50 protein-coding genes (2 of these 50 only partly in view) are annotated in these 57,671 nt (G+C 72.6%); 21 read left to right on the plus strand and 29 right to left on the minus strand.

Annotation, left to right across the window (positions count from 1 at the left end; all coding sequences use genetic code 11):
* The 3 genes from JEK78_RS02560 to pssA form a co-directional block, all read left to right on the plus strand.
* On the plus strand, window positions 1-735 hold the 3' portion of the coding sequence (locus JEK78_RS02560; RefSeq protein ID WP_200262471.1) for an acyl-CoA dehydrogenase family protein. 471 nt of this gene lie to the left of the window's left edge; 735 of the gene's 1,206 nt are visible here — the last part of the coding sequence; its start codon lies beyond the left edge, outside the window; its stop codon occupies window positions 733-735.
* A gap of 169 nt (window positions 736-904) precedes the next feature.
* The gene (locus JEK78_RS02565; protein WP_200262472.1) at window positions 905-1,561 is read left to right on the plus strand and encodes a phosphatidylserine decarboxylase; all 657 of its coding nucleotides are present in this window, start codon (window positions 905-907) and stop codon (window positions 1,559-1,561) included.
* 55 nt (window positions 1,562-1,616) lie between these two features.
* Window positions 1,617-2,399, plus strand: coding sequence for a CDP-diacylglycerol--serine O-phosphatidyltransferase (gene pssA / locus JEK78_RS02570; protein ID WP_200263954.1), 783 nt, complete (start codon window positions 1,617-1,619; stop codon window positions 2,397-2,399).
* Between the two features lie 60 nt (window positions 2,400-2,459).
* On the opposite strand, the gene JEK78_RS02575 is transcribed toward pssA, so the two are convergent.
* The 7 genes from JEK78_RS02575 to JEK78_RS02605 form a co-directional block, all read right to left on the minus strand.
* Window positions 2,460-3,677 carry a glycerate kinase gene (locus JEK78_RS02575; RefSeq protein WP_200262473.1) on the minus strand — a complete coding sequence of 406 codons (1,218 nt, stop codon included), beginning with the start codon at window positions 3,675-3,677 and terminating at the stop codon, window positions 2,460-2,462.
* Window positions 3,678-3,729: 52 nt separating this feature from the next.
* Window positions 3,730-4,224: a methylated-DNA--[protein]-cysteine S-methyltransferase gene (locus JEK78_RS02580; protein WP_200262474.1), complete on the minus strand. Its 495-nt coding sequence runs from the start codon at window positions 4,222-4,224 to the stop codon at window positions 3,730-3,732.
* 7 nt (window positions 4,225-4,231) lie between these two features.
* On the minus strand, window positions 4,232-5,701 hold the full coding sequence (locus JEK78_RS02585) for an AlkA N-terminal domain-containing protein (protein ID WP_200262475.1): 1,470 nt from the start codon (window positions 5,699-5,701) through the stop codon (window positions 4,232-4,234).
* A gap of 153 nt (window positions 5,702-5,854) precedes the next feature.
* Window positions 5,855-7,396 (minus strand): hypothetical protein, encoded by a 1,542-nt coding sequence (locus tag JEK78_RS02590; RefSeq protein WP_200262476.1) that lies wholly within the window; start codon window positions 7,394-7,396, stop codon window positions 5,855-5,857.
* Window positions 7,393-8,025 carry an ATP-binding cassette domain-containing protein gene (locus tag JEK78_RS02595; RefSeq protein WP_200262477.1) on the minus strand — a complete coding sequence of 211 codons (633 nt, stop codon included), beginning with the start codon at window positions 8,023-8,025 and terminating at the stop codon, window positions 7,393-7,395. The genes JEK78_RS02590 and JEK78_RS02595 overlap by 4 nt, the downstream gene beginning before the upstream one ends.
* 164 nt (window positions 8,026-8,189) lie before the next feature.
* The gene (locus JEK78_RS02600) at window positions 8,190-9,599 is read right to left on the minus strand and encodes an NAD(P)/FAD-dependent oxidoreductase (protein ID WP_200263955.1); all 1,410 of its coding nucleotides are present in this window, start codon (window positions 9,597-9,599) and stop codon (window positions 8,190-8,192) included.
* A gap of 122 nt (window positions 9,600-9,721) precedes the next feature.
* The gene (locus JEK78_RS02605; protein ID WP_200262478.1) at window positions 9,722-10,570 is read right to left on the minus strand and encodes an inositol monophosphatase family protein; all 849 of its coding nucleotides are present in this window, start codon (window positions 10,568-10,570) and stop codon (window positions 9,722-9,724) included.
* Window positions 10,571-10,885: 315 nt separating this feature from the next.
* On the opposite strand from JEK78_RS02605, the gene JEK78_RS02610 reads away from it, so the two are divergent.
* Window positions 10,886-11,680 (plus strand): class I SAM-dependent methyltransferase, encoded by a 795-nt coding sequence (locus tag JEK78_RS02610; protein ID WP_200262479.1) that lies wholly within the window; start codon window positions 10,886-10,888, stop codon window positions 11,678-11,680.
* Between the two features lie 435 nt (window positions 11,681-12,115).
* Window positions 12,116-12,787: a hypothetical protein gene (locus JEK78_RS02615; protein WP_200262480.1), complete on the plus strand. Its 672-nt coding sequence runs from the start codon at window positions 12,116-12,118 to the stop codon at window positions 12,785-12,787.
* A 22-nt stretch (window positions 12,788-12,809) separates the two neighbouring features.
* On the opposite strand, the gene JEK78_RS02620 is transcribed toward JEK78_RS02615, so the two are convergent.
* Entirely contained in the window at window positions 12,810-14,093 is a 1,284-nt protein-coding gene (locus JEK78_RS02620; protein ID WP_200262481.1) for an aspartate aminotransferase family protein, read from the minus strand.
* Window positions 14,094-14,503: 410 nt separating this feature from the next.
* Entirely contained in the window at window positions 14,504-15,829 is a 1,326-nt protein-coding gene (locus JEK78_RS02625; protein ID WP_200262482.1) for a hypothetical protein, read from the minus strand.
* Window positions 15,830-16,236: 407 nt separating this feature from the next.
* Here JEK78_RS02625 and JEK78_RS02630 point away from each other — a divergent pair, with 407 nt between their 5' ends.
* A complete protein-coding gene (locus JEK78_RS02630) occupies window positions 16,237-18,762 on the plus strand; it encodes an ATP-dependent Clp protease ATP-binding subunit (RefSeq protein ID WP_200262483.1) in 2,526 nt (841 codons plus the stop codon).
* 335 nt (window positions 18,763-19,097) lie between these two features.
* Here the strand turns inward: JEK78_RS02630 and JEK78_RS02635 are convergent, their stop codons facing one another.
* The 3 genes from JEK78_RS02635 to JEK78_RS02645 form a co-directional block, all read right to left on the minus strand.
* Window positions 19,098-19,877 carry an exodeoxyribonuclease III gene (locus JEK78_RS02635; protein ID WP_200262484.1) on the minus strand — a complete coding sequence of 260 codons (780 nt, stop codon included), beginning with the start codon at window positions 19,875-19,877 and terminating at the stop codon, window positions 19,098-19,100.
* 44 nt (window positions 19,878-19,921) lie between these two features.
* Window positions 19,922-21,319 carry an alpha/beta fold hydrolase gene (locus JEK78_RS02640; protein WP_200262485.1) on the minus strand — a complete coding sequence of 466 codons (1,398 nt, stop codon included), beginning with the start codon at window positions 21,317-21,319 and terminating at the stop codon, window positions 19,922-19,924.
* 270 nt (window positions 21,320-21,589) lie between these two features.
* Window positions 21,590-21,814 (minus strand): hypothetical protein, encoded by a 225-nt coding sequence (locus JEK78_RS02645; RefSeq protein WP_200262486.1) that lies wholly within the window; start codon window positions 21,812-21,814, stop codon window positions 21,590-21,592.
* 496 nt (window positions 21,815-22,310) lie between these two features.
* Between JEK78_RS02645 and JEK78_RS02650 the strand changes: the two genes are divergently transcribed.
* The 4 genes from JEK78_RS02650 to JEK78_RS02665 all read left to right on the plus strand — a co-directional run bounded on the left by JEK78_RS02650 (window position 22,311) and on the right by JEK78_RS02665 (window position 25,597).
* Entirely contained in the window at window positions 22,311-22,613 is a 303-nt protein-coding gene (locus JEK78_RS02650; protein WP_200262487.1) for a hypothetical protein, read from the plus strand.
* Window position 22,614: 1 nt separating this feature from the next.
* Entirely contained in the window at window positions 22,615-23,841 is a 1,227-nt protein-coding gene (locus JEK78_RS02655; protein ID WP_200262488.1) for an enoyl-CoA hydratase/isomerase family protein, read from the plus strand.
* Between the two features lie 65 nt (window positions 23,842-23,906).
* Entirely contained in the window at window positions 23,907-24,818 is a 912-nt protein-coding gene (locus tag JEK78_RS02660; protein WP_200262489.1) for a hypothetical protein, read from the plus strand.
* A gap of 32 nt (window positions 24,819-24,850) precedes the next feature.
* Window positions 24,851-25,597: a hypothetical protein gene (locus tag JEK78_RS02665; RefSeq protein ID WP_200262490.1), complete on the plus strand. Its 747-nt coding sequence runs from the start codon at window positions 24,851-24,853 to the stop codon at window positions 25,595-25,597.
* Between the two features lie 226 nt (window positions 25,598-25,823).
* On the opposite strand, the gene JEK78_RS02670 is transcribed toward JEK78_RS02665, so the two are convergent.
* The 9 genes from JEK78_RS02670 to JEK78_RS02710 form a co-directional block, all read right to left on the minus strand.
* Window positions 25,824-26,351, minus strand: a complete 528-nt coding sequence (locus JEK78_RS02670) for a sugar kinase (RefSeq protein ID WP_242483239.1) — start codon at window positions 26,349-26,351, stop codon at window positions 25,824-25,826.
* Window positions 26,352-26,389: 38 nt separating this feature from the next.
* Complete coding sequence (locus tag JEK78_RS02675) at window positions 26,390-27,538, minus strand: ROK family glucokinase (protein WP_200262492.1); 1,149 nt, start codon at window positions 27,536-27,538, stop codon at window positions 26,390-26,392.
* A 253-nt stretch (window positions 27,539-27,791) separates the two neighbouring features.
* Window positions 27,792-28,628, minus strand: a complete 837-nt coding sequence (locus tag JEK78_RS02680) for an ATP-binding cassette domain-containing protein (protein WP_200263956.1) — start codon at window positions 28,626-28,628, stop codon at window positions 27,792-27,794.
* A 26-nt stretch (window positions 28,629-28,654) separates the two neighbouring features.
* Window positions 28,655-29,758 carry an ABC transporter permease gene (locus JEK78_RS02685; protein WP_200262493.1) on the minus strand — a complete coding sequence of 368 codons (1,104 nt, stop codon included), beginning with the start codon at window positions 29,756-29,758 and terminating at the stop codon, window positions 28,655-28,657.
* The gene (locus tag JEK78_RS02690) at window positions 29,755-30,768 is read right to left on the minus strand and encodes a sugar ABC transporter substrate-binding protein (protein WP_200262494.1); all 1,014 of its coding nucleotides are present in this window, start codon (window positions 30,766-30,768) and stop codon (window positions 29,755-29,757) included. Before JEK78_RS02690 ends, JEK78_RS02685 begins: the two co-directional genes overlap by 4 nt.
* Before the next feature lie 292 nt (window positions 30,769-31,060).
* The gene (locus JEK78_RS02695; RefSeq protein ID WP_200263957.1) at window positions 31,061-31,810 is read right to left on the minus strand and encodes a GntR family transcriptional regulator; all 750 of its coding nucleotides are present in this window, start codon (window positions 31,808-31,810) and stop codon (window positions 31,061-31,063) included.
* Between the two features lie 160 nt (window positions 31,811-31,970).
* The gene (locus tag JEK78_RS02700; protein WP_200263958.1) at window positions 31,971-32,885 is read right to left on the minus strand and encodes a HipA family kinase; all 915 of its coding nucleotides are present in this window, start codon (window positions 32,883-32,885) and stop codon (window positions 31,971-31,973) included.
* A 114-nt stretch (window positions 32,886-32,999) separates the two neighbouring features.
* The gene (gene tnpB, locus JEK78_RS02705) at window positions 33,000-34,463 is read right to left on the minus strand and encodes an IS607 family element RNA-guided endonuclease TnpB (protein ID WP_242483240.1); all 1,464 of its coding nucleotides are present in this window, start codon (window positions 34,461-34,463) and stop codon (window positions 33,000-33,002) included.
* Entirely contained in the window at window positions 34,460-35,035 is a 576-nt protein-coding gene (locus JEK78_RS02710; protein ID WP_200262495.1) for an IS607 family transposase, read from the minus strand. Before JEK78_RS02710 ends, tnpB begins: the two co-directional genes overlap by 4 nt.
* Before the next feature lie 323 nt (window positions 35,036-35,358).
* On the opposite strand from JEK78_RS02710, the gene rpmF reads away from it, so the two are divergent.
* The 3 genes from rpmF to JEK78_RS02725 all read left to right on the plus strand — a co-directional run bounded on the left by rpmF (window position 35,359) and on the right by JEK78_RS02725 (window position 37,249).
* Window positions 35,359-35,538 carry a 50S ribosomal protein L32 gene (gene rpmF, locus JEK78_RS02715; RefSeq protein WP_200262496.1) on the plus strand — a complete coding sequence of 60 codons (180 nt, stop codon included), beginning with the start codon at window positions 35,359-35,361 and terminating at the stop codon, window positions 35,536-35,538.
* Window positions 35,535-36,725 carry a GTP-binding protein gene (locus tag JEK78_RS02720; protein ID WP_200262497.1) on the plus strand — a complete coding sequence of 397 codons (1,191 nt, stop codon included), beginning with the start codon at window positions 35,535-35,537 and terminating at the stop codon, window positions 36,723-36,725. Before rpmF ends, JEK78_RS02720 begins: the two co-directional genes overlap by 4 nt.
* A gap of 221 nt (window positions 36,726-36,946) precedes the next feature.
* Window positions 36,947-37,249 carry a hypothetical protein gene (locus tag JEK78_RS02725; RefSeq protein WP_200262498.1) on the plus strand — a complete coding sequence of 101 codons (303 nt, stop codon included), beginning with the start codon at window positions 36,947-36,949 and terminating at the stop codon, window positions 37,247-37,249.
* A 110-nt stretch (window positions 37,250-37,359) separates the two neighbouring features.
* Here the strand turns inward: JEK78_RS02725 and JEK78_RS02730 are convergent, their stop codons facing one another.
* The 5 genes from JEK78_RS02730 to JEK78_RS02750 form a co-directional block, all read right to left on the minus strand.
* Window positions 37,360-38,127, minus strand: a complete 768-nt coding sequence (locus JEK78_RS02730) for a class I SAM-dependent methyltransferase (RefSeq protein ID WP_200262499.1) — start codon at window positions 38,125-38,127, stop codon at window positions 37,360-37,362.
* A 79-nt stretch (window positions 38,128-38,206) separates the two neighbouring features.
* Window positions 38,207-39,424 (minus strand): aminotransferase class V-fold PLP-dependent enzyme, encoded by a 1,218-nt coding sequence (locus JEK78_RS02735; RefSeq protein ID WP_200262500.1) that lies wholly within the window; start codon window positions 39,422-39,424, stop codon window positions 38,207-38,209.
* 4 nt (window positions 39,425-39,428) lie between these two features.
* Window positions 39,429-40,766, minus strand: a complete 1,338-nt coding sequence (locus JEK78_RS02740) for a pyridoxal-phosphate dependent enzyme (RefSeq protein ID WP_200262501.1) — start codon at window positions 40,764-40,766, stop codon at window positions 39,429-39,431.
* A complete protein-coding gene (locus JEK78_RS02745) occupies window positions 40,763-42,226 on the minus strand; it encodes an alanine racemase (RefSeq protein WP_200263959.1) in 1,464 nt (487 codons plus the stop codon). The genes JEK78_RS02740 and JEK78_RS02745 overlap by 4 nt, the downstream gene beginning before the upstream one ends.
* Window positions 42,227-42,379: 153 nt before the next feature.
* Complete coding sequence (locus JEK78_RS02750; RefSeq protein ID WP_200262502.1) at window positions 42,380-42,913, minus strand: MarR family winged helix-turn-helix transcriptional regulator; 534 nt, start codon at window positions 42,911-42,913, stop codon at window positions 42,380-42,382.
* 70 nt (window positions 42,914-42,983) lie between these two features.
* Here JEK78_RS02750 and JEK78_RS02755 point away from each other — a divergent pair, with 70 nt between their 5' ends.
* From JEK78_RS02755 to JEK78_RS02790, 8 genes are all read left to right on the plus strand, one after another.
* A complete protein-coding gene (locus JEK78_RS02755) occupies window positions 42,984-45,128 on the plus strand; it encodes an MMPL family transporter (RefSeq protein ID WP_200262503.1) in 2,145 nt (714 codons plus the stop codon).
* Window positions 45,129-45,386: 258 nt separating this feature from the next.
* Window positions 45,387-46,910, plus strand: coding sequence for an SDR family oxidoreductase (locus tag JEK78_RS02760; RefSeq protein ID WP_242483352.1), 1,524 nt, complete (start codon window positions 45,387-45,389; stop codon window positions 46,908-46,910).
* A gap of 76 nt (window positions 46,911-46,986) precedes the next feature.
* A complete protein-coding gene (locus JEK78_RS02765; RefSeq protein WP_200262504.1) occupies window positions 46,987-48,360 on the plus strand; it encodes a deoxyribodipyrimidine photo-lyase in 1,374 nt (457 codons plus the stop codon).
* A 12-nt stretch (window positions 48,361-48,372) separates the two neighbouring features.
* Window positions 48,373-49,872 carry a cryptochrome/photolyase family protein gene (locus tag JEK78_RS02770; protein WP_200262505.1) on the plus strand — a complete coding sequence of 500 codons (1,500 nt, stop codon included), beginning with the start codon at window positions 48,373-48,375 and terminating at the stop codon, window positions 49,870-49,872.
* Between the two features lie 131 nt (window positions 49,873-50,003).
* Entirely contained in the window at window positions 50,004-51,143 is a 1,140-nt protein-coding gene (locus JEK78_RS02775) for a polyprenyl synthetase family protein (protein WP_200262506.1), read from the plus strand.
* Entirely contained in the window at window positions 51,140-52,711 is a 1,572-nt protein-coding gene (crtI, locus tag JEK78_RS02780) for a phytoene desaturase family protein (RefSeq protein ID WP_200262507.1), read from the plus strand. The genes JEK78_RS02775 and crtI overlap by 4 nt, the downstream gene beginning before the upstream one ends.
* Window positions 52,708-53,700, plus strand: coding sequence for a phytoene/squalene synthase family protein (locus JEK78_RS02785; protein ID WP_200262508.1), 993 nt, complete (start codon window positions 52,708-52,710; stop codon window positions 53,698-53,700). The genes crtI and JEK78_RS02785 overlap by 4 nt, the downstream gene beginning before the upstream one ends.
* A complete protein-coding gene (locus JEK78_RS02790) occupies window positions 53,697-54,704 on the plus strand; it encodes a DUF5914 domain-containing protein (RefSeq protein WP_242483241.1) in 1,008 nt (335 codons plus the stop codon). Before JEK78_RS02785 ends, JEK78_RS02790 begins: the two co-directional genes overlap by 4 nt.
* A 24-nt stretch (window positions 54,705-54,728) precedes the next feature.
* Here the strand turns inward: JEK78_RS02790 and JEK78_RS02795 are convergent, their stop codons facing one another.
* The 3 genes from JEK78_RS02795 to JEK78_RS02805 form a co-directional block, all read right to left on the minus strand.
* Entirely contained in the window at window positions 54,729-56,282 is a 1,554-nt protein-coding gene (locus JEK78_RS02795) for an FAD-dependent oxidoreductase (RefSeq protein WP_200262509.1), read from the minus strand.
* Window positions 56,279-57,007 (minus strand): methyltransferase domain-containing protein, encoded by a 729-nt coding sequence (locus tag JEK78_RS02800; RefSeq protein WP_200262510.1) that lies wholly within the window; start codon window positions 57,005-57,007, stop codon window positions 56,279-56,281. The genes JEK78_RS02795 and JEK78_RS02800 overlap by 4 nt, the downstream gene beginning before the upstream one ends.
* A 226-nt stretch (window positions 57,008-57,233) precedes the next feature.
* Window positions 57,234-57,671 carry the final stretch of a lycopene cyclase family protein gene (locus JEK78_RS02805; protein ID WP_200262511.1) on the minus strand. 804 nt of this gene lie beyond the right edge of the window, so 438 of the gene's 1,242 nt are visible here — the last part of the coding sequence; its start codon lies beyond the right edge, outside the window; its stop codon occupies window positions 57,234-57,236.

Consider the following 57,671-nt stretch of genomic DNA (forward strand, 5'->3'; position numbering starts at 1 on the left):
AAGATGTGGCTGACCAACGGCGGCACCTCCTCGCTCGTCGCGATCCTGGTCCGCAGTGACGAAGGTCACTCCGAGGGCACCGCCCCGCACAAGTCGATGACGACCTTCCTGGTGGAGAAGGAGCCGGGGTTCGGCGAGGTGCGCCCCGGCCTCACCATCCCCGGGAAGATCGACAAGATGGGTTACAAGGGGGTCGACACCACTGAACTGATCATGGACGGGCTGCGGGTTCCCGCCGATCGCGTCCTCGGCGGGACCACCGGCCGGGGCTTCTACCAGATGATGGACGGCGTGGAGGTCGGCCGGGTCAACGTCGCCGCGCGCGGCTGCGGCGTGGCCCAGCGCGCCTTCGAACTGGGCGTCTCCTACGCGCAGCAGCGCCACACCTTCGGGCGGCCGATCGCGGGGCACCAGGCCGTCCAGTTCAAACTGGCGGAGATGGCCACCAAGGTGGAGGCCGCCCATGCCATGATGGTGAACGCCGCACGCAAGAAGGACTCGGGTGAGCGAAACGACCTCGAGGCGGGGATGGCCAAGTACCTGGCGTCGGAGTACTGCAAAGAGGTCGTGGAGGACGCCTTCCGTATCCACGGCGGCTACGGCTTCTCCAAGGAGTACGAGATCGAGCGTCTCTACCGGGAGGCGCCCATGCTGCTGATCGGCGAAGGCACCGCCGAGATCCAGAAAATGATCATCGGCCGGCGGCTGCTCGAAGAGTACCGAACCCAGGGCTAGATGTCCGGAAACGGGGTGTCATCCAGGAGAAACAGATCACACCCCGTGGGCGCTCTTCGGCCGCCGACTCGGCTTTCCGACTTACCCAGTTGCCCCCCGGAGCCGCTACGATCGCCGGAAAGCCGCCGTCCCCGTCGAAGCGCGGCCTTATCCGCTACGAAGGTCATCCATGCCCCACAGCCCAACCTCTGCACCTCGCGACAGCCTCGGTGGCGTACGCCTCGCGCGCGGAGCATCGCCGTGGCTCCTGCCGACCGTCGCCACCGCGGCCGTCAGCCTGGTCCGCGCCCGCCGCTCGGGAGCCGCCAAGGCCGTCGCCGTCCCCGCCACCGCGCTCGCCGCGGGCATGCTGTGGTTCTTCCGGGACCCCGAACGCGAGATCACGGCGGGCCGGGTCGTCTCTCCGGCCGACGGCGTGGTGCAGAGCATCATGCCCTGGCGGGACGGTCGCACCCGGGTCGCCATCTTCATGAGCCCGCTGAACGTGCACGTCAACCGCGCCCCACTGGCCGGCACCGTGACCTCGGTCGAGCACGTGCCCGGGGGTTTCGTTCCCGCCTTCAACAAGGAGAGCGAGAACAACGAGCGGGTGGTGTGGCATTTCGACACCGAACTGGGCGACATCGAGATGGTCCAGATCGCCGGTGCCGTGGCCCGTCGCATCGTCCCCTACCTGCCCAGGGGCAGCAAGGTCGAACAGGGTGACCGGATCGGCCTCATCCGCTTCGGCTCACGGGTCGACCTGTATCTGCCCGAGGGCGTGGAGGTGGCCGTGGAAGTCGGCGAGAAGACGGTGGCGGGGGTGACCCGCCTTGACCGTGATTGACCCGGAGCCCAAGGCGGGCTGGGTCCCGGAGGCCGACGAGGCCGACGACGAGGAGATGCCGCTCTCACTGCGACTCTCCATAGCCGACACCCTCACCCTGGGTAACGCCACCTGCGGCTTCATGGCCGTGTACTTCACCACCACGGGCATCCTGATCCCTCACCTCATGGGGAGCCAGGAGACGGGCATGGCCCGGCACAGCGCGGCCACGGCGGTGATCCTGATGCTGTGCGCTGCGGTCTTCGACCTCTTCGACGGCCTGGTGGCCCGCAAGCTGCGCAGCTCGCCGATGGGGGCCGAGCTGGACAACCTCTCCGATCTGATCAGCTTCGGGCTCGCCCCGGCCTACTTCGTCCTCGTCTACGGCATGGTGGCCGACGACGCGCATCAGCGGGTGGCCGCCGTCGGGGCGATCGTGGTGCTCCTGGCGGTGGTGCTGAGACTCGCGCGGTTCTCGTGCGTCACCGTCAAGGACGGCACCTTCCAGGGCATGCCCTCGCCGTTCGGCGCGCTCACGGTGGTCTCCATCGTCCTTTTGGAGTTGCCCTTCGCGGCGACACTGCTGGCCATCGTCGGGACCGCCTGGCTCATGGTGAGCCGGGTCGAGTACCCCAAACCGCGCGGGCGGCTCGCCGTGGCCATGCTGTCGTGGATCGTACTGAGCATGGGGCTGCTGGCTGCCTGGGCCTTCGACGCCCCGAGCGGTCAGCTGCTGCTGCAGACGGGCTGTGCCCTCCAACTGGTGATGGGCGCGGTGATCCCGCTGTTCGCCACGGCACGCCGGGTCCACCACTTCCGCGGCAACCGGCGGGAGGCGCGCGCCGCGCAGCTGCCGTAGCGGAGCGTCCGGGTGAGGGCCCCGGTCGGGGAGCGCCGATGCGCTTGCGGACCGGGGCCCTCACCCTTCTCGGGGTACCTCTCCCCGGGCCCTCCGTCGCTCCGCTCCACCGAGATGGTCGCGGGCCAGCCGTTCGGCCACCCGCTCCACCAACGGCCCCGCCTCGGCCATGCTCCGGGCGGGATCGGGCTCGACGTCGGTCAACGGGTACGCCCGGCCGATCCCGAGACGTCGCAGCCGCGACCCCGACAGCGCGAGGCGCCCGCACACCGCCACGACCTCCCTGCCCTCGGCGCGCGCGGCCGCGGCGACGCCCGCCGGCACCTTGCCGCGCGGAGTCTGCGCGTCCAGCGACCCTTCCCCCGTGATCACCAGGTCCGCGCGTCGGATCGCCTCGGCACCCCCCAGCACGTCGAGCACGACCTCCACCCCCGGTCGAAAACGCGCCCCCGACAACAACGCCGCGAACCCCAGCCCGCCGCCGGCGCCCGCACCCGGCGACTCCGCGCACGCCCCGGCTCCCGGGCCGACCACGCCTTCCAGCACCCGGACGAGACGGACGAGCGCCGCGTCGAGGACGCGCACCTCGTCCCGCGAGGCCCCCTTCTGCGGCCCGTAGACCGCGGCGGCGCCCCGTGGACCGGTCAGTGGATTGTCGACGTCGCCCGCCAGCACCAGCTCCACCCCGGACAGTCGCGGGTCCGCCCCGGACGGATCCACCGCGGCGAGCATGGTGAGCCCGGCGCCACCCGGGCCCACCGGCGCTCCCTCCGCGTCCAGCAGCCGCCAGCCGAGAGCGGCCAGCATGCCCGCCCCTCCGTCGGTGCTCGCGCTTCCGCCGACACCGAGCACCACGGTGCGCGCGCCGTCGTCCAGGGCTGCCCGCAGCAGCTCACCCGCGCCGTACGTGGTCGCGGTCAGCGGGTGCGCCCGCCCTCCGGGCAGCCGGCCCAGGCCGCCGGCCTGGGCCGTCTCCACCACCGCGGTGTCGCCCCGCAGCGCGTAGACGGCGACGACCCGGCGGCCGGTGGGCCCGGACACGTGTGCCTCCCGCCGCGCGAAGCCGGCGGCGAGAGCCGCCTCGACCGTGCCCTCCCCTCCGTCGGCCACGGGCAGCACGGCGACCGGCACGTCCGGTGACGCGCGACGCACCCCAGCGACGACGTGGTGAGCCACCTGGGCACCGGTGAGCGACCCTCGGAACTTGTCGACGGCCACCAGCACCCCTCCCCGGCCCTCGGCGCCTTCGCGACCGCTCCTCCTGGGATCTCCGGTCATGTCGTCCCCCCTCCGGCGCCGGCCTCCGCCACCGCGCCTCCGCCCGACCGGCTCAGAACAGCGCCGTCCCGCGTTCGAAGTCCAGCAGCCGCCTCTTGCGTTCCAGACCTCCGCTGTACCCGGTCAGCGTGCCGCCGGCTCCGACGACACGGTGGCAGGGTACGACGATGCCGATGGGGTTGCGCCCGTTGGCGAGACCGACCGCCCGCGACCCGCCCGGGTTGCCCAGCTCCTCCGCCAGTCGCCCGTAGGTACGGGTCTCGCCGTACGGAATGGCGCGCAGGCGGTCCCACACCCTCCGCTGGAACGGCGTCCCGATCATGCGAAGCTCCAGGGTGAACTCCTCCAACTCGCCGGCGAAGTAGGACTCCAACTGCTCCACCGCCTCGTCGAAGGGGCGCCGGTCCGGATCGCCGAGACTCTCCTCGGGGGGACGGTGCCGCTGCCCGGCCATGTACAGCCCGCACAGGACGCCCTCCTCGGCGACCAGGGTGAGGGAGCCGTAGGGGCTGTCGGTCACGGTGTGCTGTCGTCGCGCGTCGCTCATGGGTTCCTCACATGGGAAGGGTGTTGACGGGGTGGTCCTCGGTCGCCCAGAGGTACTGGACGGCGTAGGCACGCCAGGGCCGCCAGGCGGCGGCGCGGGTGGTGAGCGCCGCCGGGGTCCCCGGCAGGCCCGCGCGGCGGGCGGCTCTGCGGACGCCGAGGTCGGTGGAGAGGAAGGCGTCGGGGTCGCCGAGCCCCCGCATCGCGATCACGTCGGCCGTCCAGGGGCCGATGCCGGGCAGGGCCAGCAATCGGGCCCGGGCCCCCGCCCAGTCGTTCTCGGGGCCCAGGGCGAGGGAGCCGTCCGCGAGAGCGCGCACCAGTCCGGCGAACGTGTCACGGCGGGTCCGAGGCAACGCCAGGGTCGCCGGGTCCACGTCCGCCAGTGTCGCGGCAGCCGGGAAGAGGCGTGTGAGGCCGCCCTCGGGGTCCTCCACCGGCTCACCGTGCGCGGCGACCAGACGCGCCGCGTGGGTACGGGCGGCGGCGGTGGACACCTGTTGTCCGAGGACCGCGCGGACCGCGAACTCCTCCTCGTCCACCGTGCGTGGCACCCGGCGTCCGGGGGCCCGGGCGACGAGCGGCGCCAGCAGGGGGTCGTCGCGTAGTTGCGCGTCCACCGCGACCGGGTCCGCGTCCAGGTCAAGGAGCCTGCGGCAGCGGCTGACGGCCGTGGTCAGGTCTCGCGGGTCGCTGAGCACGAGCCGGCAGGCGATGTGGTCGGGGGCCGGTGACAGCGCCACGATGCCGTGGCCGTACGGCAGGCGCAGCGTCCGACGGTAGGCGCCGTCGCGCCACTCCTCCACCCCCGGTACGGCCGTGGCGACCAGATGCCCGAAGAGGTTGTCCGGATGGAGGGGGGTCCTGAAGGGCAGCCGGAGGGTGAGCGCGCCGGTGGTGCCGCTCGCCCCGGGACCGGGCGCCCGGCCGCGCAGCTCCCCCGGGCTGAGGGCGAAGACCTGCCGGACGGTGTCGTTGAAGGCGCGCACGGAGGAGAAGCCCGCCGCGAAGGCGATCCGCGCCATGGGCAGCCGGGTGGTCTCCACCAGCACCCTGGCCGTCTGGGCCCGTTGGGCGCGGGCCAGCGCCAGCGGACCGGCCCCCAGTTCCGCGAGCAACTGGCGCTCGATCTGCCGGGTGCTGTACCCGAGCCGCCGGGCCAGGCCGGGCACGCCCTCGCGATCGATCACGCCGTCGGCGATCAGTCGCATGGCGCGTGCGGTGAGGTCCGCGCGACCGTTCCACTCCGGCGAGCCGGGGCTGGTGTCGGGGCGGCACCGCTTGCAGGCCCGGAACCCGGCCTGCTGGCAGGCTGCCGCACTGGGGTGGAAGGTCATGTTCTCCGGTCGGGGGACGACCGCCGGGCAGCTCGGTCGGCAGTAGATCCCGGTGGTCAGGACAGCGGTGTAGAACCAGCCGTCGAACCGCGCGTCCTTGGAACGGACCGCCCGCGAACAGCGCTCGGCGTCACTGTGCATGCCCTTGTGCATAGGTCCAGGATGTCCCAGGGAACCCGTCGAGGCCGGCAGGAATGCGACATGAGGCTCACCACTGCGGACGCGTGCGGCCGTCCGTCTTCGACGGCCGGGCCCCCGCCCACGCGCCCCGGGCCCACCGGTGATCCGGCGCGCTCAGGCGTCCCGGACGCCGGGCCGCCCCGCCCGGCGCACTCCCGCCCACACACAGCACGCCGCGAGAAAGAACGCGAGACCGGTCGCGCGGGCGGCCGAGGGCATGGCGTGTGTCAGGGCCGCCCCGACTACCACGACGACGACCCCGTCGAACTGCCAGAGCAGCAGACGCGGCCCGGAGAGGTCGCCCATCGGGGTGGGGAGGGGCGTCAGCAAGCGAAGCGGCAGGTGCGACTTCATCTCCCGCAGATACCGCGCGCCGAGGACCAGGACGGCCGAACCCGCGATCAGAAGGCAGGTCTCCCCCGGCGAGCGCTCCCCGGCCGGCCACCGCGCCGCTGTCGTGAGGGCCGCGGCCGACGCCATGACGGTCACCACGACGAGGAGGGGCCAGGCCAGCGCCTCGACGCACCGTGTCCACCAGCCGCCGCCGAACAGTGGGGGGAGCGTCGACTGGTCACGCACGTCGCGCCAGGCCTCGCTCACCCAACCCGCTCCCAGATACGCCAGGAACGCGCCCGACACCCAGAGCCACGCCGCCGGACCACCCGCGCCTTCGGCGGCGCCCACCGCCGACAGGACTCCGGCCGCCGCCGTCAGGGCGATGCCCGCCCCCGTGCGCCCGGGGGTGCGCGCGGCCCGCACCGCGCCCCGGGACAACGGCCCCCGGGGTCGTCCGTCCGGCCTCAGCAGCGAGCCGCCGAGCCCACGCGGCTCGGGACGGTAGAGGTCGAGCGCGTGATGCGCGGTACCGGTGACCGTGTAGGTGCGGGCCTGGTCCGCGCGAGCCGACCAGCGGACCAGGAGGCCGAGGTCGACCTGGGTCGCCGACCGTAGGGCGAGCCGCCCGACCACCGCCGCCGTGACGGCCGGCGCGCTCGCCGCGATCCACGCGCCGGTGACGCCCTCCCCGAGGAGACGTCCGGTCGTCGCGACGGTGAGACCTCCCGCACCCACCAGTGCGGCCAGGGCGAGGTTCTCGGGTACCGTCCGCACCTGCCCCCAGAGCCACGCGGTGGCCGCGAGGGCCGCCGCCCCCAGAAGCGGCAGGGCCGCGACCGCCGCGACGGCCGGTCGATCGAGAGCGTCGGTGCCGAGATGGACACCGAGACCGCCCAGGACGAGGACACACCCGGCCATCGAGGCGAGGCGACGCCGGGCGACCGGGCCCAGGTACTCCTCCGGGGGAAGGTCGGTCGAGACGAAGACGTGCAGCGGGAGCGGCGGGAGGAGCAGCGGACCCCAGATCCGACCGGCGATCTGCGCCGCCCAGCACACCGGGGCGGCGGCGACGCACAGCGCGGTCGCCGCCGAGGCGGGGGACGTCAGGGAGACGGGGGCCTCGGCGCGACTCGCGGCGTGGAGGGCCGGTATCAGGAAGAACCCGGCGAAGAGGGCGAGGAGGTACAGCGTGAACAGCCGGTCCCGGACCGTGACGTCGCCGTCCGCGCGACGGAGCCGGCGTCGTACGGCACGGACGCGTTCCCGGGGGGCGGGGCAGACCGACGGACCGCCTTCGGTCGTGGCGGCTCGCGACCTCACACCAACTCCACGCGTCCGTGGCAGGCCTCGATCAGGACGGGATCGTGGGTGGCGAGCAGGAACGCGGTCCCACGGGCGGCGCGTTCGGCGATCAAGTCTGCCACGCGGGCGAGGTGAAGGCGGTCCAGATGCCGCTCGGGCTCGTCCAAGAGGACGAGATCGGCCGGGCGGACGCACGTCATGGCCAGCGAGAACAGCTGGGCCTGACCCGAGGACAGCTGGTGGGGGAAACGCCTTGTCGAAGACCCCAGCCCGAGTCGCTCCACGACGGCTTCTGTTCGGCCGACGGTGTCCGGGGTGTCGCCGTACCAGGACGCGGCGACCAGGGTGATCTGCTCACCGACCGTCATGTCACGCGCGATCGGTATCGGCTCCACGAGCGAGGCCACGAGCCGCCGATACCGGCGATCGGTCGGATCCGGGGCCTCGCCCAGCACCGAACAGGAACCCGCGGTGAGGCGTCGAGCGCCCAGGAGGACCCGCAGCAGTGTCGTCTTCCCCGCCCCGTTGCCGCCGGTGACACACCAGCACTCGCCGGCCCCGATCCGCAGGGTGGTCGGCGGGAGGAGCGTGGCCCCGTCCGCGGTCACCGTGGCGCCCTCGGCCACGACCATGGGTGCTCCGACCATGTCCCCTCCCCCGAGCCGACGGCGTGGACGCTCACTCTAGCGGCGCTCTTCACGGCGACACCGACCCTGGCGGGCCGACCGCGGGACTCGGAGATCGACGCCGCGCGCCTCGATGGACCCGACCGCCGACAGCGGAGCCTCGCGCGGCAGCCGTTCGACCCCGGTCAGCTACGCCGCAGTTGCCGCCACACCGCCTTGGCGGCGTTGTGACCGGACATGCCGTGCACGCCGGGGCCGGGCGGGGTGGCCGACGAACAGATGAAGACCGCCGGGTGCGGCGTCGAGTAGGGGAAGAGCGTGGGCCTGGGACGCAAAAGGAGTTGAAGACCGGAGACGGCTCCGGCGGCGATGTCCCCGCCGACGTAGTTGGCGTTGCGGGCGGCCAGCTCCGGAGGGCCGGCCGTGGCGCGTGCGAGCACACGGTCGCGGAATCCGGGGGCGAAGCGTTCCAGCTGGCGCTCGACGGCGTCCGTGAGGTCGCCGGTCCAGCCGGCTGGCACGTGCCCGTACGCCCAGAACACCTGCTTGCCGGCGGGCGCGCGATCGGGGTCGGCGACCCCGGGCTGCACCGTGATGAGGAAGGGTCGGTCGGGTGCCCGGCCGGCGCGGGAAACGGCGTACAACGCGGTGCCGATCTCGGTGCTGTCGGCGCCGATCTGGACCGTGCCGGCGGTACGCGCCTCGGCGGCGGTCCACGGGACCGGGCCGTCCAGCGCATAATCGATCTTGAACACGCCCGGCCCGTAGCGGTAGCCGGAGCAGTACCGACCCAGCCCCGCGATCCGGGCCAGCGCCGTGGGCGAGGTGTCGAAGACGTAGGCGCGGGCCGGCGGCAGGTCGTCCAGCCGCTTGACCTCGAAGTCGGTGTGCACCACCCCGCCGAGTTCGCGGAGGTACCCGGCGAGGGCGTCGGAGACCGACTGCGAGCCGCCGCGGGCCACGGGCCAACCCCGGGCGTGCGCGGCCAGGGCGAAGACCAACCCGACGGACCCCGTCGCGAAACCGCTGAGCGGTGCCATCACGTGCGCGACGAGCCCGGCGATGAGGGTCCGCGCCCTCTCCTCCCGGAAGCGGCGCATCAGCCAGGTGGCGGGCGGCAGTCCGGTCAGCCCGAACCGGGCCAGGGTGATCGGGTCTCGGGGAAGCGCGCTCGACGGCAGGGACATGAAGTCCCGGGCGAGGGTGTCCCACCGAGGCAGGAAGGATTCGATCAACCGGCGGTAGGTGCCCGCGTCGCGAGGTCCGAAGGAGGCCGCCGTCTCGGCGACCGAGCGCGAGAGCACCGCCGCGGTGCCGTCCGGGAAGGGGTGCGCCATGGGCAAGGGGGCGTGAAGCCACTCCAGTCCGTGGCGCTCCAGCGGCATCCGGCGGAACGCCGGGGAGTTCACACCGAGGGGATGGGCCGCCGAGCACGGGTCGTGACGGAACCCGGGCAGGGTCAGCTCCTCGGTACGGGCCCCGCCCCCGATGGTCTCCCTGGCCTCGAAGACGGCGACCGACAGTCCTCGGCGCGCCAGTTCGACAGCGGCCGTCAGGCCGTTGGGCCCGGCCCCCACCACGACGGCGTCCCACATCGACGGCACCTGCGACCCCTTCGTCGGCCGATGGCTACTGGCTCCAGGATAGGCCGCCGCTTCCTGGGGGGTGCGCCCGCCGCGAGGCCTCTCGGGCACCCGAGGCACCCGAGGCACCCGGGTCAGGAAGCGCCCTTCGCCAGCAGCCCGGACACGCGGCGGGCGGTGGCGGTGTCACGGGCCGCGGCGAACGGCAGGGTGTTGCCGCCTCCGATGCGGAACGGCTCACCCGAGCGGGTCATCTGCGCCCCGCCGGCCTCCTCCACCAGAAGCAGCCCAGCGGCGTGATCCCAGGCGGCCTCCCAGGAAAACGCGGTCGAGTCCAGCTCGCCTCGGGCCACCGCCAGGTACTCCAGTCCCGCCGATCCGCAGGGCCTCGGCGCGACACCTCGAACGCGCAGGCCCAGCAGGGCGCGCTTCTCCTCCCGCGTGGTGAAGTCCGGGTGGGAGGTGGCCACCCGCAGCGCCCGCCCCGGTTCCGGGCTCCCCGAGCGGAGCGGCTCGCCTCCGAGGAACGCCCCGGAGCCTCGTATCGCGCGGGCGAAGAGATCCAGTGCGGGGGCGTACGTCCAGGACGCGAGCACCCGGCCGCGGAACGCCAGAGCGACCAGCGTGCAGAAACCGGGGTCGCCGTGGACGAACTGTCGGGTGCCGTCGAGCGGGTCGACGATCCACACCGGGGCCTGGCCGCGAACGGCCTCGTAGGACGACGGATCGGCGTGCACGGCCTCCTCTCCGACCACCGCGGATCCGGGCAGCAGGGCCCCGAGCACCTCGGTCAGGCGCGCCTCCGCCTGCCGATCCGCCTCGGTGACGAGGTCGTGAGGCCCGCTCTTGCGACGCACCTCCCCGGCGCCCAGGCGGCGCCAACGCGGCATGATCTCCCGCGCGGCGGCCTCGCGGACCGCCTCCTCGACGTCGTCGGCGTGCCGGGTGAGAAACCCGTCGATGGTTCCGGTGTCCTCGATCATGGCTCAATAAGAGCACGCGCTGCCGACAAACCGTGCCGGCCCCGTGCACCGAGGATGGCCGGCGGGCGAACGGACGGTGCGCACAGCGGCGGGCGGCACCCCGGCGGGGTGGACCCGGCCGTCGGGTGGCTCCGGCACGCGAGCGGACGCCTGTCGCTCGCCCGTCCCGTCGGAGTCGACCGACGGGCCTGCCCGGCGGGGGCGTCGTCAGTCGGCGCCGGCGTGTCCCGACGGGCATGTCCGCCGGGCCCGCTGGGTTCGCGAGGACGACAGACGGGCGCGCGGGGCGCGTGACGACCTGCTAGGAAGGGACGGATGGACGAGTCCGAGTGGCGGCGTTTCGTCGCGCTGTACCACCGTGAGCACCCGGGAATCACCGAACGACTGCTGAGCCTGGCCGAGACGTCCCCTTACGGCTGGTTGACCGACGCGCTGCGCGGGTCCGGCGGCCCCGTCCTGGATCTCGCCTGTGGATCCGCCCCGACTCGTGAGAAGTTGCCGGACGTCGACTGGGTCGGGATGGACCTCTCGGCGGCCGAACTGGCCGAAGCCCGCCGCCTTGGACGCGGCCCGCTGGTCACTGCCCGTGCCGATGCCCTGCCCGTCGGGTCGGGGAGCGTCGACGCGGTGTGCGCGGCGATGTGCCTGCCGGTCCTCACACCGTTGCCCGCGGTCCTCGCCGAGGTCCGCCGGGTGCTCCGGCCCGGAGGGGTGCTGGCGGCCCTGGTGCCCTCCGGATCCGGCCTCTCGCTCTCCGGCGCGCTGGGATGGCTCCGGGTCATGGCCGCGCTGCGCGCCGTCCGGCAGCCGTGGCCCAACCCGGGTGCCAGGGACGGGCTGGGCGGGGTGTTGAGCGCGGCGGGGTTTCGGGTCCGCTCCGACGAGCGGCGTGTCTTCCCGCTCGTCGTCGAGTCCGCCGGGGCCGCGGCCGTCGTCGTCGACGCCCTCTACCTCCCGGGGTCCACCCCTCGGCGGTCCCGGGCGGCACGGCGCTCCCTGGGCCGCTGGGCGGGCCCGGGGCGTCGCCTGGAATTGCCGCTGCGGCGCGTGGTCGCCGTGCTTCCCTCCGACCCGCCACGGGTCGGCCCGGACCGAGAGGGGTCGTCGTGAGCCGCCCGCCGGCGCCTTCGCCCGCCACCCGGACCACTGTGGCGGCCAGTGCCGTGGGCATCGCCCCGGGAACGATCGTCCACACCGGGCCGCGCGGCGTCCTGGGGTCCCCGCTCTCGCCAGGGCTGTGGGCGGCCTTGGCGGGGCTTTCGCTGCCGAGCGCGGGAGGTTGGCGGGCCGCGGCGGATCAGGGCCCGGGGCACGGGTCCGGCCCCGGACTCCGGGGACGGACCGGCCGGTCCGGGGTGACCTTGCCCAGGGTCGGCGGACCGCCCGGGGAGGGCCGGGGTGGGGCGGGCGGGGTACGGGGCGGGCATCGGGTCGGGTGACCGGTAACGATCCGTCGGCTCTTCCTCCCCACAGGGACTCGTGTGACACTGGCGCTCCGTCCACGGTGCGGCCCGCTCCCGCACCGTCCTGCCCGAGAGCCCCTCCGTGTCCCTGCCCCTGCCGCTCACTCTCGCCGCCCGGTTGACGCCCGTCGTGGTACTCGCCGTCGCGGGCTGGGCCATGACGTCCGGCCCCCTGGCCGCCGCGCCGTCCGCGGAACCCGAGGCCCTCCGGGAGACCGTCGCACCGTCGCCGTCGCCCTCGGGAGCCGCCTCCCAGGCGGCGCCGACGACGTACACCACGGCCCCCGAGCCCTGCGAGGCCCTCACCGAGGAGACGGTGTCCTCGCTGGTGCCGGGCGCGGAACCGGAGGGCAAGGAGATTCCGTCGCTCGACGCCTCGGTGCGGCGCGTCTGTTCCTGGAACGCGCTCGACGGGTACGAGTACCGCTGGCTCGACATCTCCTTCGAGGTGGCGCGGTCGGACGAGGCGGCGCGTACGTCCTACGAGGAGCGGGCCGAGGAGCGCTCCGGCGGCGGCGAGGTGCCGGGGGTCGGCGACGCCGCGTACTCGGTGGTGAACCTCACCGAGGAGGACGGGCAGGAGACGCGCGAGGGCGCGGTGCTGGTCCGTGTGGCGAACGCGGTCGTCGTGGTCACGTACGACGGCAGCGACTTCGAGACGGGAAAGGCACCGGACACGGAGGAGATCAACAAGGGGGCCATCCTGGCGGCCAAGGAAGCCGTCGAGGCCCTCGGCGACGCGGACTCCGGCTGACGGCCGCGCTTCCCGGCCGTCGTCAGAGGCCGCGCAGCGCGCGGGCGAGGATCTCGGCGCCCTCCTCCGCCTCCGCCACGGTGAGGCTGAGCGGCGGTGTGACGCGCAGGGTACTGGTGCCGTAGCCGCCGCCCTTGCCCACGAGGAGGCCGCCGGAGCGCGCCTCCTCCAACACGGCGGAGGCGGCCTCCGGGTCGGCCTCGTCGGTTCCGGGCCGGGTGAGTTCGACACCGAGCATCAGTCCGCGCCCGCGTACCTCCCGGACGTGCGGGACGCCGGCCGCGACGCCCCGCAACCGTTCGAGGAGCAGTCCCCCGACTCTCCTGGCGTTGCCCTGGAGGTCGTGTTCCAGCAGGTGGGTCAGGTTGGCGAGGGCGGCGGCCATGGTCACCTGGGTACCGCCGAAGGTGGAGAGGCTGTTGGCGTCCAGGCAGTTCATGATCTCCGCACGGGCGATCACCCCGCCGACGGACATCCCGTTGCCGAGTCCCTTGGCGAACGTGACGATGTCGGGCGGGCCACTGCGGGCGTGCGCCTGCCACCCCCAGAAATGCTCGCCGGTGCGGCCCCAACCGGTCTGCACCTCGTCGGAGATCCAGAGGATGCCCCGGTCGCGCAGCACCTGGCGGAAGGCGGCGTAGAGTCCGTCGGGCGGCGAGGTGAAACCGCCGACCCCCTGGATCGGTTCGGCGATCAGGGCGGCCGGTGGTCGGGTCTGGCCGAGCAGGTCAGTGAGGTCGTCCACGCAGGCGGCGATGAAGCCGGCGTCGTCGAGGTGCGCGTAGGGCCCGCGGGTGCGGACTCCACCGTGGACGTAGAGGGTCTGAAGAGGCGACAGGGAGGTCGGGGACCAACCGCGGTTGCCCGTGACACCGACGGAGCCGAACGACCGCCCGTGGTAGCTGTTGCGCATGGCCAGCACGGTGTTTCCGCGCCGATGCGTGGTGGCCAGCAGCAGGGCGGTGTCGTTCGCCTCGGTGCCGGACGTGGTGAAGAAGACCCGGGCATCCGGAATGCCGCTCAACTGAGCGATGCGCTCCGCGAGTTCGACCATGGGGCGATTGAGGTAGAGCGTGGAGGTGTGGACGACGCGGTCCGCCTGCTCGGCGATGGCCCGGGTCACCTCGGGCAGGCCGTGCGCGGTCATCGTGGTCAGGATGCCGCCGAAGAAGTCGAGGTAGCGGTTGCCCTCGGCGTCCCAGACGTGGCGCCCCTCGCCGCGCGTGATCTCCAGCGGATCCTCGTAGTAGAGGGTCAGCCAGTCCGGCAGGACGGCGCGGTGACGGCCCAACAGGTCTCGGGTCACGGTCTCACCGACTTCCGCTTCCGTGCCGGAGCGGAGTCCGCCGCCCGGTGGCACGTGGGGCCGGGGTGAAGCGGGTCGGCGCCGGCGGGACCCCCCGGGGCTCGAACGCCTCGGCCGGCCGGCCGAGCGGCCCCGCGTGGGGCTCGCCCTCGCGGCGGCACCGGCGGCGCGCCGGTCCGGCCCGCCCGCACCGCATCGACACCTACGACGTTGGCCATGAGCCGCTCCTCGGACGGACGCCTCGAACCGCCGCGCCCGTGGACGCGGCCCCGGGCGACGAACGTATGCCGCCGGGACCGCCTTGCCAAGACCATCGCCGGCGGCGAGGGGCGCCGGCGCGGTTTCGCACTCCGGTGGGCGAGCCGGGGGCGCGCCGCTCCTGGCCCCGGCGGAACCCGATGCCCGCGCCCTCAGGTCGACGGGTCGGCGACACGGAGAGCGTGCGCCACGTCGCGGTGGCAACGGCCGGAGATTCGCCGCGCGGCGCGCAGCAGCATCGGCGTGAGCCGGGGCGGATCCGGTGCGACGCTGCGAGCCGCCTCTTCGGGGGCCCTGGTCCGGAGATAGGCGTCCAGGAGTCGCCCGGCTTCGCCGTCCCGCCCCTCCTCGACCAGCCCCAGCACCCCGCGTCCCACTTCGGGGGCCGGGCGTGCCGCGCCCTGGCGGAGCAGCCGTGCGCCGTCGTCGGCGAGTCCCGCCTCGGCCAACGCGTCGCAGGCGGGAATCAAGCGGGCGAGTGGCAGCAGTGCCGCCTCCCAGAGGAGGGTCGCCCAGTCGGCGGCGAGGCCGTTGCGGCCCAGTTCGTCGGCGATCAGCGGAAGTCGTGGTGCGGGTCCCCGGGCGGCCTCGACCAGGAGGGCGTGGGCCTCTCCACTGCGGGCCTGGTCCCGCAGGCGTACGAGGTCCCGGGCGATACGGGCCGCCTCCCGCCGGTCTCGGCCATCGGGCCGGGGAGTGGTCGGTGTCGCGGCCGTCGGGGTCTCGGTGGCCCCGGCGAAGCGGGCGCCACGCGGCGGTGACTCGGCGGCGGCCGGGACGGGGGGCGCCGCCTCGGGCGAGGCGACCGAGGGGGGTGCGGCGGCCTCGGCGTCCGGCTCGCCGGCGAAGCGCGACCCGCCCCGGAAGCGCCCCGGCCGGGCCCCGGCGGTCCGGGTGGACGCCGGGTCCGACATCCGGTTCCGGTCGAGCGAGGTGGCGGGACCCGGCGCGAGGGGCGCGTCGTCCTCCTCACGTTCCCGGAGCCGGGCAAGTCGGGTCCGGAGCTCGGCGCAGCGGGCCGTGGCCCGTGCGTGGTCGTCGCGTGCCCAGGCCAGGTCGACGCGGAGCGCGTGGGTCGGCGCCATGGGGGCCGCCTCGGCGAGCAGGCCACGCAGTTCGGCCTCTCGCGCGGCGGCGCGGCGCCGTTCGCGGGACGTCGACTCAAGGATCTCGACGAGTTCCGCCCGAGCACCTGGGCGGGCGTCGTGGGCGGCGAGTGCCGCGCTGTGCAGAGCCCGTAGCCGTTCCCCCTCGGCGCGGACGTCGGCGGACCCCAGGGTGGTCGCCAGGTCGCCGAGGAGGGCGGCCACCACGTCCCACGGGGGAACGGTTCGTCCCCGCAGACAGGCGTCGACACTCTCCGGGTCGCGGCGCAGGAACACGGCACACCACCCGGCGTCCCGGTCGAGCCGGCCGAGCAGGTCGGCGAGAGCGCGCGCGAAGTCCCCCACCCGGGCCGACGACTGGTCCACGGTCATGGCTTCCCCCCGGAGGCTGGAGCGTTCGGTCCGCTCGGCAGGAAACACCCGGCTTGTTACGGGGGGGCTACAGGCGGTTTTCCATCGGCGACGCGGCGGCCCCCGGCGAGCCGTCCGGGCGGGTCGCCGGAGGTGAACGGGGACGGTCGCCAGCGCCGCCGACGGGCGGGAACTCCGAGGTCGCGGCCCGGCGGGCCACTGCCACTGCCTCGGCCTCGGCCTCGGTCTCGGTCTCGGAATCGGTCTCGGTCTCGGTCTCGGTCTCGGTCTCGGCGAGGGTCCGCGTGGGGGCTCCCGCCCCGGTCCGGACATGCCTCCTCGCAGAGAACGTGCCATGTTGGGCATGACCCCTCCCCGACCGGGTTACCCGGGACGCCGAAGAGCCGAGCAGCGGAGGCACGGTATCGATGACCAGCGGCTTCATGGGCCAGGGGGACGACGCGTTCGCGGAGTTCCTCGCACGCTTCTTCGGAGGTCCCCGACCGCGGCAGGTCGACCTGGGCCGCCTGTTCAGTCCGCCGGCCCGCGAACTGGTTCAGGGGGCCGCCCGATACGCCGCCGAGCACGGCAGTCGCGATCTGGACACCCAGCACCTGCTGCGCGCGGCGCTTTCGAGCGAACCCACCAGGACTCTGCTGAGCGAGGCGGGAGCGGACCCCGACACGTTGGCTTCGCAAATCGACGAGCGGTCCGGACCGGCGCGCCACGGACCGGGCGAGGCGCCCGGCCCCACGTCGCTGTCGTTGACCCCCGCGGTCAAGCGCGCCCTCCTCGACGCGCACGAGATGGCCCGCGCGTCGGGCAGCGGTCACATCGGCCCGGAACACGTGCTCAGCGCCCTCGCCGCGAATCCGGACTCCGCGGCCGGACACATCCTGCACGCGGCACGCTACGCTCCGCCGCCGCCGGAGATCCCCGAGCCGGGTCGGGCACGCCCCGAGCGCACCCCGTCGGCGAGCGGCACCCCCACGCTGGACAAGTACGCGCGCGACCTCACCGAGCAGGCCCGACAGGGCCTCGTCGACCCGGTGATCGGCAGGGAGTCGGAGATCGAGCAGACCGTCGAGGTGCTCTCCCGTCGCGGCAAGAACAATCCCGTGCTGATCGGCGACGCGGGCGTCGGCAAGACCGCCGTGGTGGAGGGGCTGGCCCAACGGGTCGCCGACGCGGACGTGCCGGACATCCTCCTCGGCCGCCGTGTGGTGGCCCTGGACATGACCAGCGTGGTCGCGGGGACACGCTATCGGGGCGACTTCGAGGAGCGGATGACCAACATCGTCGGCGAGATCCGCGCCCACTCCGACCGACTGGTGGTCTTCATCGACGAGTTGCACACCGTGGTCGGCGCGGGAGGGGGCGGGGAGAGCGGGGCCATGGACGCGGGGAACATCCTCAAGCCCGCCTTGGCCCGGGGCGAGCTGCACATCGTGGGAGCCACCACCATGGCGGAGTTCCGGCGGATCGAGAAGGACGCGGCGCTCGCCCGCCGTTTTCAGCCGATCATCGTGCCGGAGCCCTCCCCCGAGGACGCCGTCGAGATCCTCCGGGGGCTCCGCGACCGCTACGAGGCGCACCATCAGGTCCGCTACACCGACGAGGCGTTGGAGGCCGCGGTGGAGCTGGCCGACCGGTATCTCACCGACCGTCGTCTGCCCGACAAGGCCATCGACCTGATCGACCAGGCCGGGGCCCGTGTTCGGCTGCGCGCCCGCTCCAAGGGAACCGACCTGCGCGCCCGAGAGCGCGAACTGGAGCAACTGACCCGGGAAAAGGAACAGGCGGTCTCCGACGAGAACTACGAGCAGGCCACCCGGTTGCGCGACCGGATCGCCGAGCTGGCCCGGACGATCGCCGACGCCGATCCGCATGACGAGATCGACGAGGGCCTCGATCTGGTCGTCGGACGCGAGGCGGTGGCGCAGGTGGTCTCGCGACAGACAGGCATCCCCGTCAGCAGCCTGACCCAGGAGGAGAAGGACCGGCTGCTCGGCCTGGAAGAGCACCTGCGCGGGCGGGTGGTCGGACAGGACGAGGCGGTACGGGCGGTGTCGGACGCCGTCCTGCGCTCCCGGGCCGGCCTGGCCGGGCCGCACCGGCCGATCGGCAGCTTCCTGTTCCTGGGGCCGACCGGTGTCGGCAAGACGGAACTGGCCCGGGCCCTCGCCGAGGCGCTCTTCGGCAGCGAGGACCGCATGGTCCGCCTCGACATGAGCGAGTACCAGGAGCGGCACACGGTGAGCCGACTGGTCGGTGCGCCGCCGGGGTACGTCGGCTACGAGGAGGCGGGTCAGCTCACCGAGGTGGTACGCCGCCATCCCTACTCGCTGCTTCTGCTCGACGAGGTGGAGAAGGCCCACCCCGACGTGTTCAACATCCTGCTCCAAGTGCTGGACGACGGCCGCCTCACCGACTCCCAGGGCCGCACGGTGGACTTCTCCAGCACGGTCGTGGTGATGACCAGCAACCTCGGCTCGGACGTGATCGGTCGCAGGGGAGCCGGCATCGGGTTCGGGTCCGGCGGTTCGGACGCCGACGAGGAGGCCCGGCGCGACCAGGTGCTCCGCCCGCTCCGCGAACACTTCCGCCCCGAGTTCCTCAACCGCGTCGACGAGATCGTCGTCTTCCGCCGGCTCGACGGTGAGCAACTGCGTCGGATCACCACCCTGCTCTTGGAGGACACGCGCCGCCTCGCCGGCGCCCAGGACGTCAGCGTCGACTTCACCGACGCGGCCGTCGACTGGCTCGCCGAGCGGGGATACCAGCCCGAATACGGGGCGCGCCCGCTGCGCCGCACCATCCAGCGCGAGGTCGACAACGAGCTGTCCCGGCTCCTCCTGGAAGGCGGGCTCGGACAGGGGGGAAGGGTGACCGTGGACGTGGAGGCCGATCGGCTGGCGTTCCGGCCCGGGCAAGGGCCCGCACGGCGACCGTGAGAAGACCGTGGGCACCACCGGGAAGCCGTCGAGGCGGACGGGCTCGACGCTGCCCCCGACCAAGGCCGAGCACCCCCCGCCGACGCGCAGCTGACCTTCTCCTCGGCACGAGCAGTGATCTGCGGCCGCCGTCGGCGGACAGGGGCTTCGGTTCAGCGGATCGACAGCGGTGCCGGCCCTCCTTCTCGGCGGTGTCCCGATGCCCGCAACGTAGTGGCCCCGGGCCCCGGCACGCACCCGATACACACCCTGCGGCAATTAGCCGTATTTACATCAGTTGCCCGGATTCGACGGGTATGCGTGGAGGTCTGTCGGGCGGCCCGAGGGCGTCCGGATCAGACGTCCACGTCGACGACGACCGGGGCGTGGTCCGAGGCGCCCTTGCCCTTGCGCTCCTCACGATCGACGTAGGCGTCGCGCACCGCCCCCGCGAAGGAGTCGTTCCCGTAGACCAGGTCGATGCGCATGCCGCGATTCTTGGGGAAGCCGAGTTGGCGGTAGTCCCAGTAGGTGAACGGGCGGTCGTACTTGAGCGGGCGGGGCACCACGTCGGTCAGGCCCACGGCGCGGAGACTCGCCAGCGCCTGCCGCTCGGCCGGGGTGACGTGGGTGGCGCCCTCGAACGCGGCGCGGTCGTACACGTCGTCGTCGGTCGGCGCGACGTTGTAGTCGCCCATCACGGCGAACGGGCGAGGGCCCGCCGCGTCGGCGGCGACCGCCTCGCGCAGCGCCTCCAGCCAGCTCAGCTTGTAGGCGTAGTGCGGATGCGCCACCTCCCGGCCGTTCGGCACGTAGACCGACCGGACCCGGACCGGTCCGCAGGTGGCGGCCAACGCGCGAGGCTCCCGCACGCCCTCGAAACCCGGGTCACCGGGCAGGCCCTTGACCACGTCCGACAGTCCGACCCGCGACAGTACGGCCACGCCGTTCCACCGCCCCGTCGCGGAGACCGCCGCCTCGTACCCCAGCTCGCCCAGCCGGTCGTAGGGGAACTGCTCCTCCGTGACCTTGGCCTCCTGGAGACAGAGCACGTCGGTACCGCTGCTCTCCAGCCAGGCCGTCAGCCGCGGCAGGCGGGCGGTGATCGAGTTCACGTTCCAGGTGGCGATGCGCATGGCCCACAACCTACCCGGCGGGTACGACAGCTCCCGGCGGGCGGTCAGTCTCCCGCCGCCGCCTCCTCCACGGCCCGCTGGGCGACCCGAAACGCGCGGTGTGCGACCGGCACCCCGCAGTAGACCGCCGTCTGAAGGACGATCTCCCTGATCTCCTCGGGTGTGAACCCGCTCCGGAGCGCCGCGCGTGTGTGGGTGGCGAGGTCCTCCAGGTACCCCCCGGCGGCCAGGGCGGTCAGGGTCACACAGATGCGTGCGCGCCGGTCCAGGCCGGGCCGGTCCAACACCTCTCCCCACGGGTAACGGGTGAGGAGTTCCCGGAAGTCCGCGGAGAACCCGTCCTCGTCGGCCGGCTCCCGATTCGCGCGTGTGTCCCCGGGCGTCTCGCGGCCCTCCCGGAGACCCGCGTCCTGCGGATCGGCCCGAGCCTGGGGGGGCACGGCGGGTCGCTCCGCTCCCACCGGCGGCCGAGCGCCGGGCGGAGTCGGGCTCTCGTCGGCCGAAGGCTCCGGCGGGGTGCCGGGTACCGGAGGCGCGGAACCCGCCGTGACGACCGGGGCCGACGCGGGAGCCGACTCCGGGGTCGGGGGCGTCTCGGACGGGGCGGGCTCGGCATGCGCGGGCGGACGCCCGCCGTGTCCCGGCGCGGCGGCGTGGCCGGCCTGCCAGGCACTGGAGAAGTGCCGCAGGAGCAGGTCGGTCACGGCCGCCGGCTGTTCGACGGGCACCAGATGGGAGGCTCCGGGAACGACGGCCAGGCGCGCGTCCGGGATGCCCGCCACCAGGGTGCGGGCCTCGGCCGGCCCGGTGACCTGATCCTCGGACCCCACCAGGACGAGCGTCGGAACGCGCACGCGACCCAGCTCGGCCCGTACGTCGAAGGCCGCGAGCGCCTCGCAGGCGGCCACATAACACACCGGGTCGGTTGTGCGCACCATCTGCACCGCCCACTCGGTGATGGCGGGCTGGGCCGCCGCGAAACCCCCGGTGAACCAACGGTCGGGAGCCGTCCGGGCGATGGGGTCGAGGCCGTTGGTCCGCACGACCACACCGCGCTGTCGGAACTCGTCGGGTGTGCCGAACCGAGGAGAGGCGGCGATCAGGGCCAGAGAGGCGAGCCGCTCGGGGTGGCGGAGGGCCAACTCCACACCGATGGCACCACCGAGGGCGCACCCGGCGTAGCCGAAACGACGGACGCCCAACTCGTCGAGAGTGGCGAGCAGCCGGTTGGTGAGATCCCCGACGGTGTCGGCGGGCCGACCCGGAGCTCCGCCGTGGCCCGGCAGGTCGAAGCGGACGACCCGCCACTGCCGCGCCAGCTCGGGCACCTGACGGTCCCACATGTGCCAGGTGGTACCCAGCGAGGGACCGAGGATCAGGACCGGGGCCTCCTCCGGTCCGTCACAGCGGTATTGCAGGGGACTCGGTGATGTCTCACTCACCCGTCAGGCCTCTCATCTCTCACCGGTTCTCAGACGCTCGCCCCCAACCTAGCGCCCGGTGAGCGACCTTCGCCCGCCGAGCGGACCGCGTCGCCGGTGCCGCCGTGACGGTCCGCCACTGGCGCCCGTCATCGCCGGTCGCCGTGAGGTCGGGTCGACCCACCGGAGGCGTCCGCCCGCCGCCAGGAGCCGTGGGACGGTCCCGTCCGACGGACGCCGGTCCTGACCCACCGGCCCCGACCGCGCCCGGCGAGCGGACGCGACGGCACCTCAGGCCCTCGTCGCCTCGTCGAGTTTGCCGGCCTTGGCGTCATCGACGAGGTTCGTGAACTGGTCCGCGCTCATCTGCACCCGCTGCCCGAAGTCGTCCGTGAGGACAATCCGCCGGTCGGAGGGTGCCGCGGGGTCGACGAACAACTCGGGACAACCGCAGTTGCAGTTGCCACAGAAGGTCGCCACGGGTTCCAGGTCGTTCGGTGTTGACGTGTCGGTCATCTCTCCCTGCCCTTCGTGGTCGTGGGCGGCCGACGCGGCCACCCCGAGAACGGGCCCCGCCACGGGGGTTGCCGGGGTGATACCCCGTTCGGCGCCGCTCAGCCACCGAGAGGGGGCCGTTCGGAAGAAGCGCGCCACTACCCCTCCCTGGGGGGCCCGGATCGAAACGCGAACGCGTGAAGGGCGCGAGCGGCGACCACGAACCTCCGTTCTCCACCTCACGGCCGGCACGCGCGACGGAGAGGGGCCACCTCGCCAAACGCCACGCCATCGCCGATCCGGTCACGATCGGAAGTGCCCGCTGTAGGGTGTCAACCGCCATCCTCCATCCAGGCAGGGGCACTTGGCCCGTATCCCGCTCGGCACACGTCGCCTCCGGCGCATCCGCCCGCGACCTCGGCGGCGCCGACTCCTCGCGGGGCCCTCCCCCGGCCGGAGAGCGACCAGGGGCGACGTGGTGGAAGGCCCCTCCTCGATCGACCCAGAGAGGCACAAGTTGAGTGATCTGCACCTCGATGAAACGGTGTTCCACGACCTGAGGGGAACGTTCTCCAGGATCAGCGACCGAATGGAGGACGTACGCCGAAGCCTGAGGGGAACAGAGGCTTCGGTCGCCGGCGAGGTCCGACTCATCGAAGAGGTGCAGGAGTTCTCCGATGAATGGAGCCACGGGGTCAGGCAGTTGGGCAAGCACACCCAGGAGGCCGTAAAAATGATCAACATGATCGAGAAGGCGTTCGACGGACTCGACTTCGAACTCGCCCAGACCCTCCGATCGCGGAAGACGGAGAATCGGTAGCATGCCCGGTCGATCTTCTCTCGAGCACATCGGCTGGGATCCCACCCCCGGAGATGTGGAAGGCACCAGGGAACTCTCCAGGAAGCTCGACCTCCTCGCCGCCGAACTCGAAAGAGCCATCGCCGAGTTGGAGCGAGTCGAGTGCGGCAACTGGAAGGGGGAGAACGCGACCGCGTTCACGGGCCACGTCGCGAACGACTTGATCCCCCTCGTACGAAAGAGCCATGAGTCCTTCCAGAAGGCCGCGCTCGCGCTGCGCCGATGGTCCTTCCAACTCCAGGGCTTCCAGGACGAAGCCGACCGACTCAACCAAGCGGCCCGACAAGCGTTCGAACTAAGACGCGAGGCGAAATCCGAGACCGGCAGCTCCGGCGGCGTCGAGATCGACCCGGACGCCCCCACCGTACGATCGGTCACCGGAGACGTCCGCGACCTGGAGAACCGATACCACAGCGCGGCCCGCCACATCGGCAGGGAACTGAACCAAGCCGCCGACCTCGCCCCGAACGAGCCCGGGTTCTGGGAATCACTCGGCGAAGGCATCGCGAACACCTGGGAATCGGCCGGCGACTGGCTGCGAGAACACGCCGACCAGTTCAAAGAGATCGGCGACGTCCTCGGCAACATCACCGCCGGACTGGCCTTTCTCACCATCGTCACCCTCCCCTTCCCCCCATTGGCAGCCGTCTTCGCCACCGCGACCCTCATCGGGGCAGGCCTCACCCTCGGAGCACACGGCCTGGCGAAGGCGAACGGAGCGGACGTCAGCTGGACCACCCTCGGACTCGACGCCCTGGGCCTGCTACCAGGCATCGGACTATTCGGCAAGGGTGCCAAGGTCGTCGGCTTGGCCAGAGCGGAAACCGCAGCGAGCAGACTGGGCAAGGGATTCACGACAAGCAGGATCAGCGACGGAGCTCGAATTACAGTGTCTCTCGGAGACGAGTCCACCAGAATTATCGGCGGATTCGGAAAACCTGGCCTGGTGAAAATTGGAGGCCGATCCGAAGAGGTATTCCGAGTAGCGAATCCAAGCAGCCCCTTGATGTCCCGCATGGGAGGAATCGCCGTCTCGGGCTACTACTCGGGCCAGTTCATCGGAACCAAAGGGGCGAACATCGTCCCGGGCATACAGATCGACCCCTTCAGTATTGGCGGGCGCACCCTAGACGGAGGCATGAAAATCGCACCCAAGATCGTCCAGCACATTGTAGACAGGCGAGCATGAGGAAGAACTCAGGCCCACCTTCGCATTGAGCAGACCCGATCTACAGCGAAAAGGATTCGAACGAAATGGGCATCTGGCTCCCCGAAGCGGACGAGACACTCATCGCTCGGGCCCACGTAGTCTTCGCCACTGGAATCGCCACCCCGGTTAAGAATATGCGCTGGTTCCGTGATATAGACCGCAAAGACATTCAGGAAGAACTGGATTGGCCTGAAGGGCCAACGTTCACCGCCCGCTCCAAAGGCGGAATCATCGCCCGCAACACCGCGAGATTCTTCGCCATCACCACAGGCCTACTACTCGCAGGATGGGTCAGTTCCCACGCCAATGATGCGATGCCCAACTTCTCCAGCAGAGGCTCGAAGGTACCCAAAGACCCCGCCGACGAGGTCGACGACTTCCCTGTCATGTGGGCCGCACCCAACACCCTCGCGCGTACCCTACCTTGGCAAATGGATCCCGGCCGCTGCAAAGAGAAAAAATACCGCACACACGCCGTCATCACCGACCGCCGCCTACTGATCGTCGGCTTCCCACACGTCAAAGGCCAGGACAAGCTGATCGACGACGAGGTTCTCTGGCAGACACCCCGATCCGCCATCGAGAAAGTCGAACTGCGCGACTTCAGAGCCGGAGGCGATGCGAAAATCCTATTCACGGACGGCTCATGGTGCAGGGTCAGCAGCCGCGTACGCGAGCGGCTGACCCGCTACCTGATCGAACCCCTCGATTTCATCCCACTGACCGCTCTCACACCAGAGCAAAGACGCACCGCCGAAGACTTCGCCAAATCCCAGGGCCCCGACGCCCAAGCACCACTGGTCAAACTCAATCCCTGTGGCTGCTACCGCATCGAAGCCATCGCACCGAGCAGAATCAATGGGTCCTTCGGCCACGGAGGTCTCAACACCCTCATGGACGCCTCCGGGAGAGAGCTCCCGTCCCGGGAGTACCACCCCGACGACTTCCTGACCTGACCCACCACCGACCGGATCGGCTTTCGCCTCCCATGAGCCCTGCCACCAACCCGACGATCAGCCTCCACGCCAACCCCGGCGACGGAAGCGTCCCCCCTCTCTGGTTCCTCACCCCGGAGGGCTTCCACTCACTCCCCTTGGGAGCGTCGCCCGAAGAGCGCGGCGAACGCTCCCGGGCCTTCGTTCGGGATCTCTACTCACGAGGCAGTGAGGAAATCTGGGCCCCGGCCGCTCTTCACTACGCGAACTTGGCCGGTCTCCTCCAGGACACGGGGGTCTCCTACGCGGCCGTGGGCCTGTTCTCCACCGCCGCCGACGACGGCGCATCATCGCCCGGGCCAGGGACCACCCGAGGCGAGACCTCCAAGGGAGTCGCTCAGTGTGCCCTCACCGTCGCCGTGGTGGCCACGGAGCAGTCGACCGCGGTGGACGGCGATGCCGTCGCCCAGGGGATTCTCGCGACGCTGTCCAGCGACCCCCTGAATGACGCGATCTGGCTCGACCTCCCTTGCGGCCCGGCGGTTTCCTGTATCAGCATGCGCGAGCACACGGTCGGCGCGGAGGTCTCCGCGAGCGGCGAACCGACGAAGCTCGTCACCGGTCAAGTGCAGGTCCACATCCCGTTCCCCGCCGACCCCTTCGTCGCTGTCTTCACTCTGGACACGGCCTCCCTGGACCACTGGCCGGAGTTCTACCGCGCGCTGTCGAGCATCCTTCGGACAGTGGCGTTCACCGACCCCGAATCGGCCAGGGACGGTGAGGAAGAGCGTCCTCGGTGACCTTCCGGTCGATGGTGTGGCGGACTTGCGCGGAGCGCGTGGTGTTCAGCGCTTCGAGGTGTTCGGGAGTTCGGGGGTCTCGGGTCCGGCTCCGTCCCCCGAACGATGATCTTGGCACCCGAGAAGCCACCGGCCGGGGCTGCCGACGCGCTCGGCAGCTCACCGGCGCCCACGCCTCCGGTCGGCGCCGCTCCGGTCGGCGCCGCTCCGGGCGTCCCGGGCCGGGTCAGGGCGTCGTGCGGGAGACCACGTACACCATGGGTCGGCCCGCGACGGCCAAGTCCACGACCACGTCGCGACTCGGGGCGGGGTCCTCTCGCGTGTCGGAGAGACCCCACCAGGAGCCGGTCTCCTCGAAGTCCCAGCCGGTGACGCGCTGGGCACGGTCGCTGACCGGGACATCGTCGGGTCTCAGGTCGCGGCGTTCCGCGCCGATGCTCGCCAGGAAGGCGTCGAGGCCGATCTCGCTCGTCTCGAAGCGCACGTAGAGACGGCTGGTCTTCCAGTTGTTGGTCTCGTAGTAGGAGACCCTCTCCGCCGGGTGGGGCAACGGCACCTGGTAGAGACGCCGTTGCAGTTTGGACGGCCAGCCTTCGGTCATCCCGGTGGCGGAGTACTTCCGTGCCTTGTCCCGGCCGCTGTCTCGGCTCTGCGCTGCGGAGATCACGAGATAGCCGGCAGGGATGCCGATCAACAGGACGATCGTGAGGAGGGTCAGGGCCCTCCGGCGGATGACGTGGCGCCGGTCCTCCACCGGTCGGGGATGATCGGCAGGCGGGGAAGCAGACGGGTTCACAAGGCCTCCCGGGCCGAACGGCGCGCCTCTGCGTAGCGTTCGTACCGCTCGTAGCGTTCCACCCGGCGCCGCTTGGCTCTGCGGAAGCGGCGGGCCACGAGTCGGGCGAGGTCGGCGGCGCCGACCATGCCCGCGTCGGGGCCCAACTGTGCCCGCACGACCCTCGCCTCGGGGCGGTAGCCGCGTCCGGTGAGGTTCCGCTTGAAGGCGTCTCGGGCGGGGACGATCAGCAGGTCGCCCGCCGCGCTGACCCCGCCTCCGATCACGAAACAGGACGGGTCGAGGGCCGCCGCCAGGTTGGCGATCCCGACGCCGAGCCACTGGCCGATGTCCTGGAGGAGTTCCACGCACATGGCGTCCCCCTCACGGGCCAGCTCGGTGATCATCGGACCGGTGATGTCGGAGACGTGTCCGTCGACGTGCTCGACGACACCGTAGGCGACCGGTGACTCCGCTGCGGCCAGCTCTCGCGCCTCCCGGACCAGGGCGTTCCCGGAGCTGTACTGCTCCCAACAGCCCCGGTTCCCACAGGGGCAACGGTGCCCTCCGGGCACCACCTGCATGTGACCGAACTCCCCGGCGACGCCGTACTTGCCACGCTTGACCTGGCCGTCCTGGAGGATGGCGCCTCCGATGCCCGTTCCCAGGGTGATCATGACGAGGTGTTCCTCGCCGCGCCCCGCGCCGAAGCGCCACTCGGCCCAGGCGGCGGCATTGGCGTCGTTGTCGACCAGGACGGGTACGGACAGGCGTCCGGAGACACGGTCCCGGAGGGGCTCGTTGCGCCAGGAGAGGTGGGGCGCGAACAGCACCCGACTGCGGTCGGCGTCCACCCAACCGGCCGCCCCGATGCCCACGGCGTGCACGTCGTGCCGATCGGAGAGGTCCAGCACCAGCTCGACGATGATGTCCTCGACCACCTTGGCGCTCTTGGACTTGTCCGGGGTTTCCGTGCGGACTCGTTCCAGGATGTTCCCGTCGGCGTCGACGACGCCGGCCATGACCTTGGTGCCGCCGATGTCGATGCCGACCGTCGGGACGCGGGGCGCGGTCAGGTGGGACCGGCGCTCTCGGGTCCCCACGGTTCTCAGGACCGTGGCCCGACGCGAGCCGATGGGGGCGGTGAGGTCGCGGTAGGTGCTCATCGGGTGCGATTGTGCCGCACCGGGCCGGCGGTTGCCGAAACAGGTGGGGCCGTGCGCCCGCCCCGCGAGGGAACCGGGGCGCCGGCGCCCTTCGGAGGTAATCCGGCACGAGGGTGTCCACGGCAAAGAGCCGGCGACGCGCCCACCCGAGTAGGGACCCCCGGGACCGGCTCGCCGCCGGCCCCAACACGGGGAGACCCCGCGGGTGCCGAAACGGGCCGGCCCCCAGCCTCGCCCACCGGGCCAGGATGGTTCAGCGGGGCGGCGACACGGCGGCTCGGCCCTCGTGTCGGCGGAGTTCGTGGCGCAGGTCGTCCAGGTCGCTTCCGCCGGCCATCTCGCGAGTCAACTCCTCCAACGTGATGGCGTCCGCGGCGTGGCTACCCACCGTCGTGCCGCGCCTGAGCAGCACGAAGCGGTCTCCGACCAGATGGGCGTGGTGCGGGTTGTGCGTGATCAACACCACGCCCAGGCCCTCGTCCCGAGCCGCCGCCACGTACTTCAGCACCATCCCGGACTGTTTCACGCCGAGGGCCGCGGTGGGCTCGTCCAGGATCAACACCTTGGCACCGAAATACACCGCACGGGCGATGGCCACGCACTGACGCTCGCCCCCGGAGAGCGTGCCGATGGGTTGATCCACATCGCGCAGGTCGATGCCCAGGCGCAGGAGCTGGGCACGCGTGGTGCGCCGCATGAAGTCGACGTCCAGGCGCCGGAACGGGCCGACCCCCTTGCGGGGTTCGGAGCCCAGGAAGAAGTTCCGCCAGACAGGCATCAGGGGGACGACGGCGAGATCCTGGTAGACGGTGGCGATGCCGAGGTCCAAGGCCTCCCTGGGGGAGGCCGGCCGGGACTCGACGCCCTCGATCGTCAGCGTGCCCGAGTCGTGCTGATGAAACCCGGCGATGATCTTGATGAGGGTGGACTTGCCCGCGCCGTTGTCGCCGAGGACGCAGGTGATCTCGCCGGCGCGTACCTCCAGCGAGACGTCCTCCAGGGCGCGGACACCCCCGAAGCGCTTGCCCACGCCGCACAACGACACCAGTGCGGGTTCCGTCTCGGCGTTGGAGTCCTCGACGTCCGACATCGTCCGGTCGGTGATCGGGCCATCGGTCATGTCGTCGCCTCCGCGCGCTTGCGGACCCAGGCGTTGAGCAGGGTCGCGAGGAGCAGCATCGCTCCGAGGAAGAAGGTGAACCATTCGGGGTTCCACTCCGCGAAGACGATGCCCTTGCTGGTCACACCGAAGATGAGCGCGCCGACGGCCGCGCCGACCGCGCTGCCGTGACCACCGGTGATCAGGCATCCCCCGATGACGGCGGCGATGATGTAGATCAGCTCGTTGCCGACCCCCTCGCCGGACTGGACGACGTCGTACGAGAAGAGCAGGTGCTGCCCGGAGAGCCAGGCGCCGACCCCCACCCCCATGTAGAGGCCGGTCTTCGTGCGGGCGACCGGCACGCCGACCGCGCGGGCCGCCTCCTTGTCGCCGCCCACCGCGAAGATCCAGTTTCCGGCGCGGGTGCGCAGCAGGATCCAACTGGCGATGACGACCAGCGCGAGCCACCACAGCACGGTGACCTTGATCCCGACCCCGCCGACGGTGAGCGTCGAGGCGAAGACGGCTCGGGCGCTGGGGAACCCCTCCATGTCGGCGATGCTCTTGGTGGAGACGGTTCCGCCGATCAGCTTGGTGAAACCGAGGTTCAGCCCGGTCAGCATCAGGAAGGTACCCAGCGTGATGATGAAGCTGGGCAGGCGGGTGCGGCTCAACAGCGTTCCGTTGAACGCTCCGATCGCCAGGGTGACGAGCAGCGAGACGCCCACGCCGACCCAGACGTTGGCGGTCATCTGGTAGCTGAACATCGAGGAGACCAAAGCCGCCGAGGTGACCAGGACCCCGGCGGACAGGTCGAACTCGCCGCCGATCATCAGCAAGGCGACCGGCACGGCCATGATCCCGATCGTCGAGGCGGCGTAGAGCACGGTGCCGAGGCTGGCGGCGCGGAGGAACCCGTCGGCGACGACCGCGAAGAACAGGAAGACGGCCACGGCTCCGACGACGGAGCCGAGTTCCGGACGTCCGAGCAGTCGTCGCGCCAGGGAGATGGGCAGAACCCTTTCGTCGTGGATCGCGACCGGGTCGGTGGCCGGCGCGGGCAGGTCCGGTCCGGTGGACGCCGGGGCTCCACCGGCGGCCTCGCTCCTCGCGGTCATCGTGTGCCCCGCCTCGTGTAGTCGGCGAGGGCGTCGGCGTCGTCCCCGGTGATGATCTGAGGACCCGTCAGGACGGGGCGACCACCGCCGAGGACGTCCGCGTTGTACTTGTACAGCCAGAGCAGGTCGACGGCCTGATAGCCCTGGAGATAGGGCTGTTGGTCGACGGCGAACCCCAGAGAGCCGCTCGCCAGTCCGTCGACGACCTTGGCGTTCAGATCGAAGGTGTCGATCTCCGCGTCGCTGCCCGTGCTCTCCTTGGCGATGACGGCGGTGTCGGCGTACGGGGCGCCGAGCGTGACGACGGCGTCCACGGCCTGGTCGGCCTGGAGCTCGGCCTCCAGGGCGGACTGCACGTCCGGCATGTTGGTGCCCTTCACGTAGAGCCGCTCGACCTCGCCGTCGAAGCGGTCCTCGACACCGTCGCAGCGCTGCTCGTGCCCCACGTTGCCCTGCTCGTGCAGCACGCACAGTGCGCGCTCGTGACCTCGTCGGTTCAGCTCCTCCCCGACGGCCTCCCCGGCGATCGTCTCGTCCTGACCGATATGGGTGAGGGCGCCCAGCTCCGCCGACACGGCCGATCCGGAGTTGACGGTGATCACCGGGATGTCCGCCTCGGCGGCCCGGGCGAGCGCCGACTTCAGGGCGTCGGGCTTGGCGAGCGAGACGATGATGCCGTCCACCCCCTTGTCCACGGCCGCGTCCACCAGCTGAGCCTGCTGCTGGGCCTCGGCGTCGTGGGAGTACAGGAAGTTGATGTTGTCCTTGACCGCGGCCTGCTCGGCACCGTTCTGCACGATGTCCCAGAAGGTGTCGCCGTCGCCGGAGTGCGTGACCATGGCGAAGGTCCAGCGCGGCGTGTCGACCGCGGCCCTCCCCTCGGCCACCGCCGCCTCGCGGGCCTCCTCCGCACGCTTGCCGCCCGTACTGCTGCAACCCGCCGCCGTGAGGGCGGTGAGGGACAGCGCGCCTGCCAGCGCGACGCCCCGCCAGGTCCGAAAACGTGCCACGAGCCCGTGTCCTCCTTGTGTGACCGGTCGACCGGTGATGATCAGTGCTCCCGCGCGGGTCGGGCGCACCCGCCACGCGACCGGCGCGGGCGGGCGTCCGAGGTCGCCTCCGGGGGCCGTCCCGGCGACCGGTGGCGCCTGAACCGCCGCGGCGAGCACCGCCGCAAACGCCCCATTCTCCGTCATGGGAGCGGCACACGGACAGTCGGTGCGACGACGCCGGGCATTTGTCCGGACATAGATGCCCGAGGTGTCCGGCGAGAACGCACCTCCGCCCCGGTGGCGATCCCGTTCAGATTCGCGCCAGCACCTGGAAGTCGAAGGAGTGCCGGGACGGCCTGTAGGCGTGCGCGCCCGACTCGACCGGTCGCCCCGTGACGTCGTAGGTGGTGCGCCGCATCGTGAGCAGCGGGGCGCCCTCGCTCTCGCCGAGCCGCCGAGCCTCCGCCTCGGTGGCGGCTCGCGCGCCGATCGACTGGTGAGCACGGTGCGGCGTGATCCCGGCGTCCCTCAGGAGCCGGTACAGTCCGGTGCTCTCCAATCGACGGGTGTCCAGATCGACGAGGCCGGTCGGCAGGTGGTTGCGGAGGTAGGCCAGGGGCTCGCCGTCGGCCATGCGCATCCGCTCCAGCCGGTGGACCTCGCTGCCCGCGGCCAGCCCGAGGGCGGCGGCCACCTCCTCGCTCGCCGGGACCAGGGCACTGACCAGGACCGTGGTGGTCGGGTCGCGACCGGCCGCCGTCAGCTCGTCGTAGAGTCCGTTCAGCTCGGGCGACCGTCCGGCCCGCGCGTGCACCACCTGGGTACCGACTCCCCGGCGACGCACCAGCAGCCCCTTGTCCACCAGGGACTGGATGGCCTGCCGCACGGTGGGGCGGGACAGGCCGAGCCGTGCCGCCAGGGCGATCTCGTTTCCCAGCAGGGTGCCCGGGGTCAGCTCGCCCCGCCCGATCGCCGTCTCCAGCCGCTGCGCCAGTTGGAAGTACAGCGGCACCGGACTGCCTCGATCCACACCGAGGTCGAGCCGCGCCGTCGGGTCCACGTCCGGTTTCGACACACCGTGAGCGTAGCCTCGCGCGGGAACGGCAGGAAGTCCAGGCGTTCTATCGTCCGTATGTCGGGACAACCTCCGCGAGGGAGGACGACGGCCGCCCCGCCCCCGCGTCCTCCGGCGGCGAGGCCGGACCGGCCCGCCGCGGCGGTCAGCGCCGGCGCTCCACCCCGTCCGACATCCGCTCCGGCCCCCCACCCGTGACCGGCACGTGTTCGAGCCAGTGCGGGCGCTCCCGTCGCGAGCGGGCCGCGCGACGCTTCTCCTCCGCCACGCGCTCTTCACTGGTGGGGAAGCCGCCGGGGAGCCAGTGCGCGGATCCGAGGACGCGCGCGTGCAGGTGGTCCACGTAGGCGCGGCGGACCTCGTCCGGGGTCGCCGGGCCGGAGTCGGTCGCCAACCACCCGTCGGGGACGGCGGCCGTCACCCGGCTCAGCAGTTCGCGGGTGACCAGGGGGGCCAGTTCGGCGTCGGCGGCCCGCACGTCGGGGCCGTAGCGTCCCAGGGCATGGTGCCTCAGGTCGTACGCCCTCAGCGGGTCGGCGTCCTCCCAGCGATGGTGGAAGACGAGGGCGGCTCCGTGGTCGATCAGCCACAGGCGCGGTCGGACGATCCCGCGCATCGGCCAGACCAGGAGGTTCGGACTGTGCACCGTGCGATCCACGTTGGCCGTCAGGGCGTCGAACCAGACGATCCGCCCCGCGGAGAGCGGATCGACGGGGAAGCCCTCCGCGAGGTCGGGCGTGAAGTCCCCGGCCCCCGGCAGGAAGTCCATCCCCAGGTTCACGCCGGAGCTGGCCCGGTGCAGGCGTCGGACCTCCTCGTGCGGCTCCCCCTCCGCGATCACGGGGTCGAAGCGCACCAGCACCAGCTCCGGGAAGCGAAGCCCGAGGGCGCGCGCCAGCTCCCCCACGATCACCTCGGCCGCCAACGCCCTGCGCCCCTGCGCGGAGCCCGTGAACTTCACGACGTAGGTGCCCAGGTCGTCAGCCTCGACGACGCCGGGGACGGAGCCCCCGGAGTGCAGCGGTTCGACGTAGCGGGTCGCGGAGACCTCTCTCAACATCTCCCCGGACCGATCATCGGCTCGCCCTTGGCTTCCATGCTCCATGCTCCCACCGCCGTTGCTCAGAGCCTCGGCGGCTCTCAGCATTTCGGGCATTTCGTCCCGGAAGGTCCGTCACATCACCAGAGCGTGAGGGCTTCGGCTTGAGTACGGTCTCTCGTTTCCCTCTGCCGCTGGTGCGGCAGGGTTGCGCCACCCGCCCCTGCCCGCCTCCGCCTCGCGGCGGGGGCGGGTGGCGCGGGTCTCACGGTCGGCTCCACGAGGCTTCGACACCCGCTTGGGGGTGTCCTGGTCTGCGGCCACTCCGGTACCAGTCACGCAGGCCGCCGCGAGGGCGGCGAGGTTGAGCGCGGCGTTGTCGTCCCGGTCGACGACCAGGTGGCAGGCGTCGCATTCGAAGGTCCGCACGTGCAGCGGCAGCTTGGCTTTCACTCCGCCGCACCCGGAACAGGTCTTCGAGGAGGGGTACCAGCGGTCCGCCACGATCATGCGGGTGGCGTGGCGCTGACGGGTCTTGTAGGTGAGCCGGCGGCGGATCTCCCCGAACCCGGCATCGGCGATGCGGCGGGCCAGACGCCGGTTGCGGAGCATCCCGGCGACGTTGAGGTCCTCGACCACGACGGTGCCGTACTCGGCGGCCACGGCCGTGGTGAGCTTGTGCAGGGCGTCCTCGCGGAGGTTCGCCACCCGGTGATGCACGCGGTTGCGGGCCGCGTTGGCCTTCTCCCAGCGGCGGGACGGCCTCTGCCCGGTGCGCCGGTCGGGGCCCTGCCGCCTGGACACGGTCCGGGAGGCGCGGCGCAGCTGCGCGCGGGCGGCGTCGTAGTGGCCCGGGTTCGCGACGGTGCGGATCTGGCCGGTGCTGTCGGCCAACACGGCGAGGGTCTTCACACCGAGATCGATGCCGACTGCCGCATCCGGGCGAGCCACGCGCACGATGTCACGCTTGACCTCGACCTGGAGGGAGGCGAACCAGCGTCCGCGCTCGTGCCGCACGGTCGCGGACAGGATCCGGGCTGTCCCGGCCTGGACGCGGCCGAGGAGCTTCACCATCGGCTCGTGGGTGCGCAGCGTGCCGAGCCGGGGGAGGGTGACGTGCCGGCCGTCGGCGTCCACACGGATGGTGCCCGTGGTGAACCGGCAGGAAAGACGCGCCTTGTGCTTCGACTTGAACCGGGGGACGCCCATCCGGGCGCCCTTCCGCTTGCCGTTCTTCGACTTCGCGTAGTTGCCGAACGCGGCCGACGCGTTCGCCAGGCCGGTGGAGTACGCCTCCTTGGAGTTCTCCTCCCACCAGGCGGCGAACCTGGGGTCGGTGTGCTTGGCCTCGTTGAACGCCTTCCGCAGCGACGGAAGCGACCACGGCCGCCACTCGGTCGGCGACTCCTCGGGGATCCCGTAGGTCTCCTCCGCACGGCGCTGCCACCACGACGCCGTCACCCAGCCCACAGCCCTGTTGTACGCGGCCCGCGCGGCACCGCAGTGCGAACGCAGCGCGGCCTCCTGGGTGGCGTTCGGGTCCAGGGCGAACCGGAACGCCCGCACCACGAACCCGGGCCGCGGCTGGAACTTCTTCATTCGGCGTCCTCGCCGGTCGCCACGGCCACCGCGCGAGCGGCCCGGTTCCTCGCCGCCCGCCGCCCGTACAGGCGGGCGCACATCGACGTGAGGACTTCGGTGATGTCCCCTACGAGGTCATCGGCGGTCTCGGTGGGGTCGAGGACGACCAGACGCCGCCCGGACGCCGACAGGACCGCTTCGAGGTGCTCGACACCGAACCGGGCAAGCCGGTCGCGGTGCTCGACCACGATCACCGCGGCCCGGGGGTCGGACAGCACCCGGCGCAGCTCGCGCCGCCGCCCGTTCAGCCCCGAACCGACCTCGGTCACGACTTCAGCGACCGGCAGGCCCAGCCCCGTGGCCGCTTGGACCACGCGGGCCACCTGCCGGTCAAGGTCCGCTTTCCGGTCCGCCGAGGACACCCGGCAGTACGCCACGACCCGTCCGGAAGCCTCCGGGGTGGGCTCGTCGACCAGCCATGTACCGGATGGCGTCTGGCGGACCGGGACCGGCATACGGCCCTCTTTCGCCCACACCCACGCGGTCTGGTAGTGCACGCCATTGCGTGCCGCCCACTCGGAAAGCTTCACACGATCAAGATAGCGGCTGAGAAAGGATGAGATTCACTGATGTGTCACGCAACAGTTGTTAACCCCCTCCGGCGAGGAGTCCGCGAGCGGGCCCCGCCTCGGCCGCGGCCTCCGAGCCGTGCACCACCGTAACCGAACGTGACGGACCGGGAAGGTCGAGGCGTGGCGTACCGAAACGATCGGACCCCGCGACGCGACACCGGCCCGGACGGCCGCCCGCCCGTCGACGACTCCCGGGACGAGAACACCGCCCACCCAACATGAAACGACATCCGTTTTCATGTATCGTTCGGGCGTCCCGTTCGCAGACCCCGGAGGATCCCGTGGCCGTTCCCAAGCGCAAGATGTCGCGCAGCAACACCCGTCACCGTCGTGCGCGGTGGAAGGCAACCCCGCCCCAGCTGGTCACCATCACGGTGGACGGCGTGCCCTACCGGGTGCCCCAGCGGCTGGCCAAGGCCTACGAGCGTGGCCTGCTTCGCCCGGAGGGCCGAGCCGCGTGAACCACGCCCCGCCCTCGTCGCCGCTGCCCGTCACGGTCCTGTCGGGCTTCCTCGGCGCCGGCAAGACCACCCTGCTCAACCACGTCCTCGGCAACCGAGAGGGCCTGCGCGTCGCGGTCATCGTCAACGACATGAGCGAGGTGAACATCGACGCCGCGCTGGTGCGCGGCGGCGAGGCGGCGCTGTCGCGAACCGAGGAGCGTCTGGTCGAGATGACCAACGGGTGCATCTGCTGCACCCTGCGCGACGACCTGCTGGAGGAGGTGGACCGGCTGGCACGGGAGGGGCGCTTCGACTACCTGCTCATCGAGTCCTCCGGCATCTCCGAACCGATGCCGGTGGCCGCGACCTTCGCGTTCGCTCGCGACGACGGTGCCACCCTGGGCGACCTGGCCCGACTGGACACGATGGTCACGGTCGTGGACGCCGCCGGGTTCCTGCCGGAGTTGGCCGGCGGGGACGAGTTGATCGCGCGCGGCCTGGACCAGTACGAGGGCGACGAACGCACGGTCAGCGACCTGCTGATGGACCAGGTCGAGTTCGCCGACGTCATCGTCGTCAACAAGCTCGACCTGGTCGACGCCGCGTCGGCCGACCGACTGCGGGCCGCTCTCACCCGACTCAACCCCGCCGCCCACGTGGTGTCGTCCGTGCGGGGCCGCGTTCCGGTCCGCGAGGTCCTGGGCACCGGTCGCTTCGACCTGGAGCGGGCACAGCAGGCCCCGGGGTGGGTGCGGGAACTCAACGGCGACCACGTCCCCGAGACCGAGGAGTACGGCATCTCCTCGACCGTCTTCCGCTCGGCGACGCCCTTCCACCCCGAGCGACTGTGGACGTTCGTGACCGAGGGGCTGGACAGCGGCGCCTACGGACAGGTGCTCAGGTCCAAGGGGTTCTTCACCCTGGCCAGTCGACCCCGTGTGACGGGACTGTGGTCCCAGGCCGGATCGGTGGCGCGCTTCGAGCCCTCCTCCGCGCGTGACGCCGACAGCCCGCACGCTCAGGAACTCGTCTTCATCGGGACCCGCCTGGAGGCCGAACCGCTCGGCGCGGCCCTGACCGACTGTCTCGTACGGCAGGGCGAGAGGCTCCCGACGCGGGACCCCTTCCCCGCATGGGGCACCTACGGCTTCGACGAGGACTGCGCGCACGAGGCCGACCCCCTCGCGGCCGTGCCGGGGCACTGAGGCTCCGGGCCGGACGGTGGTCGCAGCCACGGCACCGTCCGGCCCGGTACGGCACACGCGCCTCGTCCAGCGTCGCTCCGGCGCGGGTCGAGGCGCGCCAGGGCGCGCGAGGTGTCACCGGCGGGCGGGCTCCGGCGCTCGGTCGTACGATGCACGTGGTACGGGGTACCCGGAGAGGTGTCAGGCCCCGCGGGCCGGGGCAGCACGAAGGAGAGCACCCGATGACCACCGAGACGGCGCACCAGCCCCACCACGATCACCCCCACCGACACGCCCAGGGCTGCGGTCACGTGGCGGTCCCGCACGGCGACCACACCGACTACGTGCACGACGGCCACGTCCACCGGACGCACGGCGACCACGTGGACGAGTGCGTGCACCCGGACCACTCCACGCACCCGGCGCACGATCACCGTCACGGACAGGGCTGCGGTCACGTGGCCGTCCCGCACGGCGACCACACCGACTACGTGCACGACGGCCACCGCCACGCCGAGCACGAGGGGCACTGGGACGACCACTGACGCCGCCGGGGCGCCCCGTCGAGCGGGCGTCCGGGGCCGAGGACGGCGCCCCGCTCGACGGGCGACCGCGGGCGGGGCCGCGTCATGTGTGGGCCACGAGACGCCGGGTGTCAGAGTCTGCGTGCCACCACCACCCGGCTGTCACCCACCTGCCACACCGGTGTCAGTTCTCCGAAACCCGCCTCCGTCAGCAGGTCGGAGTGGCGGCACAGCGGAAGGTGACCGCTGCCGTCGCCGCCCCCGGAGGGGGCGCCGCCCCGGTCGCGCCGCTCGAACAGGTCGGCCAGTTCCGGGTCGGCCGAGGCGGCGCGCCACCACGAGAGCCAGTCCTCCTCCGGGTGCCCGCCCGCGCGTTCCGCCCTCCGACGCCCCACGTGGGCGGTGAGGTCACCGCAGGAGCCCGCGTCGGGCGGGAAGTGATCGCCGTTGACCAGCGCTCCACCCGCCGGGAGGAGGACGCCCAGCGCCCGGTAGGTCTCGCTCAGGGCGCCGACGGGAAGGCAGTGGAGCGCGGTCGTCGAGACGGCGACGTCCGGGGCGCGCCGCAGTTCCAGGGCGTCGGTCCAACCGGCCTCGCCGATGACCGTGCGCACGTACCGGGCGGCGTCGGCGTGGTGGGTGCGCCCCAGCTCCAGCAGGACGGGGTCGGAGTCGACGGCGACGATCTCCGCGTGCGGCATCCGCCGGGCGAGTCTGGCGGCCAGGGAGCCCGGGCCGCACCCGAGGTCCAGCAGGAGCGGTCGGGTGCGACCGGCGCACAGGTGCTCCACGAGGTCGGCGATCACGGTGAACCGCTCCTCGCGGTCGACGGCGTACCGCCGCTGCTGCCGTTCCCAGCGTTCCACCCACGCCTTGGCCGACTCCATGCTCACGCCCATCCGGTCGCGCTCCTCTTCCGTCCCACTCGCCCGCCGCGCCACGGGCAATCTACAGGTGGAAACGGTTATCAAGAGCTGCTTAGTTCAACTCGTCGAGAACGTTCAGCAACCGATCGATCTCGTCGTCGGTGTTGTACACGTGCAGACTCACCCGTACCGATCCCTCCCTGGTGTCGGCACCCGCCTGGCACAGGTTGTCGGCGCGGACCATGAGGCCGTGGCCGAACAGGATGAAGCCCAGGTCGTCGGCGGGGATGTCTCGGTGACGGAAGGTGACGATGCCGTGCCTGCGTTGCGGCGGCGGCAACGGCGAGTCGGCGGGCAGGCTCTCGGGACACCCCAGCACCTCGTAGGCGTCCAGCCGGCGCAGTCGGTCCGTCAGGCGCGTGGTGAGCCGTCCGACGTGCGCACGGATCCGACCGACGTCGAGGCCGTCCAGCCAGTCCAGGGCGGCGAGCAACGACACGATGCCCACGGTGTTCGGGGTCCCCGCCCAGCCGGTGGGCCGCAGCGCCGCGCCTCGCGTGTTGCGGGCCCAGACCGCGCCGGTTCCGGGCAGCGCGAACATCTTGTGCCCGGAGAAGACCACGAAGTCGACGTCGAGGGCGGGATCGTCCACCCGGAAGGGAAGGTGCCCGACACTCTGAGCGGCGTCGAGGCAGATGGGCACCTCGGGGCCGACCGCGTCGCGCAGCCGGTGGACGTTCATGTCGCCACCGTAGACGTGGTGGACGTGGGTGGCGGCGACGAAGCGGGTGCGTGGACCGACCGCGGAGGCGACCGCGCGGTGGTCGTAGTCGCCGGACACGGCCTGGCAGGGCAGTGCGCGGAGCCGGACGCGCACGCCGCGCTCGGCGAGCAGCCGCCGCGCCTCGATCCAGGGTTCCAGGTTGGCGCGGTGGTCACCGAAGGGGACGAGGATCTCGTCACCGTCGGCGAGGTGGTCCGTGAGCCAGTCCCGGGCGACGAGCCGGAGACCCTCCGTGGTGCCGCTGGTGAAGTGCACCTCCGAACGGTCGGGTTCGGAGTCGCCGAGGAACTCCTTGACCCGGTCGCGGGTTCGGGCGATCAGTTCGGTGGTGCGGTTGGCCCAAGGGTAGGTGCCGCGACCCGCGTTGGCGTTGCAGTTGGTCAGGTAGGCGCGGACCGCCTCCAGGACGGCCTCCGGCTTCTGCGACGTGGCCGCGCTGTCCAGGTAGGCCAACTCCGGATGGGCGGTGACGATCGGGAACTGCTCCCGCACCGCTCCGCCCCAGGTATCCGTGGCCGCCTGTGCGTCGACCGGGTCCCGTCCCACCGGGTCACTCCCTCACCAGCGGCGCCCCGGCGTCCCGCCAGGCGACGACGCCGCCGGCCAGGCTGCGGGCGTCGGGGTGCCCCATCCGGGTGAGCAGCGCCGCGTACCGCAGGGACTTCTCCCCCACCGGACAGGCCAGCAACACGGGCGTGCCCTTGCTGAACGGCAGCCCCGAGAACACCATCTCGTCGAACAGCTCGTCGACGATGTTCAACGACCCGGGGATGTGCCGGGCCGCGTAGGCGTGCGGTCCGCGCAGGTCCACCACGAGTGGGCGGGGCTCTCCTCCGGCCATCCAGCTCCGCGCCTCCTGGACGTCGACGGCGCGAGCGCCCTCCCGGACCTCGTCCTCGGTCAGGGCGGCGGCGGAATGGCCTCGCCTGGTTCGCCCCAGGAGTTCTGGGCGGCGCCGTCGTACGTAGCCGAGATAGCTCTCGGCGCGATCGCAGACGATGAAGACCGCCGTCTCGCGGCGCCCCGTGCCGTGGAGTTCGGCGTCGGCCGAGGCGAGGTGTCGGAGGGCCCCCTGGTAGGCCGCGCCGCCCGTCGGGCCGGACAGCAGCCCGCAGCGGCGGATGAGAGTGACCATGCCGTCGATGGCCTCCCGCGAGGTCACCGAGGCGATGGCGTCGTACGTCGCCGGGTCGAACAGGCCGACCTGGTGCACCTCGTCGATGGTGCGGATGCCGGGGATGAAGTCGGTCTTGTCCGCCACCAGTCCGAGCACCCGAACGCGCGCGTCGTGCTCGCGCAGGGCCCGCGCGACCCCGGTCGACGATCCGGACGTGCCCACGCAGGCCACGAACCAGTCCGGGACCCGACCCTCCAGGTCCTTGACGATCTCCGGTCCCGTACCGGTCGCGTGGGCCTCCACGTTGCGCGGGTTGAAGTACTGGTCGGTGTGCCGGTAGGCGCTCCCGGGCTCCGCGAGCGCCTGGTGGAAGCGGGTCAGCGGATCGTCGGTGTCGGTCGGGTCCAGGCACTCGCTGCGCCCCGGGAGTTCCTCGATCTCCGCACCGAGGAGAAGGAGCAGTTCCTTGATCTCCGGGACCCGCATCCGGTTGGTGACGCTTCGGAAGCGGCGTCCGTGCATCCCGGCGAGCAGCGCCAAGGCCTTGGCCGTGTTGCCGCTGGACAGTTCCACGACCGTGTCGTTGCCCCCGGAGGGGTCTTCCAGAAACGGCCGGGCCATGTGCCAGGCGGGCCGGTCCTTGACCGACCCGAAGGGATTGAGCATCTCCAGCTTGGCGTAGAGATCGATGTGGTTCAGCCCGTGCACGGCCGGGTCGATGCGCACGAGAGGCGTGTTGCCGATGGCCTCGGTGATGCTGTTGAACCTCAAGAGGTCCCTCCCTTCGGGGGCGCGGGGGGCCAGTAGTCCTCGTCGAGGCACCAGCGGCGGTCGCCCCCCGTGTCCGTGACCGCCACCGTGCGGGCGAGCGGCTGTCGCTGGGCGCGGTGGGCGTGGAAGTCCATCGCGTAGCCCGCGGTGTTGGCGAAGGCGAGCAGGTCGCCGACGCGCGGGAGCCGGGGCAGGTGGACCAGTCGACGGGTGATCAGGTCGGCTTCCAGACAGAGGTTGCCCAGCAGGTGGACGGCCGCGTGAGATCGCTCCGGGCGCGACGCCGCCTCGGCGCCGGGGCGGGGCACGAGCACCGGGTCCACCAGGACGCCGTGTTCCTCCAGGCTCACATCCCCCGCGTTCATGCCGAGCCGGACCAGGTGCCGGGCGTCCTCCGTCGGCCGCACCTCCAGGACTCGGGCGAGGGACAGCCCGCACTGATCGACGAGCGCCCGGCCCGGCTCGACGTAGAGATCGTTCAGATGCTCCAGCAACGACGTGGCCGGAGGGCGTTCGAGATCGGGTCCGGGCCGGGACAGCAGGGCGTCCAGGTAGTCGGCTCCGGCCAGGGAGCGGTGTGCCGGGTAGAGCGCCGCCGTGCCGCGTACGGTGCCCCCCTCGTTGCGCAGTCCGTAGCCGTGCCCCCGCCAGGTGAGCGGCGATCTCCGGCCGAGCACGGCCTCGCTCAGGGCCGTGGTCCAGGTCTCCCACTCCTCGGCCTCGGCGAGATAGCGGGTGCCGAACCCTCCACCGATGTCGACGGCACGCGGCCGGAATCCCCTGGCCCTGCACGCCTCGAGCAGCTCCACGCACCGCTCCAGGGCGCGGGCCTTCTCCGCGAGTCCGGTGGTGTCGAGGTGATAGGCGACGCCGGTCAACTCGACCGCGTCGTCGTGCCGTTCCAGCGTCTGCCACAGCGCCTCGGCCTCGCCGACCGGGGTGCCGAAGCGGCTTCTCCGCGACAGGACCCGAGAGCCGCCCGAGCCTCCGTCCGGCTCGAATCCCGAGAGGCGGGCCAACACGTCCACCCTGCCCATCCCGTGGTCGCGGACGAGTCCGGCGAGCGCCTCCGCCTCGCCGGGGGAGTCGAGGCTGACCGTCGCCCCCACCCGGGCGGCCAGCCACAGCAGGTCGTGGTCCTTCGGTCCGGTGACCAACAGCCGTTCGCCGGAGAAGCCGCAGCTCAAGGCATGCCTCAGCTCACCGAGCGAGGCCGTGTCGACACCCACGGCGGTCGGGTCGCACCCGGCGAGTCTGCGGAGGAGGGCACTCGACCGGTTCGCCTTGTGGGCGAAGTACACCCGGCCGGCGAGCCGGTGCCGGCGGAGGACCGACCCGAAGCGCTCGGCGTTGCGGGCCACGACTTCGGGGATCAACACGTTCAGCGGTGAACCGAGCGCGTCGCAGAGCGCGTGGAGGAAAGGCGCGTCCGCCAGCAGCGCGGCCAGCGGCGGTTCCACGCGAGGCCGCAGGTACAACGGCGCGTGCTTCACGAAGTACCCCCACGACAGGCCGGCCCGACTCGCCGCCACGACGGCGGTTCCGCAGTAGTCGTATCCAACTCGGCCCGCCGTTAAGCCTTTTCACACACGCGCGGCCTCGGCGGCACGACTCTAGGCCGAGCTTCGCCCCAGCCGCCCGAGTTCGCCGTTCAGCTCCGCGAGGAAGCGGACGACGACCTCCAGTTCCTCGGGCGCGAAGCGCTCCCGTACCGCGTCCGTACTCCGGGCCATCGGCATGAAGTAGTCCCTGGCGAGCCGCCGCCCGGCCGTCGCGTAGTGCAGGTGCACGACGCGACGGTCGTCGCGCGCCCGGACTCGCCGGACATGGCCCGCCCGCTCCAGGCGGTCCAGGCAGGCGGTGACCGCGCCGGAGGTCAGGCCGAGGCGACGACCGAGGCGGCCGGGAGTCATGGGCCCGCTCCCCCCTTCGGCATCGGCATCGGCATCGGCATCGGCATCGGCATCGGCATCCAGGATCGCTATCAGGGCCTGCACGTCCGTCAGGTGCAGGCCCTGGGAGTGCGCGAAGTCCTGTGCGATCCGGTTGAACTCGCTGTTGATCCCCCGCAGGAGAACGGCGAAGGACCGCAACCCTGTCGGGTCCTCTGCGAGAAGTGGTGCGGGGGGCAGTCCAGGACCGGTCATACCGCCAGTATAGGATCACTCGACGATCGAGATACTTGACTGTCGAATTGTCTGGGGAGTGGGATTCCTGATGAGATCCGCACCACGTTGGGCCCGGTGGTTCGTACCCCTGGCCCTGGCGCTCGTCTGGCTGGGCGTCGGTGGGGCGCTCGGCCCCTACGCGGGCCGGCTGGGCGAGGTGGCCACCGACGACCAGGCCTCGTTCCTCCCGCAGAACGCCGAGTCCACTCGGGCGCTACGGGCGGGTGAGGCCTTCGAGCGGTCCGAGACCCTGCCCGTGATCGTGGTGTGGACGGCCGGGGGCGCCCAGGTCACCGGCGCGCAGCAGGCCGAGGCCACCGCCGCCGTCGCCTCGCTGAGCGGCCGGAGCGGCGTCGCGGGCCGCCCCTCGCCCGCCGTGCGTTCCGAGGACGGCGAAGCCCTCCAGGCCGTGGTGCCGCTGGCGTCGGACGTGGGCGAGGAACTGCCGACGGTGCTGGACGAGGTCCGCGACGCTGCGGACGCCGTCCCGGGCACCACCGCCCAGCTCGCCGGACCGGCCGCGAGCCGAGCCGACCTGTCCGACGCTTTCAGCGGGATCGACGGGCTGCTGTTGACCGTGGCACTGAGCGCGGTCCTGCTGATTCTGCTGCTCGTCTACCGGAGCGTCCTGCTCCCCTTCGTGATCATCCTGGGCTCCATCTTCGCTCTCGGGCTCGCCGGCGCGGTGGTCTACTTCCTGGCCGACCGCGACGTGGTCCGCGTCGACGGTCAGGTCCAGGGAATCCTCTCCATCCTCGTCATCGGCGCCGCGACCGACTACGCGCTGCTGCTGGCAGCCCGCTTCCGCGAGGAGCTGGCGGCCCGCGGCGATCGGGCCACCGCCGCGCTCGCGGCGGTTCGTCGTTCCTTCGGAGCCATCGCGGCCAGCGCTGCCACGGTCGCGCTCGGTCTGCTGGCCCTTCTCGCCAGCGACCTGACCAACAACCGCGCTCTCGGGCCGGTGGGCGCCATCGGCATCGCCTGCGCCCTGCTCTCCGCCCTCACCTTCCTCCCCGCCATGCTCGCCCTGCTCGGGCGCGCCGCCTACTGGCCCTCCAAGCCCGTTTCGGGAGCCTCCGCGGAGGGCCACCGCGTGTGGCGACGGGTGGCGACCGTGGTCGGCGCCAGGCCCCGGCGCACCTGGGTGGTGACCGCGCTCGTCCTGGCCTGTTGCGCGGCCTTCTCGCCGTCGCTGTCCTCCAAGGGAGTGCCCCTCGACGAGATCTTCGTGAACGACGCTCCCTCCGTCGCCGCCCAACAGACCCTCGGCGAGCACTTCCCCGGCGGATCCGGCAGCCCCGCCGTGATCATCACGGAGGCCGACAGCGCCGAGGAGGTGACCTCCGTCGCGCGGAACACCCCGGGGGTGGCGTCGGCCGCCGCCGTCACCGCCGGCGGCGCGCCGGGTTCCGGGGAACCCCTGGTCGTGGACGGGCGGGTGCGGATCGACGCCACTCTGCAGGCCGCCCCGGACAGCGAGGCGGCCCAGGAGACCATCGATCGACTCCGTGCCGAGGTGGGTGCCGTTCCCGGCGCGGACGCCCTGGTCGGCGGCTACACGGCACAGCAGTCGGACACCCAGCGGACCGCGGCCCGGGACCGGGCGGTGATCGTTCCCGTGGTCCTCGTCGTCATCCTGGTCATCCTCGTGATGCTGTTGCGCTCCCTGCTGGTGCCCGTGCTGCTGGTCGCGACGGTGGCTCTCAACTTCCTCGCCACCATCGGGGTCTCGGCGCTCGTCTTCCAAGGGCTCCTGGGCTTCAGCGGCACGGACGCCTCGGTCCCGCTCTACGGCTTCGTGTTCCTCGTCGCGCTCGGCGTCGACTACAACATCTTCCTCATGTCCCGGGTACGGGAGGAGACGCTCGTCCACGGCCATCGCGAGGGGGTCCTGCGCGGGTTGACCACGACGGGCGGAGTGATCACGTCTGCCGGGGTGGTGCTCGCCGCCACCTTCGCCGCGCTGATGGTGATCCCGCTGGCCTTCCTCGTGCAGTTGGCCTTCATCGTGGCCTTCGGGGTGCTGCTGGACACGCTCGTCGTCCGCTCGCTCCTGGTGCCCGCGCTCGTTCTCGACATCGGCCCCCGCGCGTGGTGGCCCGGGAACCCGGCCGCCCGCGGCGCCGCGCCCGGGCCGGCGGACCGGGCGGACGACCCCGCGACCCGGCCGGCGGGACCGGGAGCACCGGGGTAGAGGGTGACAGGACGGAGACGCTCGGGCGCCCCGTCGAGACAGTACGCCGGGGGGCGGAACGCGCCGACTCCCCGCCGAGGACGGGGTACACCCACCCGCCGCCCGCGACGGGCGAACAGGCGATCGTCCCGTCATGCTCGGTGTGCGGGTACGGCGAGAGGAGCCAGCGTGGGCGGCGTGGAGGAAGGGCGGAACGCCGGGGAGTGGCCGAGCGGCGCCTCGACGGACCGGCACGCCGAGGACCCGCCGCACTGCCTGGTGACGGGCGCGTCCGGCTACATCGGCGGCCGACTGGTCCGGGAGTTGCTGCGCGCCGGTCACCTGGTCCGTTGCATGGCCCGGTCCCCCGAGAAGCTGCGCGACCACCCCTGGGCGGAGGACGTCCAGATCGTCCGGGGGGACGCCACCGACCCGGAGGCGGTCGCCGCCGCCATGCGCGGCGTCGACGTCGCGTACTACCTGGTCCACGCGTTGGGCACGGGCTCCGCCTTCGAGGAGACCGACCGCCGGGCCGCCCGGATCTTCGCGGAGAAGGCGCACGAGGCAGGGGTCCGGCGGATCGTCTATCTCGGCGGACTCACCCCCCCAGGCGTCCCCGAGGAGTCGCTCTCGCCCCACTTGCGCTCGCGGGCCGAGGTCGGGCGGGTCTTCCTGGACGGTCCGGTGCCGGCGACCGTGCTGCGCGCGGCCGTCGTCATCGGCTCGGGGTCGGCCTCCTTCGAGATGCTGCGCTACCTGACGGAACGACTGCCCGCGATGGTGACCCCCAGTTGGGTGAACACCCGTATCCAGCCGATCGCCGTCCGGGACGTACTGCACTGCCTGGTCGGCTCGGCGTCCATGCCGCCCGAGGTCGATCGGGCCTTCGACATCGGTGGACCGGACGTGCTCACGTACAAGGAGATGATGCGCCGTTACGCTCGCGTCGCCGGTCTGCGCAAACGGCTCATCGTCCCGGTGCCGGTGCTCACACCCCGGCTCTCGGGGCTGTGGATCGGCCTGGTCACCCCGGTCCCCTCGGCGCTCGCCAGGCCGCTGGCGGAGTCGCTGCGCCACGAGGTCGTGTGCCGGGAGACGGACATCACCCGCTGGGTGGGGTATCCGCCGGGACGCCCGATGCCCTTCGACGAGGCCCTGGAGCTGGCGCTCCGGCGGGTCCGTGAGGCGCGGGTGGACACCCGCTGGTCGTCGGCGGCGTATCCAGGCGCGCCCAGCGACCCGCTGCCCACCGACCCGGACTGGGCGGGCGGAAGCCTCTACCACGACGAGAGGGAGCTGGAGGTCGAAGCCTCACGGGAGTCGCTGTGGAGGGTGATCGAGGGCATCGGCGGCGAACACGGCTGGTACTCCTTCCCGCTGGCGTGGGCGGTCCGGGGTCGGATGGACCGGTTCGTCGGCGGTGTGGGCCTGCGTCGCGGTCGGCGCGACGCCGAGCGGCTGCGGGTGGGCGACTCGCTCGACTTCTGGCGGGTGGAGGAGATCGAACCCGGCCGGTCTCTCCGACTGCGGGCCGAGATGCGACTGCCCGGTCTGGCCTGGCTGGAGATGTCCGCGGAGACCGACGGCGAGGGCCGCACCAGGTACCGGCAGCGAGCGCTCTTCCACCCACGCGGCCTGCTCGGGCACGCCTACTGGTGGGCGGTGGCGCCGTTCCACGCCATCGTGTTCGGCGGCATGGCCCGCAACATCGCACGGGCGGCGGCCGAGGCTGACGCCTGGCGGGACTTTGGCGACGGTCCGCGCGTCCACGACCGCCCAGGCGACCGAAGTACCGGAGGGTAGGCCTCGCCGGCCCCTCGACGAGGCCCCGCACCACCGCACCGGCCGCCGCACCCGGCGGCACGAATGGAGAGCGCCGATGTCCGTCGCCGTCGTCCTGTTCACCTCGGATCTGCGTCTGCACGACCACCCGCCGCTGTGGGCAGCCCTCGCCGAGGCGGACGAGGTGGTGCCGCTGTTCGTGCGCGACACGGGCGTGCGCGCCGCGGGTTTCGACGTCCCCCACCGCGAGGCGTTCCTCGCGGACTGCCTGACCGATCTGGACGACTCGCTGCGTCGACGCGGCGGGCGCCTGGTCGTTCGCGCCGGCCCCGTCGTCCGGGTGGTCCGGGAGGTGGCGGCCGAGTGCGGGGCCTCGCGGGTGCATCTGTCGGCGGGTGTCACGGGCTACGCCAGGCGCCGGGAGGAGGCGTTGCGGGCCGGACTCGGCGAGGCGGGTGTGACCCTTCACGCGCACGACGGCGTGGTCACCGCGGTCGCGCCGGGCGCCGCCACCCCGACCGGGTCCGACCACTACGCGGTCTTCACACCGTACTTCCGGCGCTGGTCCGGCCGGCCGCGACGCGACACCCTCGCGGCACCGCGCGCGGTGCGGGTGCCGGAAGGCGTCCGAGGTGGCCCGATCCCCGCCCGGCGGGACGTCGCCGGCGCCTCCCCCCGGCTGCCCGAGGGAGGCGAGACGCGGGGCCGTGAGCGGCTGGCCCGGTGGCTGCGCGGCGGGATCTCCGCCTACGAGGAGCTGCACGACGACCTCGCGGCCGACGCCACGTCGAGACTCTCCCCCTTCCTGCACTTCGGCGCGGTGTCGCCGACGGAGGTGGTGAGCCGGGCGAGCGCCCACGGGGGCGCCGGGGCGGAGGCCTTCGTACGCCAGTTGTGCTGGCGGGACTTCCACTACCAGGTGTTGGCGGCGCGACCGGACGCGGCCACGCGCGACTACCGCACCCGGCACGACCGCTGGCGGTCGGAGGAGACGGCGGAGGAGGAGATCGCCGCGTGGCGCGCCGGTCTGACCGGCTACCCGGTGGTGGACGCGGCGATGAGGCAGTTGGCCGCGGAGGGGTGGGCACACAATCGGGCGAGGCTGCTGGCGGCGAGCTTCCTGACCAAGACGCTCTACGTGGACTGGCGGATCGGCGCCCGGCACTTCCTGGACCTGCTCGTCGACGGCGACGTGGTCAACAACCAGCTGAACTGGCAGTGGGTGGCGGGCACGGGCACCGACACCCGGCCGAACCGGGTGCTCAACCCGGTCGCGCAGGGCAAGCGGTTCGACCCGAGCGGCGCGTACGTCCGCCGCTGGGTGCCGGAGCTGGCGGACGTTCCCGACGGCCGCGTCCACGAGCCCTGGCGACTGTCGGACGCCGAGCGGGCGGCAACCGGCTACCCGGCTCCCCTGGTGGAGCTGGCCGAGGGGCTGGCCCGGTTCAGGCACGCCCGAGGCCGGGACTGACGGGGGCGCCGCGTGCACTGGCTCTTCGGCGACCAGTTGGGCCCGCACTTCCTGCGCGCGTCTCCGGACGGCGCGCCGGGACGGGACACGCCGCTGTTGATGATCGAGGCACGGTCGGCTTTCCGCCGCCGGCGTCTCCACCGTGCCAAGGCACACCTGGTGCTGTCGGCGATGCGGCATCGCGCGGCCGAGCTGGGAGACCGCGTGACGTACGTGCGGGCGGACACCTATCGCGAGGGGTTGAGGCGGGTGGCGGCCGGACGGGAGGTGACCGTGCACCACCCGACCTCGTTCGGGGCGCTGCGGTTGGCGCGTTCCCTGCCCCGGGTGAGGGTGGGTCCGGCACGCGGGTTCCTGGTGCGGGGCGAGGACTTCGCGGCGTGGGCGGAGGCCCGGGGCGGCGGTCGCCTCCGACAGGAGGACTTCTACCGGTGGGTACGGCGCGGCCACGACCTGCTGATGGAGGGGGAGGAGCCGGCCGGCGGCCGGTGGAACCACGACCACGACAACCGCGAGCCGCCGCCCCGGGGCGCGCCCACGCTCGGCGTCCCGCAGCCCTATCGGCCCCGGGAGGACGAGATCGACGAGGAGGTCCGCCACGACCTGGACCGGTGGGAACGCGACGGCGAGGTGTCGTTCGTGGGGCGGGACGGGCCTCGGCTGTTCCCGGCGACGCGGGCCGAGGCCCGGGCCGCGCTGCGTCGATTCGTGGAGCGCAGGCTGGAGACCTTCGGGCCGTACGAGGACGCCATGCTGGGCGACGATCCCGTCCTCAGCCACAGTCTGCTGTCGTCCTCGCTCAACCTCGGCCTGCTGGACCCCGCGGAGTGCGTGGAGCGCGCGGAGGCGGCTTGGCGGGCGGGCCGCGCGCCGTTGAACAGCGTGGAGGGTTTCGTCCGCCAGATCGCGGGCTGGCGGGAGTACGTATGGCAGGTCTACTGGCACTTCGGCGAGGGCTACCGGCGCTCGAACGTCCTTCGGCACACCGGGGCGCCGCCTTCGTGGTGGCTGGAGTTGGACGCGGAGCGGGTCCGCGCCCGGTGTCTGCGCACCGTGTTGCGGCAGGTGCGGGACACCGGCTGGACGCACCACATCCCCCGGCTGATGATCCTGGGCGGCCACGCCCTCCAGCGTGGGTGGGCGCCCGAGGCCGTCACGGACTGGTTCCGCGACTGTTTCGTCGACGGCCACGACTGGGTGATGGTGCCCAATGTGGTGGGCATGTCCCAGTACGCCGACGGGGGGCGTATGACGACCAAGCCGTACACCTGTGGCGGAGCGTACGTGAACCGGATGAGCGATCTGTGCGGGCCGTGCGTGTACCGGCCCGGTGACCGGACCGGACCCCTCGCCTGCCCCTACACTGCCGGCTACTGGGCCTTCCTCGACCGCCACCGCGACCTGTTGGAGCACAACCCGCGCACCGCGCGGGCGGTTCGGGGGCTGGACCGGCTCGGCGACCTCGACACGGTGCTGCGTCGGGAGCGGGGACGCGGAGACGAGCCGCCATAGGCGGTTGGGCTGTTGGAGTGGGCTTCCAGTGACGGGCCCGGCACGCCGGGCAGGAATCACCGCATCCGGTCACGGGGGGTCGGGCGAAGCAACGGGTGTCGCGGGTGTCGGACAGCGAGAGAGGGCTGAGCATGCTTGGACTGCGGCCGATCCCGGCCGAACCGGCCGGACTCGGCGGCCATCCCGCCACCGTCCGGGAGGCGGTCCGGGCCGCCGACACGGTGCTGGACGAGATCCTCGACGCCGAACTCGACCGGGCGCGCGCGGTGGACCCGGTCTTCGCCCGCGATGTCGCCGCTCGGGTGGCCGAGTTCGTCCGTCGAGGCGGCAAGCGCCTGCGCACGGCGTTCCTGTGGTGCGGTTGGCGCGCGGCCGGCGGCCGGGGCGACCCGACGTCCGTGCTGCGCGTGGCCGCCGCGCTCGAACTGCTCCAGGCGTGTGCTCTGGTGCACGACGACGTGATGGACGGCTCGCCGCTGCGGCGCGGCGGTCCCGCCGTCCATGTCGAACTGGCCCGGATGCACCGGCGGACGGGGCTCGGTGGCCCGGCGGAGACGTTCGCCCGCTCCTCCGCCGTGCTGGCCGGCGATCTCGCGCTGGCCTGGGCGGACGACGTGCTGACGGAGACGGCCCTGGCGTGTCCGCACGGGTCCCGGCTGTACCGGGAGTGGCGGGCGACGCGCACCGAGATGGTCGCCGGACAGTACCGCGACCTGCACGCTCAGGCCGCCGGCTCCTCGGCCGTCGACGAGGCGTTGACGATCGCGACGTTGAAGAGCGCCCTGTACACGGTGGGACGCCCGCTGACCCTCGGGGCGACCCTGGCGGGGGCCGACTCCCGTGCCCTGGAGGCGTTGGCGTCCGCCGGCCGCTGCGCGGGGCTGGCGTTCCAGCTCCGTGACGATCTCCTGGGCGCCTTCGGCGATCCGCTCCTGACCGGCAAACCGTCCGACGAGGACCTGCGGACCCGGAAGCTCACCTACCTGCTGGCGGTCGCGGTACGCCTCGCGGAGGCGGGCGGTGACGGCGAGGCGATTCGGGTGCTCTCCCCCGAGGGGTCCGGTCCCGATGCGGTGGCCGAGATGCGCGCCGCGTTGGAGCGGACGGGCGCCCGAGCGCTCGTGGAGGGGAAGATCACGGAGCTGGCCGCAACGAGCCTGCGCCACTTCGCGCGCGCCGCCGCCGACGACGGCGTGCGCGGGGAGTTCGTCAACCTGGTCGAGAGAGCGGCGGGGGTCGCGTGCCGGCCGCCGGGGGAGGTCGCCCGATGAAGACGGTCAAGGGGCCCACCGATCACGTCGTCGTGGTGGGCGGGGGGTTGTCCGGACTGGCCTGCGCGCTGCACCTGCTGGGCGCGGGACGCCGGGTCACCCTGGTCGAGCGGGACGCCGGACCGGGCGGCCGGTCGGGCCGGTCGGAGCTGGACGGATACCGGCTGGACACGGGTCCGACGGTGTTGACGATGCCGCATCTGGCCGACGAGGCGTTCGCGGCGGTCGGCGACAGCCTCACCCGGCGTGTCGACCTCGTCGCCCTGCACCCCGCCTACCGGGCACGATTCGCCGACGGCGGCGTTCTGGACGTGCACACCGACGGCGCGGCCATGGAGGCGGAGGTCCGGCGGTTCGCCGGTCCGGCCCAGGCGGCCGGCTACCGTCGGCTGCGCGTCTGGCTGGAGCGGATCTACCGGGCGCAGATGCGGCGCTTCGTGGACGCCAACTTCGACTCGCCCTTCCGGCTCGTCCACCCCGACCTGGCCCGACTGGCGGCGCTCGGCGGTTTCGGGCGCCTGGACCGGCGCATCGGCCACTTCGTCTCGGATCCGCGTCTGCGCAGGGTCTTCTCCTTCCAGGCCCTCTACGCCGGGGTCACACCCGCCAGGGCGCTCGCGGCCTACGCGGTGATCGCCTACATGGACACCGTCGCCGGAGTGTGGTTCCCCAAGGGGGGGATGTACGCGCTCCCCCGGGCACTGGCCGACGCCGCGCGGGACGCCGGAGCCGACCTGCGCTGGTCGGCGGAGGTGGAGTCGCTGGAACGGTCGGCAGGCCGCGTCCGAGCCGTCCGACTGGTCTCGGGTGAGCGGATCGCCTGCGACACGGTGGTCCTGAGCTGTGAACTGGCCACGGCCCACCGGCTCCTGGGAGGCGCTCCTCGCCGCCCGACGCCGCTGCGCCACTCGCCGTCCGCCGTAGTCCTGCACGCGGGGACGGACCGCACCTGGCCGGAGTTGGCGCACCACACCATCTCCTTCGGGGCGGCCTGGGAACGCACCTTCGAGGAACTGACCCGGTCCGGAAGGCTGATGAGCGATCCCTCGCTGCTCATCACCCGACCGACGACGCACGACGCGTCGCTGGCACCGCCGGGCCGTCATCTGCACTACGTGCTGGCGCCCTGTCCGAACACGACCGTCGGACCGCCCGCCTCGGCCTGGCGGGATCTCGGGCCGCGCTACCGCGACCGCCTGGTACGGGAGTTGGAGCGCCGGGGCCTGTCGGGCTTCGGGGCGAGCGTCGAGAAGGAGCTCTTGGTGACCCCGCTCGACTGGGCCGCGCGAGGGCACGCGGCGGGCAGCCCCTTCTCGCTCTCCCACACCTTCGCCCAGACCGGGCCCTTCCGTCCTCGCAACCTCGTCGACGGTGTGGACAACGTGGTGTTGGCGGGGTGCGGGACCACTCCGGGGGTCGGCGTTCCGACCGTCCTGATCAGCGGCAAGCTCGCGGCCGCCCGGGTGACCGGCGGGCCGGTCCCCGGGGTCTCGAAGGCCGCTGCCTCACGGGCACGCTCCGCCGTGCCGGCCGCCTCCGTCCCCCAGGAGCCCGGAGGGCGCGCGTGACCCGTCGTGAACTGGACGCCGCCGGGATCACCGAGCCCGCGCTGCGAGCCGCCTACACCGAGTGCCGGCGGCTCAACGCCCGCCATGGCCGTACCTACTTCCTGGCGACCCGGCTGCTCCCGCCGGAGCGGCGGCCCGCGGTGCACGCGCTGTACGGATTCGCCCGCTGGGCCGACGACATCGTCGACGACGTGGAGCGCCCGGCCCCCGTCCGGGAACGCGACCGACTGCTGTGCGAGTTGGAGGACGACCTCGCCCACGCGCTGCGGACGGGAGGCGGGGAGGGCCCGGTGGTCCGCGCGGTGGTGGACACCGCGGAGCGGTACGCCATCGAGCACGAGCTGTTCGCGGACTTCCTCGCCTCGATGCGCGCCGATCTGACCGTGACGGACTATCCGACGTACGCGGACCTGCAGGCCTACATGCACGGCTCGGCCGCCGTGATCGGCCTGCAGATGGTTCCGGTGCTCGGCACCGTCGTCGACCGGACGGAGGCCGCCCCGCACGCGGCGGACCTGGGCGTGGCCTTCCAGCTCACCAACTTCCTCCGGGACGTGGGCGAGGACCTCGACCGAGGGCGGGTCTACCTGCCGGCGGACCTCCTCGCCGCGCACGGCGTGGACCGCGCGCTGCTGGAGTGGAGCAGACGGACCGGGCGGGAGGACCGGCGGATCCGGGCCGCGCTGGTGGCGGCCGAGGCCATGACCCGTGAGGTCTATCGCGCGGCCGAACCGGGGATCGACCTGCTCGACCCCGTGGTGCGGCCGTGCATCAGAGCCGCTTTCACCCTGTACGGCGGCATTCTCGACGCCGTGGCCGCGCAGGACTACGCCGTGCTGCACCGCCGGGCGGTGGTCTCTCGCCGGCGGCGCGCGAAGACGGCCGCCGCGGGGGCCGTGGGGGTGTGGCGGGAGCGGCGCCGGGCCGGGGGGGCGCCCGCGACGGCCCCTTCCGGCGGCGTTCCGGTCCGGCGTGGGGAAGCACGGTGAGCGCCGGTCGACGCGGGGCCGGCTGGACGTCGCCGCTGCGCCGCCGGAGGGGTCCGGGCTGGGCTGCGCAGGAGCCGACCTGGCGGGACGCGCGCCCCTCACTGATCGCGCGGGCGCTGAAGCGGGCCTCCGCCCGGCCCTCCGGCAACTGGTTCGTGGTGGGCGCCTCCCGGGACGTGCGGGCGGGCGGCGGACCTTACGGGACGACGGTGGGCGGCGTCGAGGTGGTGGTGTGGCGCGCGCCGGGAGGTGCGCTGCGTGCCGGTCCGGGGGCGTGCCCGCATCTGGGCGCGCCGCTGCGGGAGAGCAGGGTGGTCTGCGGCGCCCTGGTGTGCCACTGGCACGGACTCGCCCTGGACGGCTCGCCGTTCGCGGGGTGGGACCCCTTCCCGGTTCACGACGACGGCGTCCTGGTGTGGGTGAGGTTGGACGCCGTCGGCGGGGAACGGCCGACGGATCGCCCGGTGGTGCCGGATCGCCCGCCGGCCGGGGTCGGGGTGGACGCGGTGTACCGGGCGGTGGGTCGGTGCGAACCGCAGGACGTGATCGCCAACCGGCTCGACCCGTGGCACGGCTCCTGGTTCCATCCGTACTCCTTCGTGGATCTGCGGGTGGCCGCCGTACCGGAGGGCGAGGGGGACGACGCGTTCGTGGTGGACGTCTCCTTTCGGGTGACGGGGCGTCTGGTGGTGCCCGTGCGCGCCGAGTTCACGGCGCCGGAGCCTCGGACGATCGTCATGCGGATCACCGAGGGGGAGGGGGCGACGTCCGTGGTGGAGACGCACGCGACGCCGCTGACCGGGCCGGCGGACGACCGGCCGCGGACGGCGGTGATCGAGGCGCTGGTGGCGGCCTCGGACCGCAGGGGCTTCGCCCTGGCGAGGTCGGCGGCGCCGCTGCTGCGGCCGGTGATGCGTCGCACGGCCGGACGACTCTGGCGGGACGACCTCGCCTACGCCGAGCGGCGCTGGGCGTTGCGCGGCGCGGGACGGTTCCCGGGCTGAGGGCCCGGGAACCGTCGTCCGGGGTCAGCCCCCCGCCGCGGCCAGGGCGCGCAGGGCGCGGGAGCGGCCGGCGCGGGGCACGGTCCACAGCGTCTGGCCTCGCACGCCCCATCGGGCGAGGAGGGTGTTGGCGGCCAGGAAGCCGGTGGTGGCCGCCCGTTCCATCAGCGCCACGGGCAGGTCGCAGCGGATCGCGTCGCCGGCCAGGGTCAGCCGGGGGTGGGGGGTGCCGACGGTGGGGCGTCGGTGGTGGGAGCCGACGGGGAAGAGCGGGCAGTCGGCCCACCACTCGTGCCGGGCGTCCACGATTCGCGCTCGCCGTGTCTCCGGGTAGACCTGTCGCAACCGGTCCAGGAGGCGCGCCTGGACGCCGGCCGTGTCCGCGCCGTCCTCGACGGCGTAGGCGTGCAGTTCGACGACGGACCCGCCGTTCCGGGCGGCCCAGCGGGCGGCCTCGCCCTCGTAGCGCTCCAGGACGCTGACGTTGTCCAGGCCGCCGTAACCGCTGGTGCCGAGGAACCCGGGGCGGTCGGCTCGGACCGGGCGGTCCAGCCACAGGCGGGAGACCAGGAACCGGGGGGCGGTGCGCAGGGCGGCGATGCCGGAGCGCCACTCGGGCGGGCCGAGCGTGGGCGAGGCCTCGACGAGCGCGCGCAGGGCGCCGGGGTCGAGGGCGAGCACGGCCGCGTCGTGGCGGTCGTGACCGGCGGCCGTCTCCAGGTTGATGCCTCCGTCGTCCCGCGCCCGGACGCCCAGCACCGGCGCGCGGGTGCGCACTTCGGCGCCGAGCCGCTCCAGGTATCGGCCCAGTGGGTCCCACAGGGCCTGCGGGAACGGCTCGTCGGGCACGTCGAAGAGGAGTCCCTCGGCGGAGCCGAGGAAGTAGATGTGGAACATCAGCAGCAGTTCCGCCGCGGAGAGTTCGCGCGGGTCGGCGAAGAAGCTCCGGGAGAAGACCTCGAAGGCGAGGTGGTGGGCGGCCTCGGGGAAGCGGACCCCTTCGAGAAAGTCGAGGGCGCTGACCCGGTCGAAGCGCGCGTACACCTCCGGGACGCGCACGTCGAGCAGGGGCAGGGCGGCGCGCGCGTCCATGGAGACCAGATCGCGCCAGCCGAAGGTGGGACTCAGGGCGACGAAGCCGATGGCGCTGAGCGGCGGGGTGCGGGGCACGCGGGCGAAGCTGTCCGTCAGGCCGCCGCTGTGCCGGAGGGGGTAGTCGGGCAGCGGGACGAGGCGTTCGAGAGCGGGGTCGGTACGCCGCAACAGGCCGCGCAGGTTGTAGTACTGCCGGAAGAAGGCGTGGAAACCTCGGCTCATGGTGACGGGGGAACCGTCCGCGAGCCGGGTGCGGTGCCCGGAGAGTCGGCCGCCGAGGGCGTCGCGCTGTTCGTGCAGGGTCACTCGGGCTCCGCGCTCGGCGAGCAGGGTGGCTGCCGCGAGGCCGGCGATGCCGCCGCCCACGACCGCGACCGACGGCGCGTCGTGGCTCTCGAAACGGGGACGGCCGGGCGCCGGGCTCAGCGTCTGCGCCCTGCGGTCCCGACCTCGGCGCGGGCCGTTTCGTCGACGCGCGCTCACCGGTCCGCCGCCGCGGTGTCGTCGGCGGACCGGGCGAGGAAGGTGTAGGCGATCCCGGTCTGCCAGCCGGCCACCGGGACGGCGCGGACGCCGGCGAAGCCCGCTCCGCGCAGTCGGTCGGAGAAGGCGGGTGCCGTGTCGAAGTCGAGGACGCTGCGCCACAGGTGGTGATAGAGCGGACCGTCGCCGGCGAGCGTGCCGGCCGGCACCACCACCGCCCGGCACACCGCCGTCCACAGGGCGCGGTGTCGCGCGGATCCGCTCAGGCTGTACTCGTGCACGACGAGGCGCCCGCCCGGCGAGAGCAGTCGGCGAACGCCGGCGAGGACCCGGTCCGGATCGGCGGTGTTGCGGAACAGGTAGGCGGCGAAGACCGCGTCGAAGGGTCCCTCCTCGGACGCCACGAGTCGCTCGGCCGTCAGGTGGCGGAAACGGACCCGAGCGGGCCACTGCTTGGCCCGGGCACGACTCAGCATCCCGGCGGAGGCGTCCACGCCGGTGACGCGCGCCTCGGGCACCGCCCGCAGCAGGGCACGGGTGGAGGCGCCGGTTCCGCAGCCGAGGTCGAGGACGTGCAGACCGGCTCCCCGGGAGGGCAACCGCATCCGGTGCGCCGAGCGCCTCAGGTCTCGGCCGTAGCCCGGGTTGAGGGCGGTGAGCCGGTCGTAGCTGCGGGAGGCTCGGTCGAAGGCGCTTGCCAGGTCGTGATCGCGCAACAGCGTCATCGGTACTCCTTCGTGGGTGCCCGGACATCGGGCGTGGGGTGCCGTCCTTCTCCGGAGGGAGCGGGGGTCCAGCGAGGGCGTCGGCGCGACCGGCCCGCTCCGCGGTCGAGAGGTGGGGGCGGGCGCCTGCGCGCCGGGGACACGGGCGTGTCGGTGCCGCGGCCGACGGACGTCGGCGCGGCGCGCGGACGAAGGGGGGTGGTCGGCCCCGTCCTCGGCGGTGGGGTCACCGGTCGACCCGCCGGGCGTCGCCGGGTTCGGCGCGGGCCGGGGGTCGACGGCGGCGGGGCAGGAAGGGCACCTCGACGGCGGTCCGCAGCATGGGTCCCACCGGGGTGCGCAGCCCGATGGCCCACTCCTGCCGGGGGGTGGTGGCCCCGTCCAGAAAGCGCAGCAGCACCTCCGGGGGCGTGCGACGGAACAGGTCGGCGAAGAACGACGGCCCGTCCACCCGCCCTGCGTCGAGGGCCCGCAGCAGCACCGCGTCCATGGCCGACGCCCGCCTTCCGTGGGGGGCCGGCACGTGGACCCGACCTCGCCGGAGCGCGTCGGCCACCGCCCGGCTCTGCCGTTGGACGGCGGAGAAGGTGTAGCCGGTCGACGCGCGGGTGGCGCCGCCGGCCGTTCCGATGCGGAACGCACCGGGCCCCGTCCGGCGGGGGAA

It is taken from the genome of Streptomyces sp. HSG2 (genome assembly GCF_016598575.1).
Taxonomy (GTDB): domain Bacteria; phylum Actinomycetota; class Actinomycetes; order Streptomycetales; family Streptomycetaceae; genus Streptomyces.

What these genes read in the sequence shown, in the direction of transcription:
- JEK78_RS02725 (WP_200262498.1), top strand. Translation starts at nt 36,947, where the DNA reads ATGACCACCGAGACGGCGCACCAGCCCCACCACGATCACCCCCACCGA.
- JEK78_RS02565 (WP_200262472.1), top strand. Translation starts at nt 905, where the DNA reads ATGCCCCACAGCCCAACCTCTGCACCTCGCGACAGCCTCGGTGGCGTA.
- JEK78_RS02580 (WP_200262474.1), bottom strand. Translation starts at nt 4,224, where the DNA reads ATGAGCGACGCGCGACGACAGCACACCGTGACCGACAGCCCCTACGGC.
- JEK78_RS02680 (WP_200263956.1), bottom strand. Translation starts at nt 28,628, where the DNA reads ATGTCGGACGTCGAGGACTCCAACGCCGAGACGGAACCCGCACTGGTG.
- JEK78_RS02775 (WP_200262506.1), top strand. Translation starts at nt 50,004, where the DNA reads ATGCTTGGACTGCGGCCGATCCCGGCCGAACCGGCCGGACTCGGCGGC.
- pssA (WP_200263954.1), top strand. Translation starts at nt 1,617, where the DNA reads ATGCCGCTCTCACTGCGACTCTCCATAGCCGACACCCTCACCCTGGGT.
- JEK78_RS02660 (WP_200262489.1), top strand. Translation starts at nt 23,907, where the DNA reads ATGGGCATCTGGCTCCCCGAAGCGGACGAGACACTCATCGCTCGGGCC.
- JEK78_RS02635 (WP_200262484.1), bottom strand. Translation starts at nt 19,877, where the DNA reads ATGCGCATCGCCACCTGGAACGTGAACTCGATCACCGCCCGCCTGCCG.
- JEK78_RS02630 (WP_200262483.1), top strand. Translation starts at nt 16,237, where the DNA reads ATGACCAGCGGCTTCATGGGCCAGGGGGACGACGCGTTCGCGGAGTTC.
- JEK78_RS02800 (WP_200262510.1), bottom strand. Translation starts at nt 57,007, where the DNA reads ATGACGCTGTTGCGCGATCACGACCTGGCAAGCGCCTTCGACCGAGCC.
- JEK78_RS02645 (WP_200262486.1), bottom strand. Translation starts at nt 21,814, where the DNA reads ATGACCGACACGTCAACACCGAACGACCTGGAACCCGTGGCGACCTTC.
- tnpB (WP_242483240.1), bottom strand. Translation starts at nt 34,463, where the DNA reads ATGAAGAAGTTCCAGCCGCGGCCCGGGTTCGTGGTGCGGGCGTTCCGG.
- JEK78_RS02600 (WP_200263955.1), bottom strand. Translation starts at nt 9,599, where the DNA reads ATGTGGGACGCCGTCGTGGTGGGGGCCGGGCCCAACGGCCTGACGGCC.
- JEK78_RS02655 (WP_200262488.1), top strand. Translation starts at nt 22,615, where the DNA reads ATGCCCGGTCGATCTTCTCTCGAGCACATCGGCTGGGATCCCACCCCC.
- JEK78_RS02765 (WP_200262504.1), top strand. Translation starts at nt 46,987, where the DNA reads ATGTCCGTCGCCGTCGTCCTGTTCACCTCGGATCTGCGTCTGCACGAC.
- JEK78_RS02685 (WP_200262493.1), bottom strand. Translation starts at nt 29,758, where the DNA reads ATGACCGCGAGGAGCGAGGCCGCCGGTGGAGCCCCGGCGTCCACCGGA.
- JEK78_RS02610 (WP_200262479.1), top strand. Translation starts at nt 10,886, where the DNA reads ATGGACGAGTCCGAGTGGCGGCGTTTCGTCGCGCTGTACCACCGTGAG.
- JEK78_RS02625 (WP_200262482.1), bottom strand. Translation starts at nt 15,829, where the DNA reads ATGACCGTGGACCAGTCGTCGGCCCGGGTGGGGGACTTCGCGCGCGCT.
- JEK78_RS02595 (WP_200262477.1), bottom strand. Translation starts at nt 8,025, where the DNA reads ATGGTCGGAGCACCCATGGTCGTGGCCGAGGGCGCCACGGTGACCGCG.
- JEK78_RS02575 (WP_200262473.1), bottom strand. Translation starts at nt 3,677, where the DNA reads ATGACCGGAGATCCCAGGAGGAGCGGTCGCGAAGGCGCCGAGGGCCGG.
- JEK78_RS02605 (WP_200262478.1), bottom strand. Translation starts at nt 10,570, where the DNA reads ATGATCGAGGACACCGGAACCATCGACGGGTTTCTCACCCGGCACGCC.
- JEK78_RS02750 (WP_200262502.1), bottom strand. Translation starts at nt 42,913, where the DNA reads ATGACCGGTCCTGGACTGCCCCCCGCACCACTTCTCGCAGAGGACCCG.
- JEK78_RS02675 (WP_200262492.1), bottom strand. Translation starts at nt 27,538, where the DNA reads ATGAGCACCTACCGCGACCTCACCGCCCCCATCGGCTCGCGTCGGGCC.
- JEK78_RS02665 (WP_200262490.1), top strand. Translation starts at nt 24,851, where the DNA reads ATGAGCCCTGCCACCAACCCGACGATCAGCCTCCACGCCAACCCCGGC.
- crtI (WP_200262507.1), top strand. Translation starts at nt 51,140, where the DNA reads ATGAAGACGGTCAAGGGGCCCACCGATCACGTCGTCGTGGTGGGCGGG.
- JEK78_RS02700 (WP_200263958.1), bottom strand. Translation starts at nt 32,885, where the DNA reads ATGTTGAGAGAGGTCTCCGCGACCCGCTACGTCGAACCGCTGCACTCC.
- JEK78_RS02585 (WP_200262475.1), bottom strand. Translation starts at nt 5,701, where the DNA reads ATGCACAGTGACGCCGAGCGCTGTTCGCGGGCGGTCCGTTCCAAGGAC.
- JEK78_RS02755 (WP_200262503.1), top strand. Translation starts at nt 42,984, where the DNA reads ATGAGATCCGCACCACGTTGGGCCCGGTGGTTCGTACCCCTGGCCCTG.
- JEK78_RS02730 (WP_200262499.1), bottom strand. Translation starts at nt 38,127, where the DNA reads ATGGGCGTGAGCATGGAGTCGGCCAAGGCGTGGGTGGAACGCTGGGAA.